56 protein-coding genes and 1 pseudogene (1 of these 57 running past the window's edge) are annotated in these 57,671 nt (G+C 46.5%); 30 read left to right on the forward strand and 27 right to left on the reverse strand.

Annotation, left to right across the window (positions count from 1 at the left end):
- Positions 1-118: 118 nt before the first annotated feature.
- The 3 genes from K0504_RS10700 to K0504_RS10710 all read right to left on the reverse strand — a co-directional run bounded on the left by K0504_RS10700 (position 119) and on the right by K0504_RS10710 (position 3,461).
- Positions 119-2,338, reverse strand: a complete 2,220-nt coding sequence (locus K0504_RS10700) for a S9 family peptidase (RefSeq protein WP_220104188.1) — start codon at positions 2,336-2,338, stop codon at positions 119-121.
- Between the two features lie 181 nt (positions 2,339-2,519).
- Positions 2,520-3,002, reverse strand: a complete 483-nt coding sequence (locus K0504_RS10705) for a YajQ family cyclic di-GMP-binding protein (protein ID WP_220104189.1) — start codon at positions 3,000-3,002, stop codon at positions 2,520-2,522.
- Between the two features lie 3 nt (positions 3,003-3,005).
- Complete coding sequence (locus K0504_RS10710; protein WP_220104190.1) at positions 3,006-3,461, reverse strand: hypothetical protein; 456 nt, start codon at positions 3,459-3,461, stop codon at positions 3,006-3,008.
- A gap of 207 nt (positions 3,462-3,668) precedes the next feature.
- Between K0504_RS10710 and ccoN the strand changes: the two genes are divergently transcribed.
- The 11 genes from ccoN (at position 3,669) to ttcA (ending at position 13,658) form a co-directional block, all read left to right on the forward strand.
- Positions 3,669-5,117 carry a cytochrome-c oxidase, cbb3-type subunit I gene (gene ccoN / locus K0504_RS10715; protein ID WP_220104191.1) on the forward strand — a complete coding sequence of 483 codons (1,449 nt, stop codon included), beginning with the start codon at positions 3,669-3,671 and terminating at the stop codon, positions 5,115-5,117.
- 11 nt (positions 5,118-5,128) lie between these two features.
- The gene (gene ccoO, locus K0504_RS10720; protein WP_220104192.1) at positions 5,129-5,737 is read left to right on the forward strand and encodes a cytochrome-c oxidase, cbb3-type subunit II; all 609 of its coding nucleotides are present in this window, start codon (positions 5,129-5,131) and stop codon (positions 5,735-5,737) included.
- Positions 5,738-5,745: 8 nt separating this feature from the next.
- Positions 5,746-5,934 (forward strand): cbb3-type cytochrome oxidase subunit 3, encoded by a 189-nt coding sequence (locus K0504_RS10725; protein ID WP_220104193.1) that lies wholly within the window; start codon positions 5,746-5,748, stop codon positions 5,932-5,934.
- Positions 5,927-6,877 carry a cytochrome-c oxidase, cbb3-type subunit III gene (gene ccoP, locus K0504_RS10730; protein ID WP_220104194.1) on the forward strand — a complete coding sequence of 317 codons (951 nt, stop codon included), beginning with the start codon at positions 5,927-5,929 and terminating at the stop codon, positions 6,875-6,877. The genes K0504_RS10725 and ccoP overlap by 8 nt, the downstream gene beginning before the upstream one ends.
- Positions 6,878-6,976: 99 nt before the next feature.
- Entirely contained in the window at positions 6,977-7,477 is a 501-nt protein-coding gene (locus K0504_RS10735) for a FixH family protein (RefSeq protein WP_220104195.1), read from the forward strand.
- A gap of 13 nt (positions 7,478-7,490) precedes the next feature.
- Entirely contained in the window at positions 7,491-9,902 is a 2,412-nt protein-coding gene (locus K0504_RS10740; protein WP_220104196.1) for a heavy metal translocating P-type ATPase, read from the forward strand.
- A 3-nt stretch (positions 9,903-9,905) separates the two neighbouring features.
- Positions 9,906-10,109 carry a cbb3-type cytochrome oxidase assembly protein CcoS gene (ccoS, locus tag K0504_RS10745; RefSeq protein WP_220104197.1) on the forward strand — a complete coding sequence of 68 codons (204 nt, stop codon included), beginning with the start codon at positions 9,906-9,908 and terminating at the stop codon, positions 10,107-10,109.
- On the forward strand, positions 10,106-10,774 hold the full coding sequence (locus K0504_RS10750; RefSeq protein WP_220104198.1) for a sulfite exporter TauE/SafE family protein: 669 nt from the start codon (positions 10,106-10,108) through the stop codon (positions 10,772-10,774). The genes ccoS and K0504_RS10750 overlap by 4 nt, the downstream gene beginning before the upstream one ends.
- A gap of 80 nt (positions 10,775-10,854) precedes the next feature.
- A complete protein-coding gene (locus K0504_RS10755) occupies positions 10,855-11,610 on the forward strand; it encodes an FNR family transcription factor (RefSeq protein WP_220104199.1) in 756 nt (251 codons plus the stop codon).
- A gap of 143 nt (positions 11,611-11,753) precedes the next feature.
- The gene (gene uspE / locus K0504_RS10760; protein WP_220104200.1) at positions 11,754-12,683 is read left to right on the forward strand and encodes a universal stress protein UspE; all 930 of its coding nucleotides are present in this window, start codon (positions 11,754-11,756) and stop codon (positions 12,681-12,683) included.
- Positions 12,684-12,764: 81 nt separating this feature from the next.
- Entirely contained in the window at positions 12,765-13,658 is an 894-nt protein-coding gene (gene ttcA / locus K0504_RS10765; protein ID WP_220104201.1) for a tRNA 2-thiocytidine(32) synthetase TtcA, read from the forward strand.
- Positions 13,659-13,713: 55 nt separating this feature from the next.
- Here the strand turns inward: ttcA and K0504_RS10770 are convergent, their stop codons facing one another.
- From K0504_RS10770 to cobB, 3 genes are read right to left on the reverse strand one after another with little or no spacing between them, the layout of a single operon-like run.
- Positions 13,714-14,304, reverse strand: coding sequence for a DUF2987 domain-containing protein (locus K0504_RS10770; RefSeq protein ID WP_220104202.1), 591 nt, complete (start codon positions 14,302-14,304; stop codon positions 13,714-13,716).
- Positions 14,305-14,306: 2 nt separating this feature from the next.
- Positions 14,307-14,942 carry a LysE family translocator gene (locus K0504_RS10775; protein ID WP_220104203.1) on the reverse strand — a complete coding sequence of 212 codons (636 nt, stop codon included), beginning with the start codon at positions 14,940-14,942 and terminating at the stop codon, positions 14,307-14,309.
- 28 nt (positions 14,943-14,970) lie between these two features.
- Entirely contained in the window at positions 14,971-15,666 is a 696-nt protein-coding gene (gene cobB, locus K0504_RS10780; RefSeq protein WP_220104204.1) for a Sir2 family NAD+-dependent deacetylase, read from the reverse strand.
- A gap of 79 nt (positions 15,667-15,745) precedes the next feature.
- Here cobB and K0504_RS10785 point away from each other — a divergent pair, with 79 nt between their 5' ends.
- Together K0504_RS10785 and K0504_RS10790 are read left to right on the forward strand one after the other, a co-directional pair.
- Positions 15,746-16,612 carry an NAD-dependent epimerase/dehydratase family protein gene (locus K0504_RS10785; RefSeq protein WP_220104205.1) on the forward strand — a complete coding sequence of 289 codons (867 nt, stop codon included), beginning with the start codon at positions 15,746-15,748 and terminating at the stop codon, positions 16,610-16,612.
- Positions 16,612-17,067: a tellurite resistance TerB family protein gene (locus tag K0504_RS10790; protein ID WP_220104206.1), complete on the forward strand. Its 456-nt coding sequence runs from the start codon at positions 16,612-16,614 to the stop codon at positions 17,065-17,067. The genes K0504_RS10785 and K0504_RS10790 overlap by 1 nt, the downstream gene beginning before the upstream one ends.
- 6 nt (positions 17,068-17,073) lie before the next feature.
- Here K0504_RS10790 and K0504_RS10795 read toward each other — a convergent pair whose 3' ends face one another.
- Positions 17,074-18,117, reverse strand: coding sequence for a GMP reductase (locus K0504_RS10795; RefSeq protein WP_220104207.1), 1,044 nt, complete (start codon positions 18,115-18,117; stop codon positions 17,074-17,076).
- Positions 18,118-18,424: 307 nt separating this feature from the next.
- Between K0504_RS10795 and moeA the strand changes: the two genes are divergently transcribed.
- Positions 18,425-19,654 carry a molybdopterin molybdotransferase MoeA gene (gene moeA, locus K0504_RS10800; protein ID WP_220104208.1) on the forward strand — a complete coding sequence of 410 codons (1,230 nt, stop codon included), beginning with the start codon at positions 18,425-18,427 and terminating at the stop codon, positions 19,652-19,654.
- A gap of 48 nt (positions 19,655-19,702) precedes the next feature.
- On the opposite strand, the gene moaE is transcribed toward moeA, so the two are convergent.
- From moaE to K0504_RS10830, 6 genes are read right to left on the reverse strand one after another with little or no spacing between them, the layout of a single operon-like run.
- Entirely contained in the window at positions 19,703-20,155 is a 453-nt protein-coding gene (gene moaE / locus K0504_RS10805; protein WP_220104209.1) for a molybdopterin synthase catalytic subunit MoaE, read from the reverse strand.
- 1 nt (position 20,156) lies between these two features.
- On the reverse strand, positions 20,157-20,402 hold the full coding sequence (moaD, locus tag K0504_RS10810) for a molybdopterin converting factor subunit 1 (RefSeq protein ID WP_225918090.1): 246 nt from the start codon (positions 20,400-20,402) through the stop codon (positions 20,157-20,159).
- Positions 20,399-20,878: a cyclic pyranopterin monophosphate synthase MoaC gene (gene moaC, locus K0504_RS10815; protein WP_220104210.1), complete on the reverse strand. Its 480-nt coding sequence runs from the start codon at positions 20,876-20,878 to the stop codon at positions 20,399-20,401. The genes moaD and moaC overlap by 4 nt, the downstream gene beginning before the upstream one ends.
- Positions 20,871-21,401: a molybdenum cofactor biosynthesis protein B gene (gene moaB, locus K0504_RS10820; RefSeq protein WP_220104211.1), complete on the reverse strand. Its 531-nt coding sequence runs from the start codon at positions 21,399-21,401 to the stop codon at positions 20,871-20,873. Before moaB ends, moaC begins: the two co-directional genes overlap by 8 nt.
- A 12-nt stretch (positions 21,402-21,413) precedes the next feature.
- A complete protein-coding gene (gene mobA / locus K0504_RS10825) occupies positions 21,414-21,974 on the reverse strand; it encodes a molybdenum cofactor guanylyltransferase (protein ID WP_220104212.1) in 561 nt (186 codons plus the stop codon).
- A 24-nt stretch (positions 21,975-21,998) separates the two neighbouring features.
- Positions 21,999-23,099 (reverse strand): DUF481 domain-containing protein, encoded by a 1,101-nt coding sequence (locus K0504_RS10830; protein ID WP_220104213.1) that lies wholly within the window; start codon positions 23,097-23,099, stop codon positions 21,999-22,001.
- A gap of 376 nt (positions 23,100-23,475) precedes the next feature.
- Between K0504_RS10830 and K0504_RS10835 the strand changes: the two genes are divergently transcribed.
- Complete coding sequence (locus K0504_RS10835; RefSeq protein WP_220104214.1) at positions 23,476-23,859, forward strand: hypothetical protein; 384 nt, start codon at positions 23,476-23,478, stop codon at positions 23,857-23,859.
- Between the two features lie 503 nt (positions 23,860-24,362).
- On the opposite strand, the gene pyrC is transcribed toward K0504_RS10835, so the two are convergent.
- A complete protein-coding gene (gene pyrC, locus K0504_RS10840) occupies positions 24,363-25,400 on the reverse strand; it encodes a dihydroorotase (RefSeq protein ID WP_220104215.1) in 1,038 nt (345 codons plus the stop codon).
- A gap of 224 nt (positions 25,401-25,624) precedes the next feature.
- Between pyrC and K0504_RS10845 the strand changes: the two are divergent.
- The 8 genes and pseudogenes from K0504_RS10845 (at position 25,625) to K0504_RS10880 (ending at position 31,425) form a co-directional block, all read left to right on the forward strand.
- Positions 25,625-26,293, forward strand: a pseudogene (locus K0504_RS10845) (spondin domain-containing protein).
- 11 nt (positions 26,294-26,304) lie between these two features.
- Positions 26,305-27,024 carry a spondin domain-containing protein gene (locus tag K0504_RS10850; protein WP_220104216.1) on the forward strand — a complete coding sequence of 240 codons (720 nt, stop codon included), beginning with the start codon at positions 26,305-26,307 and terminating at the stop codon, positions 27,022-27,024.
- 110 nt (positions 27,025-27,134) lie between these two features.
- The gene (locus tag K0504_RS10855; protein WP_220104217.1) at positions 27,135-27,836 is read left to right on the forward strand and encodes a response regulator transcription factor; all 702 of its coding nucleotides are present in this window, start codon (positions 27,135-27,137) and stop codon (positions 27,834-27,836) included.
- A 31-nt stretch (positions 27,837-27,867) separates the two neighbouring features.
- Positions 27,868-29,316 (forward strand): sensor histidine kinase, encoded by a 1,449-nt coding sequence (locus K0504_RS10860; protein WP_220104218.1) that lies wholly within the window; start codon positions 27,868-27,870, stop codon positions 29,314-29,316.
- Between the two features lie 88 nt (positions 29,317-29,404).
- Positions 29,405-29,716, forward strand: a complete 312-nt coding sequence (gene ppnP, locus K0504_RS10865; RefSeq protein WP_220104219.1) for a pyrimidine/purine nucleoside phosphorylase — start codon at positions 29,405-29,407, stop codon at positions 29,714-29,716.
- A gap of 25 nt (positions 29,717-29,741) precedes the next feature.
- On the forward strand, positions 29,742-30,404 hold the full coding sequence (gene hxpB, locus K0504_RS10870; protein WP_220104220.1) for a hexitol phosphatase HxpB: 663 nt from the start codon (positions 29,742-29,744) through the stop codon (positions 30,402-30,404).
- An 18-nt stretch (positions 30,405-30,422) separates the two neighbouring features.
- Positions 30,423-31,157, forward strand: coding sequence for a pteridine reductase (locus tag K0504_RS10875; RefSeq protein WP_220104221.1), 735 nt, complete (start codon positions 30,423-30,425; stop codon positions 31,155-31,157).
- A gap of 67 nt (positions 31,158-31,224) precedes the next feature.
- Positions 31,225-31,425 carry a CPXCG motif-containing cysteine-rich protein gene (locus K0504_RS10880; protein WP_220104222.1) on the forward strand — a complete coding sequence of 67 codons (201 nt, stop codon included), beginning with the start codon at positions 31,225-31,227 and terminating at the stop codon, positions 31,423-31,425.
- 11 nt (positions 31,426-31,436) lie between these two features.
- Here K0504_RS10880 and K0504_RS10885 read toward each other — a convergent pair whose 3' ends face one another.
- Positions 31,437-32,057, reverse strand: coding sequence for a riboflavin synthase subunit alpha (locus K0504_RS10885; RefSeq protein ID WP_220104223.1), 621 nt, complete (start codon positions 32,055-32,057; stop codon positions 31,437-31,439).
- A gap of 90 nt (positions 32,058-32,147) precedes the next feature.
- On the opposite strand from K0504_RS10885, the gene K0504_RS10890 reads away from it, so the two are divergent.
- From K0504_RS10890 to K0504_RS10900, 3 genes are all read left to right on the forward strand, one after another.
- A complete protein-coding gene (locus tag K0504_RS10890; protein WP_220104224.1) occupies positions 32,148-33,527 on the forward strand; it encodes an MATE family efflux transporter in 1,380 nt (459 codons plus the stop codon).
- The gene (locus K0504_RS10895) at positions 33,515-34,582 is read left to right on the forward strand and encodes a DUF3080 family protein (protein WP_220104225.1); all 1,068 of its coding nucleotides are present in this window, start codon (positions 33,515-33,517) and stop codon (positions 34,580-34,582) included. Before K0504_RS10890 ends, K0504_RS10895 begins: the two co-directional genes overlap by 13 nt.
- Positions 34,583-34,649: 67 nt before the next feature.
- Positions 34,650-35,180, forward strand: a complete 531-nt coding sequence (locus K0504_RS10900) for an SRPBCC family protein (RefSeq protein WP_220104226.1) — start codon at positions 34,650-34,652, stop codon at positions 35,178-35,180.
- 86 nt (positions 35,181-35,266) lie between these two features.
- Here the strand turns inward: K0504_RS10900 and uvrB are convergent, their stop codons facing one another.
- The 3 genes from uvrB to K0504_RS10915 all read right to left on the reverse strand — a co-directional run bounded on the left by uvrB (position 35,267) and on the right by K0504_RS10915 (position 39,667).
- The gene (uvrB, locus tag K0504_RS10905; protein WP_220104227.1) at positions 35,267-37,282 is read right to left on the reverse strand and encodes an excinuclease ABC subunit UvrB; all 2,016 of its coding nucleotides are present in this window, start codon (positions 37,280-37,282) and stop codon (positions 35,267-35,269) included.
- Positions 37,279-38,655 (reverse strand): MATE family efflux transporter, encoded by a 1,377-nt coding sequence (locus tag K0504_RS10910; RefSeq protein ID WP_220104228.1) that lies wholly within the window; start codon positions 38,653-38,655, stop codon positions 37,279-37,281. The genes uvrB and K0504_RS10910 overlap by 4 nt, the downstream gene beginning before the upstream one ends.
- A gap of 487 nt (positions 38,656-39,142) precedes the next feature.
- A complete protein-coding gene (locus K0504_RS10915; protein WP_220104229.1) occupies positions 39,143-39,667 on the reverse strand; it encodes a TlpA family protein disulfide reductase in 525 nt (174 codons plus the stop codon).
- Between the two features lie 118 nt (positions 39,668-39,785).
- On the opposite strand from K0504_RS10915, the gene K0504_RS10920 reads away from it, so the two are divergent.
- On the forward strand, positions 39,786-40,613 hold the full coding sequence (locus K0504_RS10920) for a DUF2989 domain-containing protein (RefSeq protein WP_220104230.1): 828 nt from the start codon (positions 39,786-39,788) through the stop codon (positions 40,611-40,613).
- Here K0504_RS10920 and msrB read toward each other — a convergent pair.
- The 9 genes from msrB to zwf all read right to left on the reverse strand — a co-directional run bounded on the left by msrB (position 40,610) and on the right by zwf (position 54,264).
- Positions 40,610-40,990, reverse strand: coding sequence for a peptide-methionine (R)-S-oxide reductase MsrB (gene msrB, locus K0504_RS10925; RefSeq protein WP_220104231.1), 381 nt, complete (start codon positions 40,988-40,990; stop codon positions 40,610-40,612). The two genes, K0504_RS10920 and msrB, sit on opposite strands and share 4 nt — an antisense overlap.
- Positions 40,991-41,014: 24 nt before the next feature.
- A complete protein-coding gene (locus K0504_RS10930) occupies positions 41,015-41,710 on the reverse strand; it encodes a pyrimidine dimer DNA glycosylase/endonuclease V (protein WP_220104232.1) in 696 nt (231 codons plus the stop codon).
- An 86-nt stretch (positions 41,711-41,796) separates the two neighbouring features.
- A complete protein-coding gene (gene gndA, locus K0504_RS10935) occupies positions 41,797-43,317 on the reverse strand; it encodes an NADP-dependent phosphogluconate dehydrogenase (protein WP_220104233.1) in 1,521 nt (506 codons plus the stop codon).
- A 73-nt stretch (positions 43,318-43,390) separates the two neighbouring features.
- A complete protein-coding gene (gene glgX / locus K0504_RS10940) occupies positions 43,391-45,469 on the reverse strand; it encodes a glycogen debranching protein GlgX (RefSeq protein WP_318837964.1) in 2,079 nt (692 codons plus the stop codon).
- An 83-nt stretch (positions 45,470-45,552) separates the two neighbouring features.
- On the reverse strand, positions 45,553-47,742 hold the full coding sequence (glgB, locus tag K0504_RS10945) for a 1,4-alpha-glucan branching protein GlgB (RefSeq protein ID WP_220104235.1): 2,190 nt from the start codon (positions 47,740-47,742) through the stop codon (positions 45,553-45,555).
- Between the two features lie 155 nt (positions 47,743-47,897).
- Positions 47,898-50,111 carry a 4-alpha-glucanotransferase gene (gene malQ / locus K0504_RS10950; protein ID WP_220104236.1) on the reverse strand — a complete coding sequence of 738 codons (2,214 nt, stop codon included), beginning with the start codon at positions 50,109-50,111 and terminating at the stop codon, positions 47,898-47,900.
- Positions 50,112-50,343: 232 nt separating this feature from the next.
- Positions 50,344-51,336 (reverse strand): type I glyceraldehyde-3-phosphate dehydrogenase, encoded by a 993-nt coding sequence (gene gap / locus K0504_RS10955; RefSeq protein ID WP_220104237.1) that lies wholly within the window; start codon positions 51,334-51,336, stop codon positions 50,344-50,346.
- Positions 51,337-51,634: 298 nt separating this feature from the next.
- Complete coding sequence (locus K0504_RS10960) at positions 51,635-52,597, reverse strand: glucokinase (RefSeq protein WP_220104238.1); 963 nt, start codon at positions 52,595-52,597, stop codon at positions 51,635-51,637.
- 197 nt (positions 52,598-52,794) lie between these two features.
- The gene (gene zwf, locus K0504_RS10965; RefSeq protein WP_220104239.1) at positions 52,795-54,264 is read right to left on the reverse strand and encodes a glucose-6-phosphate dehydrogenase; all 1,470 of its coding nucleotides are present in this window, start codon (positions 54,262-54,264) and stop codon (positions 52,795-52,797) included.
- A gap of 349 nt (positions 54,265-54,613) precedes the next feature.
- Here zwf and K0504_RS10970 point away from each other — a divergent pair, with 349 nt between their 5' ends.
- The 3 genes from K0504_RS10970 to K0504_RS10980 form a co-directional block, all read left to right on the forward strand.
- On the forward strand, positions 54,614-55,477 hold the full coding sequence (locus K0504_RS10970; protein WP_220104240.1) for a MurR/RpiR family transcriptional regulator: 864 nt from the start codon (positions 54,614-54,616) through the stop codon (positions 55,475-55,477).
- 230 nt (positions 55,478-55,707) lie between these two features.
- Positions 55,708-57,144, forward strand: a complete 1,437-nt coding sequence (gene pyk, locus K0504_RS10975; RefSeq protein ID WP_220104241.1) for a pyruvate kinase — start codon at positions 55,708-55,710, stop codon at positions 57,142-57,144.
- 155 nt (positions 57,145-57,299) lie between these two features.
- A protein-coding gene (locus K0504_RS10980) for a GGDEF domain-containing protein (RefSeq protein WP_220104242.1) crosses the window boundary here: on the forward strand, positions 57,300-57,671 show its beginning. The gene runs 852 nt beyond the window's last position; only the first 372 of its 1,224 coding nucleotides appear in the window; it begins with the start codon at positions 57,300-57,302; its stop codon lies off the right edge, out of view.

Below are 57,671 nucleotides of genomic sequence, written 5' to 3' on the forward strand. Positions count from 1 at the left end.
GAGTGCGCTTTGTTTTTGAAGGGATTCGCTTTTCCATCATAGGTCTCCAATGTGTAAACCTATTTCAGGACGGGACAATCGATAATAAAAAGCCGGCTCAAGTGCCGGCTTTTTTTAGTTATTCACCTTTTAGGTGCTGATTAAAGAAATTCATAATGGTGTGGTTCAAATGAACTTTGGTTGCCTTGCCCCGCATGGAATGCTTAGCACCGGGATATGTCATCATGTCGAACCGTTTATTGTGTTTTTGCAAGTCGCTGAAGACTTTGGTCGCGTTGGTAAACAACACGTTGTCATCGGCCATGCCATGGTAAATCAATAACGGCTTCGATAAATTCTTTACGTATGGAAAAACCGAAGAGGCTTGGTAACCCTCGGCATTGGATTTAGGGTGGCCAAGATAACGCTCAGTGTAGTGCGTGTCGTAGAGCAGCCAGTCGGTCACTGGTGCTCCCGAAATACCCGCAGCAAATTCCTGACCTTGCTTGTACATCAAAATCTGCGCCATGTAGCCACCATAGCTATGACCAAAGACACCAATTTTGGCGCTATCGACATAAGGAAGCGATTTAAGGAATTCCACGCCCTTCAGTTGATCGGCCACTTCGACCACGCCTAAATGTTTATAAATTGGTGACTCGAACGCCTTGCCACGATTGTAACTACCGCGATTGTCCAATGAGAACACCACGTAGCCCTGCTCAACCCAATATTGGGTTAAAAACTGATTGCGGCTCCAACTGTTGGTGACTTGTTGGCCTACTTTGGGGCCACCGTAAACATACAGAATGACCGGTAGTTTCTGGTTTGACTTGAGGTTTCGCGGCTTATACAGCTCGTACAACAAGGTTTGGCCATCATCAGCAATTAGCTCGCCATATTCAGGCGTGACGATGCCATTCGCATAAGGTCCATAGGGGTGGTTGCTGTCGACTTTATTTTGCTCTAGCCACGCAATGTGTTTACCACTGGCGTTATGAACACTGACTTGAGGCAATACCGCATTGGAGGAAAAGTTATCAACGTAAATATCTCCTTCCTTGGCAAAATTTACTTTGTGGAATCCTGGACGGCTGCTCACCCGCTCTACATTGCCGCCTGTCATTGCTACGCGATACAAATGCTGTTCACGTGGCGTGTCTTTGCGACCGGTGAAATAAATTTTGCCGTTTTTCTGATCGATTCGTTTTAATGAATTGACGACCCACTGGCCCTGCGTCAACTGCCGCACCAATTGACCGTTGGTTTTGTATAAATAGAGATGTTTATAACCGTCGCGCTCCGACGCCCAGATAAAATGCTGCTTATCTTTTAAGAACCGCAAGTCGGCATGCAAATTAACCCAAGAGTCCGATGTTTCTTGGATCAAGGACTTACTTGTTTTGCTGACCAGATCATAGGCCATTAGGTCGAGCGTTTGTTGGTCGCGACTTTGATATTGATATGACAATTGTTGACTGTCGGCAAACCACTTCACGCGGGGTAAATAGAAATCTTTATCGCCACCCAAATCAACCCACTGGATGTTGCCAGTGTTGATGTTGCTGATTGCTAATTCAATCACCGCATTGGGCGTTCCTGCAGCAGGATAGCGCTGTTCGAACAGTTTTATTTGATCGGCGTAAATCTCATTCCGAACTTGAATTTCAACGTTACTTTCGTCGACTTTTGTAAAGGCGATGTGTGCTTCATCGGGCGACCACCAATAGCCGGTCATACGCCCCATTTCTTCTTGCGCAACAAACTCAGCCATTCCGTACTTAATCGAGCCGCCACCTTTGGTGGTAATGGCTTGCTCTTTGCCGCTCGCAATGTGCATTACATATAGGTTTTGATTGCGAATGTAAGAAATGTAATTGCCTTTGGGCGAGAATTTAACGTCGGTTTCGAACCCTTCAGTTTTGGTCAATTGCTTGGCTGTTGCGCCCGCTAAATCAAAGTAATAAACATCGCCAGCGAGCGGGAATAACAAGGCTTTGCCATCTGCTGACCAGTGGTATTCCATGATGCCTTTGCCATAAATACGCTGACGTTCGCGTCTGGCTTTTTCTTCGTCAGAAAGTTGTTCTGGCCCGCTATGAAGCGTGTTGGAATCAACGAGGATCCGCGTTTCACCACTATCGACGTGGTATTCCCACAAATCATAATGGTTATAGTCGGTATTACGCCCTTGCAAAAAAGTAACGCGCGCGCCGTCTGGAGCAACTTTTACACCGCGCATGCTTTTGCCTAACAGGGTTGGGTTATCGAAAATTCGTTCGATGGTTAACTGCTCGGCCTGAACCGATGCGCAAGCGAGTGCTGAAAAGCCGAACGCTAACGAAAGAAATTTGTTCATGAATGGTCATCAATTGATTGCTGTTATTCGTCAACACCATACTGACTGATAACTAGATGACAAGTGGTTACGCGAAGATTGTATGCAATTTATTTTATGATGCCCGATCAACTGAATCGAGCACCATCAAATAATTCGCTACCGAGAACCGGTTGGCAATGGCTCGGCATAGAGGTTGGTGTTAGTCACGGAAGTTTTCGAATTGTAACGGCTGCTCAGTGTCTGAGCCTTTAAGCAATGCCATGACCTGCTGCAAGTCGTCACGCTTTTTGCCGGTAACACGTAACTTTTCACCTTGAATGCTGGCCTGTACTTTCAGCTTGCTTTCTTTGATTTGCTTTACGAGTTTTTTGGCGTAAGCCTGCTCAATGCCTTGTTTAAATTGAATCGGCTGAGCATAAGTTTTACCCGTGTGATCCATTTTTCCTTTTTCCATTGAATTTGGATCGACATGACGTTTGGCTAAATTTTTACGAAGAATATCTTCCATTTGTTGTAGCTGGAAATCGGACTCAGTTTTCATTGTGACAACTGAGTCACTGTAGCTAAAAGACGCTTCTACGCCGCGAAAGTCAAACCGAGTCTCTAGCTCGCGTGAAGCATTCGCAACCGCGTTATTAAGTTCTACCTCATCGATTTCTGAAACAATGTCAAACGATGGCATAAATTACTCCGTATTAGTCATTAAAAAAGGCCAGTGCGCGTGAATGAACTGGCCATCTTGCAATTCTACCTCAAGCTCTAGGTGCCAAACCATATTTGGGCGCGTGCAAGCGATAATAAGAAGCTCACCTTCTAGCAAAGGATCTGCAGTACTTTGGGTCAACATAACCGGGATCTTTCCCATATACATGTCGGCGCCAACCAACTGAGCAGTAGTTTGGTTAATTTTCCAGTGCTTAGGGAACTCAATTTTAAATTTGATTGGTTGTTCAATCTTTAAAGGTTGACTGAGAATGATTTTTAACACCCCTTGATCTAGATCAAAACAGGTGCCGTTTTCGTTTAGGCAGTATTGATTTTGCGGCGGGGAAGTCTCCGGTGTACAAGCAAATAACAAAAATAAGCAAAAAAGTAAGCTAAGCGCTTGGGTTGCTGGGGGATTGAACTGGTTCTGGTTCATGCTATTTGTCAAGTTGAATCGGTCCGTAGGTTCGCTATCTTTTTATTGAGTTCTCACGTAGAATCGCGACGCTTTAACTGAAAGTTTACATCTTCTTTCAGTGCTTGGCGTTCGGAAGATTGTACTCCTAGAAGTGTCCTAACGTCAGGTGTTTAGCCTCTTTTTTATAACCCTAAACTAATAAATCACAGCAGCGGAAGCAGAGCTATGAGTGAGACACAGGCAACAGCCGTTGATTATAACTACAACGTCGTTCGCCAATTTACAGTTATGACTGTAATTTGGGGCATTGTAGGTATGGCAGTCGGCGTATTTATTGCAGCGCAGCTGTACTGGCCAGCACTAAACTTTGATGTGCCTTGGTTAACGTACAGTCGAATCAGACCCCTCCACACCAACGCAGTTATTTTTGCTTTTGGTGGTTGTGCATTGTTCGCAACTTCTTATTACGTGGTACAGCGTACCTGTCAGGCTAAATTGTTTGGTGGATGGCTCATCCCCTTTACGTTTTGGGGTTGGCAACTCGTTATTTTAAGTGCGGCTATCACCTTACCGCTTGGTATTTCTACTGCAAAAGAATATGCCGAGTTGGAATGGCCAATTGATATTTTGATTGCGCTCGTTTGGGTGTCATACGGTGTTGTGTTCTTCGGCACTATTATTAAGCGCCAAACGTCTCATATTTACGTAGCAAACTGGTTCTACGGTGCTTTTATTATCACCGTTGCGGTGTTGCATATTGTTAACTCAATGGCGATTCCGGTTTCCCTGTGGAAGTCTTACTCTATTTACCCTGGTGCTGTGGATGCCATGGTTCAGTGGTGGTATGGCCATAACGCGGTTGGCTTCTTCTTGACCGCAGGTTTCCTTGGCATGATGTACTACTTTGTGCCGAAGCAAGCCGGTCGCCCTGTTTACTCCTATCGTCTGTCTATTATTCACTTCTGGGCGTTGGTTTCGATTTATATTTGGGCCGGTCCGCACCACCTTCATTACACTGCATTGCCTGACTGGACTCAGTCGCTTGGCATGGTGATGTCTTTGATTCTGTTCGCGCCGTCATGGGGTGGAATGATCAACGGTATTATGACCCTGTCTGGTGCGTGGCATAAACTGCGTCATGATCCGGTATTACGCTTCTTGATCGTATCCTTGTCGTTCTACGGCATGTCGACGTTCGAAGGGCCGATGATGTCAATTAAGACAGTGAACGCCTTGTCACACTACACCGACTGGACCGTTGGTCACGTTCACTCCGGCGCATTGGGTTGGGTTGCAATGGTGTCAATTGGCGCTGTTTACCATCTGATCCCAGTACTGTTTGGTCACAAACGTATGTTTAGCGTGAAGCTGATCAATACTCACTTTTGGCTCGCCACAATTGGTGTTGTGCTTTACATCGTCGCGATGTGGATTGCCGGTGTTATGCAGGGCTTGATGTGGAGTGCGGTTAATGCTGACGGCACCCTAACCTACTCGTTTGTGGAAGCTCTGGAAGCGACCAAACCGTATTACTTGGTTCGTTTCATTGGTGGCGTGTTCTTTGTCGCCGGTATGTTGCTCATGGCCTACAACATGTTCAAAACCATCTTTGCGCCGAAAGGCACGCTCGATGATGTGCATGAAGAGCCTGCAATGGCACCTCAAGCAGCATAAGGAGTAGACAAATGAAATTTAACCACGAGTTTTTAGAAAAGAACATTGGCCTGATGGCTGTGTTCATCGTCATTGCTATTTCTTGGGGCGGTTTAGCGCAAATTACCCCGCTGCTGTTTTCCAAAGAAATCGTGACTCCAGTGCAGGGCTTAAAGCCCTACACTGCGCTTGAGATGGAAGGCCGAGATGTTTACATCCGTGAAGGTTGTAACTCTTGTCATAGCCAAATGATCCGTCCGTTTCGTGCTGAAACTGAGCGTTACGGCCACTACTCTGTTGCTGGTGAAAGCGTTTGGGAGCATCCATTCTTGTGGGGCTCTAAGCGTACTGGTCCTGATCTAGCACGCGTTGGCGGACGTTACAGTGATGAGTGGCACCGTGTTCACTTGATTGATCCACGTGCAGTCGTTCCAGAATCCAACATGCCTGGATTCCCTTGGTTGAATGAAACTGTGCTCGATGGCAAACAAACCGCGAAGAAATTGACAGTCTTCAAAGATATGTTCGGCGTGCCTTATACGGATGAAGACATTGCCAATGCTGAGGCTGATGTGGCCGGTAAGACTGAATTGGATGCACTCGTTGCATACTTACAGTCGCTGGGCACTGCCCTCAAGTGAGGTAAATCATGAGTTACGGCGATTTTCAAGGCATTATCACATTGGTTTTAATGGCTATATTCATTGGTATTGTGCTGTGGGCTTATAGCTCACGGCGCAAAAAAGCCTTTGATGAAGCCGCAAATCTAGTGTTTGCCGACGAACAAACGGAACAAAAACAATCAAATAATAAGCGGGAGCCAGACACACATGACTAGTTTCTGGAGCGTTGTAGTAACGTTAATTACATTAGGAAGTATCGGCGCATTCGCCTACCTACTGTGGGTTTGTGCAACCAATCGCATGGGTAAGCCTGAAGGCGAATCCATGGGCCACGAGTTTGATGGCATTGAAGAACTCAATAGTGATCTGCCGAAATGGTGGACCTACATGTTTGTTGTCACCATTCTTTTTGGCTTAGGTTATCTGGTGCTGTTCCCGGGCTTGGGTAATTTCTCGGGCGTGTTGAACTGGACCTCAGCTAATAAGCAAATCACGTCTTTGGAAGAATCGCGCGCAGCCGTGGCCAATACCAATGGTATGGTTCAGTACGACCAAGAAGTCAGCGATGCAAACGCCAAGTTTGCGCCGATTTTTGAAGCCTTTGCTGCACAGCCTGTTGCCGAACTTGCGTACAACGAAGAAGCAATCAAAATCGGTAAGCGCCTGTTCTTACAAAACTGTTCTCAGTGTCACGGCTCTGACGCAGGTGGTACCACAGGCTTTCCAAATTTGAACGATGACAAATGGAATTGGGGTGGCTCTCCTGAAAAAATCAAGGAAACCATCATGCATGGCCGCGTTGCTGCGATGGCAGCATGGGGCGATGTGTTAGGCGATGAAGGCGTTGATGCTGTCGTTGAATACGTGCTGTCCTTGTCTGGTCGTCGTGGTTTAGACGTTAAATTGGTTGAGCTAGGCAAATCTAAGTTTGGTTTGTGTGCGGCTTGTCATGGCCCTGATGGCACCGGTAACGAAATGTTTGGTGCTCCTGACTTAACCGATCAGACATGGTTGTATGGTGGTTCTCGCCTAGCGATCGAAGAGTCTGTACGTAACGGTCGAGCTGGCGTTATGCCGGCGTGGGATCCAATTTTGGGTGAGGATAAAGTACACGTGCTCTCTGCATATGTGTTCCGTTTATCCAATCCAAATAAATAAACTGGGTACACCACCAGAAACGCCCCTTCTGGGGCGTTTTTTATATCAGAAACACGTACACTAACGGCGTTTAATTTGACGTCTGAATCCGGAGTATGAATGTCCGTGGATACAAAGCCTTGGTATAAACAATTTTGGCCGTGGTTCATTTTGGCCTTTCCATTATCTGCAGTTGTAGCTTGTTTCGTTACCCTGTTTATTTTCTTAGGTGCGCAGCCAGATATGGTAGTTGATGACTACTATAAAAAAGGCAAAGCGATTAATTTTCAAAAAGAAAAGCAAAGTGCTGCTTTAGATTTGGGCTTGTCCGCTGCCGTGGAAATTACTGACGCTCAAATTACCCTTCGCTTTGAAGCAAATGAAGACGCCTTAGATGGCTCAGCGTTACAACTCGACTTTTACCATACGACGCAGGCTAAACGTGATTTTTCAGTATTAGCAGTGCTCAACGGTAAAGGTGAATACGTTGCGCCCTTACCTAAAACAATTGTTAATAAGTGGCAATTGTCCATCATGCCGTTTGATCAGCGCTGGCGTTTACGCAAAACCATCTCGTTGCCGCATCCGGGCGAAATTAACATCGATCCACTTAGCCACTAGTCGCACTTGATTGATGACTGACTCTCGCTGCTTTCATTGTCATGAGGCAATCCCTGATAACACCGATTTAACGGTAGATATTCTTGGTCAGCCAAGGCACATGTGTTGCTTAGGCTGCCATGCCGTTGCTGAATCTATCGTTGAAGCGGGCCTCACTGATTACTATAAACATCGCAGTGACGTCGCCGACAAAATCGAAGGTGAGCTCGTCCCAACCGCATTGCGTGAGCAATTTGAACAGCTCGATCTAGATGTGGTTCAGGACGAATTTTGTACGGTAGAAGTCGATTCTAAGGAAGCCTTGCTGTCGTTAGATGGTGTCCGCTGTGCCGCCTGTGCTTGGTTGATTGAAAAGCACTTGTCTAGGCAAGCTGGCGTGGTTCGCGCAACGGTCAATTCATCAACCCACCGCTTACTACTGCGCTGGGATTCAAGCACCACAAAACTAAGCGCTTTACTGTTATCCCTCGCCAATCTGGGTTATCAAGCTCTTCCTTATGATCAAGACGCTGAAGACAGCAGTTTCTTAAAGCAAAAGAAAAATTACCTGATCCGAATAGGGCTTTCGGCGTTGGCAAGCATGCAAGTTATGATGTTTGCTGTTGCACTCTATTTTGGCGTGCTTGATATGGAGCCTCATCAGCAAGCTTATTTGCGATGGGTTTCTTTATTAATGGCAACGCCGGTCATTCTCTACGCCGCACTACCATTTTATTTCTCCGCCGCAACGAGTATCAAGGCTGGGCATCCGAACATGGATGTCCCCGTCTCGCTAGCGCTTATTCTTGCCTTCACAGCGAGTGCCTATGCGACGTGGCAGCACACGGGTGAGGTGTACTTCGAATCTATCTCGATGTTTACGTTTTTCCTGCTTTTGGGACGATATGCCGAACTCGTTGCTCGTCATAAAGCAAACGCCAGAGCGGCCAATGCGGTGAAGTTATTACCGGCTGTGGTGCATCGTGTGTCGTCAGAAAGTGTAGAAACGGTTCCGGTCAAACAACTTGTTGTTGGCGATTTACTGCTGCTAAAACCAGGCGAAACCTTGGCAGTTGATGGTGACATCGAAAAAGGCAATAGTCACGTTGATTTGTCGGTGCTGACCGGCGAGCACGCGCCGATTGCCAAAGGCCCTTCAGATCCAGTGTTTGCCGGCACCATTAACCTCGATCAGCCGTTGTACGTTCGAGTGACCGAGATTCGAGACACCATGGTCGCTTCCATTGTGCGGTTACAAGAACAAGCATTAGCTTCGCGCTCTCGCCCCGTTGTCTTCGCTGACAAAGTAGCTCGCTACTTTATTGTCGCTTTATTAGTTGTAGCTGCTCTAACAGCGACGTTTTGGTGGCACTACCAACCCGAGCATGCGCTATGGGTTACTTTGGCGGTGTTGGTTGCTACTTGCCCTTGTGCGCTGTCCCTAGCAACACCTACCGCGATCACCTCAGGTATTACACGCTTAGGTGCCAGCGGTGTGATTGCTAAAACTGCAGATGTACTTGAAAACCTCGCAACCATTGATCGGGTTGCCTTTGATAAAACAGGCACCCTCACCCACGGTCAGTTGCAATTAACCGAGGTTCATCTCTTTGGTGACAAGCTCAAATCAATACCGCCACTCGCGGTTGCGGCAGCGTTAGAGTCTCATGCCAATCATCCGTTAGCAGAAGCCATCATCCGTAAAGCAACGACGGAACAATTAATATGGTCTACGGCGCAAAACTTACAAGCGGTCGCGGGTTTTGGGATAACTGGATTTGTAGATGGTAAGCAATATTTTTTGGGCAGCCGATCTTATATCGCCAAGCAGCTTAACTTAGCAAACGATGTGCCTTCACATCGCGTGTTGCTGGCATCAGAGCACGAGGCGATTGCCGGTTTTGATCTTGACGATACCATCAAAAATGATGCGCATACGCTCATTACCAAGTTGCATGAACAAGGGATTCAAACGGCCGTCATTAGCGGCGATCAAACCTCTCATACGGAGCAGTTAGCGAGCTCTCTTAACATTCAAGTCGCTGCTGGCGCTTGCTCTCCCAAAGATAAGCAAAGCTGGGTAGCTGCGCGTCAAGCAGAGGGCGAACGTGTGTTGATGATTGGCGATGGCATTAACGATAGTCCTGTGTTGGCACAATCTAATGCATCGATTGCTATTGCTACCGGCACTGACATTGCGAAGCGCAGCGCCGATGCGGTATTGGTGGGCGAGCGTCTAACTCCCATCGTTACAGCCATCAATATAGCCAAGCATACTCGTCGGATTATCCGTCAAAACTTAGCGTGGGCATTGGGTTACAATCTTGTAGTGTTGCCATTGGCTGTATCGGGTATGCTACCGCCCTATATTGCTGTTGTTGGCATGTCGGCTTCCAGCCTTATTGTGGTTGTAAACGCCATGCGTATTGAACGCTTAAAGAGTTGAATCATGGCCATCATTTACGTCCTTATTCCTATTGCCATCTTATTTGTGTTTGTTGCTATAGGGGTGTTTATTTGGGCGGTTAAATCCGATCAATTCGATGATTTAGAACGCCATGGCACCAGTGTTCTATTTGATGATGATGAACCAAAATCAAAGCAAGCCGCTCCCCCAAAATCTCCCAACAACCCGCCTAACGATAAACCATGATTGATTGGACATTTGTATCAAGTTTGTTTGTCATTGGGCTGCTTGGATCTGGCCATTGCATTGGTATGTGCGGCGGTTTGTCGGTCGCTTTTAATCTAGGCAGTCAAGGCTCTCAAACCCAGCGTTTGGTGCTGCTTTTTGTTGCGCAGATGGGGCGGCTAACTAGTTATGCGTTCATTGGCGCATTATTTGGCTGGTCATTGAGTTTGCTTCAGCATTTTTTCGACGCCAAGGTGATGCTGATGAGCTTGCGCGTGTTTGCAAATGTGATGCTCATATTAATGGGGCTTTACGTTGCGCGCTGGTGGTTTGGGCTGGCGAAATTAGAAGCGTTAGCCAAACCAATCTGGCAACGGATTAAACCTCAACAGCAACGCTTTTTACCGATAAAGAATGCTAAAGGTGCGTTTGTCGTTGGTTTATGTTGGGGCTGGTTGCCGTGTGGCTTGGTATACTCTGCATTAGCGACGTCAGTCTCTCAAGCTAATGCTGCCAACGCAGCCATGGCGATGTTGATGTTTGGTTTAGGTACTCTACCGTCGGTGTGGTTAACCGGTGCGGGGGCTTCGATATTTAAAAAGCTTTTGAATCAGCAAATATTTAGAACAGTCGCAGGCCTTATGTTGATCATATTTGCCAGCAATCAGCTATTCCAACTCATCTAGTAGATTGACTATTTAACAATGAATCGTGTTAACATGAGTAAGTTAGGCCGGCTAAATATAGAATTAGTGGAATCCTTTATATGACTTCAGCAAAGCGACCTTTTTCAGGTGGATGTGGTGCAATTCATTGTCAGAACTGCAGCATCAGTCAATTGTGCATCCCCTACTCGCTTAATTCCAATGAGTTAGATCAACTTGACGACATTATTGAACGAAAAAAGCCAATTCATAAGGGAGATGAGCTATTTAAGGCCGGTGACCACCTACGCAGCCTTTATGCAATTCGCTCTGGCTCAGTAAAATCCTATACCATCACTGAGAACGGTGAAGAGCAAATCACCGGCTTCCATTTAGCAGGTGATTTGGTTGGGTTTGATGCCATTTCTAAAGAGCATCACCCAAGCTTTGCCGAAGCGCTCGAAACCTCAATGGTTTGTGAAATTCCATATGAGACGTTAGACGAGCTGTGCGGCAAAATGCCGAAATTGCGTCAACAAATTTTACGTTTGATGAGCACTGAAATCGGTGCTGATCAAAACATGTTGTTGCTGCTGAGTAAAAAGAGCGCTGAAGAACGGCTTGCATCGTTTATTTACGAACTATCCCGCCGTTTTGGCGAACGTGGTTTTTCCAGCCGAGAATTCCGTTTGACCATGACCCGTGGCGATATCGGTAACTACTTAGGCTTGACGGTAGAAACCATTAGCCGGTTACTAGGCCGCTTTCAAAAAGCTGGCATGATCGCGGTTCAAGGTAAGTACATCACTGTACTTGATATTCAAACACTAGCGTTAGCTGCAGGTCGACAACCTGCTGATCAAGCTGAAGTTGGTTAGTTTTAAGTAATTTGTATCACAGCTCACAAAGGCGCCAACTTCCCGGCGCCTTTTTTGATCCCCCTCAATGGGTACCCCAACTCAACCACCTAATTATTGCTATGGTTAGATTGAATTGATCCCTGAATATCAGGAGTTAAACCATGGACAACTACAAAAAATTTTTGGTTGTAATCGATCCTACCTCTGATGAACAACCAGCCCTCTCAAGAGCTTTTCAACTTGCGGCCAAAACCGGAGCATCGGTCCACGCATTTCTATCGATTTATGATTTTTCTTATGAAATGACCACCATGCTGTCAGTGCAAGAACGCGAAGCCATGCGCGAAACCGTGATCGACAGTCAGCGTGACTGGCTAGCAGAAGTGCTCGCAAAATATCAAACCGATGTGAACTGTGAAATTCATGTGGTGTGGCATAACCGGCCATTTGAAGCCGTGATCCATCATGCGCTACGGTGTGGTATGGATTTGATCATTAAAGCGACACGAGCTCACGATTCGTTAAAGTCGGTGATCTTCACGCCTACTGATTGGCACCTGCTCCGCAAAGCCCCTGTGCCGGTGTTGTTGGTCAAAGAGCATGAATGGCCAGAAAACGGCAAAGTTATTGCCGCAGTTGATGCAGGTAATCACGAAGATTCACACGCTGGTCTCAATCAGGTGATTGTGAAGAAAGCTAAAAATTTAGCGAGCCTGATCAACGCGGAAACCCATTTAGTCAATTCTTATCCTGGGGCACCGCTTAACATTTCAGTTGAGATCCCCGATTTTGATCCCGAGTCCTACAACAATGCAGTGAAGAAGCACCACGAAAGCGAACTTCGCAAATTAGCGGAAGAAGCCGCTATTAACGCCGAATGTTGTCACGTTGGTGAAGGGCTACCTGAAGATGTTATTCCTGCTTATGCACGTAACATTGATGCAGAGCTTGTCGTCATGGGGACGGTTGGCCGTACAGGTCTTTCGGCTGCGTTGATCGGCAACACTGCCGAGCATGTGATTGACCAACTTAACTGCGATGTGCTGGCCATCAAGCCCGAGGGTTTTGAATGTCCCATTAAATTGGGTTAACACCTGTAAAACAGGGGGCATGAGTTTACTTGGTTTCGACGATGCGTATAATACCGTCGATTTTTCCACCAGGTAGGCATCATGACCCCCAAATCAAAATACAACGCCAATAAACTTGAAAAACGCTTACGCCGCAATGTTGGTAAAGCGATAGAAGACTTCAATATGATTGAAGATGGCGATCGTGTCATGGTGTGTTTATCAGGCGGCAAAGACAGTTATGCCCTACTCGATATCTTACTGAAACTACGCAGCCACGCGCCGATTCACTTCGACATATTTGCGGTAAATCTCGACCAAAAGCAGCCCGGCTTTCCCGATCATATTCTGCCTGAATATCTCAATGGTCTTGGTATCGAGTACAAGATTGTTGAAGAAGATACTTACAGTATCGTCAAAGATAAAATTCCCGAAGGCAAAACGACCTGCTCGCTTTGCTCGCGTTTGCGCCGCGGCATTTTGTATAAAACAGCTAAGCAAATGGGCGCTACAAAAATTGCACTAGGCCACCATCGCGACGACATGTTGGAAACCATGTTTCTTAATATGTTTTATGGTGGGCGTTTGAAGTCAATGCCGGCAAAACTTGTGTCCGATGATGGACAGCACACGGTGATCCGGCCGTTAGCCTATTGCAAAGAAGCTGACTTGATCCGTTATGGTGATATTCAGCAGTTTCCGATCATTCCCTGTAACTTATGTGGCTCGCAAGATAATCTGCAACGGCAAGCGGTCAAGGGCATGCTCCAAGATTGGGACCGTCGCTTCCCCGGGCGAAGCGAAACTATTTTCAAAGCGATGCAAAATGTTGTGCCGAGTCATTTGGCCGATAGAAGTCTGTTCGATTTTATCAACATGAAGCCTACGGGTGAGGCAAACGAGAATGGTGATATGGCATTTGATCCGCCAGAATTTAGCGAGTCAGAATCAGACGACAACAATCAATCTGATGTACATATTGTCGAGTTAACCTAACGAATTGAACTCGCAACGTTATTGCTGGCGACGAATTCAGTCGCCAGCATCAATATCAGTTGTTGATCATAGCCAGCCGCACATGATCAATCGCCATGTCGAACTTAATGTCCTGAGGGATCTCATTTCTTAAATAAGATTGCTGCTCACCATTTTCAAACACGATAATTACCGCACTCCAATCTGGCATCATGAAACTTACTGAGCCGGCATACTCTTTCATCAGCTGATAAATCTGCGCCGCTAACGACAACATCTCACCCTGACTGATTTGTTGCTGATGGATTTTGCCAACAACAGCCACCTGTAATTGGCATGTTTCAGGGGCATCAAACACCAACAAGCCACGTTGATCTTTAATACGTTTATCAAATGGCACAAAAAACTCGCCAGTCACTGGGTTGGTAACAACTGGATAGCTTGCATTGCCGGCTTTAATGGTCGCGCCAGCCAAACAATAACCATTGGTCTTGCCTTGCTCTGACAGAAAAAAAGCAGGCCGAACTTGGTTAAACTCTGGATCGTTCGCTTGCTTTAAATAATCGTAAAAGCCAGCGTACTGTAAATTAAGTTCCGCTGCCTGAGCGCTCGTCATTGAACATATCAAGCCAATGGCACTGAGTAAGACGCCAACGGTGCGATTCATTGTTAATGCCATTGTGAGTACAAGCTCCAAACAATGTGTAACGAAATGGCGATCAATAACAGGCTCATCACCAAGTTAATAACCTTGTAGCTATTTTGCATACGTTGCTGCAGTTTTGGGTGGCCAACAATGCTTGATAGCAAGGCGAACCAAACAAACGTTGCAAGCACCAGATAAGCGCCATAGCCAAATTTAATACTTATCGCTGTGGTATCGGCAACGACACCAGTAAATAAGGCAATGAAAAACAACGTCGCTTTTGGATTCAGACCATTGGTGATCAGGCCATTGATAAAGGGTTTAACGTTTGTTGTTTGCCCAGCGGGATCATTGAAGTCGGCATCGCCTCTGGCATTTTTTGTCTTAAGACCACTGATCCCAATATAACCGAGGTAGGCAGCGGCTAAAAACATCATGACATGCTGCAACCAAGGGTAATGGTGGAGTAAGTAACCTACTCCCGCCACCGAATACAACACGTGAACGATAATGCCGCAGGCAATACCCGCCGCGGTATAAATACCTGCTCGGCGGCCAAACTTAATGGCGTTATTTAAGACGATGGCGGTATCTGGCCCGGGGCTTATTACAGCAAGCATATGAAGGCCTGCAATAACAATAAATTCGCTCCAAATCATTGGGGTGCACTTATCAAAAAAAGACGCGCTATTGTTTCATTAATTCAGCAACGTAGGTAGTGACAATTTCAGATGCTGGGCCATAAATAGCTTCAGCGAAGTCACGATTCACATTTGACGGCTCTAAATTTAACTCAACGGTATGGGCGCCGGCTTGAACTGCTACCTGCACAAAACCCGCGGCTGGATAGACATTGCCTGATGTGCCGATTGAAATAAATAGATCGCAACTGCCGATGGCATCATAAATTGCGTCCATGTGTTTGGGCATTTCGCCAAACCAAACGATATCAGGCCGTATTTCGCCAACTTCGCCGCAGTTATTGCACACCGTGTCTTGGCTGGTATCTGTCGCAGTGCGACTATTCGAACCGCATTGCTGACACACAACAGAAAGCAATTCGCCATGCATGTGAACGACATTGTGGCTACCACCGCGTTCATGGAGGTTATCGACATTCTGAGTCACTAACATGAAGTTATCAGCCCACTTTTCAAGCGCAGCAAGCGCGCTATGGGCTGCATTTGGGTTAATGTCGGGCTGGAGTAGTTGCGCACGACGCTGGTTATAAAAGTCATGAACTAACGCGGGGTTTCTGGCAAATCCTTCGGGAGTTGCTACATCGTCAACGCGATGCCCTTCCCATAGTCCATCGGCTGCTCGAAAGGTTTGAATACCCGATTCTGCAGAGATACCTGCACCTGTTAACACCACAATATTCACGTGACCTCCGTCATATACCTTGATTCAATGGTTAAAAAGCACCATAAAGACAATAATCTAGTCGTTCAAAGGCCATGCTATGACAAATCAAATTCCCGGCGCCAGCGCAAAAATATTAATTGCCGGATTTGGTGCCTTGGGCCGAAACATGCTCAAGCAAGCGCCTCACGCCAACATAACAAGCTTAAACCGGGCGTCAAACTCTCCTGCGCCACATCATATTCAAGCAGATTTATTGAAACCAGAAACATTACTGGATTTACCACAGTTTGATTACGTTGTGTTCACCGCAACACCCGATGAGCGGACTGAAAGTGCCTACAAAACGACATACGTGGAGGCTACCAATAACTTGCTTTTTGCCTTGTCTAAACAAGCTGTAAAGCGCTTTTATTTTGTTTCGAGTACCAGTGTATACGGGCAACATCAAGGTGAAACGGTGGATGAAGTGTCTGATACAGCGGCAACATCATTTAGCGGTAAAGCTATCCGCCGGGGAGAGGAATTAGTCAACGAAAACGCAATCCCCTCGACTCTCATTCGCTTCGGAGGCATCTACGGCAATGGCCGTTCGATGTTGATTCGGCATGTAAAAGCCGGCGTGGACGTTGCAAATCAGCCCGCGCCTATAACGAACCGTATTCACGAAGATGACTGTGCTGGCTTGCTATTGCATTTAGTTGCCATCGCTCAGCAAGGTACGGATCTAGCTCCGTGTTATGTTGCTGTGGATGATGATGGCTCCAACAAAGCGGCCGTTTATCAATTTATTGCGGAGCAACTGAACTGCCCTCAACAAGTGAACTTGTTGCCCGAACGCCCCTCTAATTTAGGCAAGCGGTGCAATAATCAGCTGATGAAAAAAACCGGTTATCAGTTACTTTATCCAAGTTATCGCAGCGGTTATCTGCACATGATTAATCGAATGAAACAGGAGTCTTCTTGATGCTAGCCAAAATTAGTCAATTTTTTGATCAACTGACCAAAAGTGAATCAGAAAGCGGCCAGAGTATCGATCAAGAGCTAGCAATTGCAGCTTTACTCATTGAAATGGCCAATAGCGACGGTAGCTCGAGCGAGCGAGAAATAAATGTTATTGCGCAGCTGTTGGTTAAATTGTTTGGCGTTGCCAAGGCCGATGTTGATGCCTTAGTTGAGCGGGCGAAGCAATCGAATGATGATTCGGTATGCCTTTATCGTTACACCTCGATTGTAAAGCAGGCGCCCGTTGAATTGCGTAATCAGGTCGTGCTGGCGTTATGGAAGGTTTCTTATGCTGATGGTGTGTTAGATCCCTATGAAGAAGCCACCATACGAAAAGTGGCTGACTTGCTATATGTCAGCCACAGTGACTATGTACGCAATAAGCTACAGGCTCAGGCGATCATGGGGATCGCCTAGCTCCTGTTATTCTTTGCCGAAGACTTGGTTTTCTTGCTCTTGAACGCGAATGAACGTGGTGCGTTTTGAAAGCTCTTTGAGTTGGCGCGCACCAACATAAGTACATGCAGAGCGAATACCACCTAAACAATCCAATACGGTGGCTGCCACTGGCCCACGATAAGGGACTTCAACGGTTTTACCTTCAGATGCGCGGTATTCTGCAACGCCGCCTGCGTGTTTACCCATCGCGGTCGCGCTGCTCATACCGTAGAAGCGCTTATATTGTTTGCCATCAATTTCAACTAATTGGCCTGCAGCTTCGTCATGCCCCGCTAACATGCCACCTAACATGATGAAGTCAGCACCACCGCCAAATGCTTTAGCAAGGTCGCCAGGGACAGCGCAACCGCCATCAGAGACGATTTGACCTCCTAAGCCATGTGCTGCATCAGCACATTCGATAACTGCTGATAGTTGCGGGTAACCAACGCCTGTTTTAACGCGCGTGGTGCACACTGAACCCGGCCCAATACCGACCTTGATCACGTCAGCACCGGCTAGTATTAATTCTTCTACCATTTCGCCGGTCACGACATTCCCGGCAACAAGCGTTGTCTCTGGGTATTGCTGACGGACATTTCGGACAAAATTAACAAAGGCTTCTGAATAACCGTTGGCCACATCAACGCAAATAAACTGGAGTTGCGGATGCGCTGACATCAAAGTGTTTAATTTGGCCATGTCGTTAGCCGATGTACCTGTACTCACCATAATGTGATCGAAGATACTTTCGCTCTGGCTACCAATAAATTCAGCCCATTGTTCAATGGTATAGTGCTTGTGGATTGCAGTTAGCATCTTATGCTTGGCGAGTTCCACCGCCATTTCAAACGAGCCAACGGTATCCATGTTGGCGGCGATGATTGGAACGCCTGTCCATGAACGACCACTGTTTACAAAGTGATACGTTCGGCTGATCTCTACTTGTGAGCGTGAACTGAGTGTTGAACGCTTTGGTCGAATAAGCACGTCTTTAAAGCCCAGTTTGATATCCGCTTCAATCCGCATTGATTAGCACCTCTAAAAAATTAAGTAACTTACTCAGGCGAGCTAGTTAGAAGAACGCATCTTCTTTGGCTCCAGTGAGTAACGACAGCTATTAAGCGTATAGGAATTTACTCAAACTGCTCAGTTGAGTTTTGATGCGAAACATTGATTAACTAATTTGTTAGCTATCGTTGGTATTAATTTCTTGGAATGCATGCTGGCGAACAGTACATCGCTGCCCGCCCGTCATTGAAGATCGCTTGGTTTGCTCTTTCCATAAATTATGCCTTTGTTACTATTGTGCCACTACTGACTTGCTGAGTTGACCATGTCTGACTGTTACACCAATTCCCTTATGTCATTGCAAGACGGCTTGAATCGCCTATTGTCCACGGTAAAGCCCGTTACCGATATTGAGTTATTAGCGCTTGAAAAACTCGACGGTCGGATCATTGGCAAGGCTTTGGTCTGCCCTATGAATGTGCCGCCAGCAGATAATTCAGCTATGGACGGCTATGGCGTTCGATTTGCTGATTGTGCAAAGGGCACGCCACTCAATTGCATCGGCCAATCGATGGCTGGACAGCCGTTTGAAGGCAACATTAATGCTGGTGAGTGTGTTCGTATTATGACTGGCTCTATTGTCCCTGAAGGCGTTGATAGCGTGGTGATGCAAGAACAGGTGATACGCGACGGCGATACAGTCACGCTACAAAATTCGGTGAAGGAAGGTCAAAATATCCGCCGTGCCGGCGAAGATTTAGCAGCGGATCAATTGTTGTTTGAAATTGGCCATAAAATCACTCCCGCAGACATTGGTTTACTCGCATCCTTAGGAATCGCTCAGGTTACGGTTTACCGTAAACCACGCATCGCACTTATTTCTAACGGTGATGAACTTATTGAACCTGGTGCGCCGCTTTCCAAAGGGCAAATTTATGAGAGCAATCGTTATGCGTTAGCGGCGTTGTTGCGCCGATTGCCGTTAGATGTTGATGAGTTTGGCATCATTCCGGATCAACCTGATGCGTTACGAGAAGCTTTTAGCAAAGCGGCCAATTACGATGCGGTGATTAGCAGTGGCGGCGTGAGCGTTGGCGATGCCGATTACATTAAGGTGATTCTTGACGAAATGGGCCAAATTGATTTCTGGAAGCTCGCAATAAAACCAGGTAAACCATTTGCGTTTGGCACTCTCGGTCAGGCGCATTATTTTGGTCTGCCCGGCAACCCTGTATCTGCCATGGTCACGTGCCATCAATTGGCTGTCCCAGCCCTAAGGCAACTTACTGGCGAATTGGTTGCTGCTCCTTTAAAGCTGGTTGCTACTTGCACCGAAGCTATTCGTAAACGTCCAGGCCGAATGGACTTTCAACGCGGAATTGTTGAACGTGGGGATGATGGTGTGTTGTGTGTCCGTACGACCGGAAAACAAGGGTCTGGCATTATGTCGTCACTCAGTCATGCCAACTGCTATTTATTGCTAGCTCAAGATCGTGGTGCAGTAGCGGCAGGTGAACAGGTCGAAATACTCCTGTTCGACCAATTGATGGGGTAATGAAGCTTACGTTGGGCAGATGCAACGCTGCCCATGATTACGGCGCAACTAGTCCCAGCTCGCAGCAGCATCTTCATCGCAGCTTCTAGCATCAAGCCAGCGTTCGCCATCTGAAGTCGTTTCTTTTTTCCAAAATGGCGCTTGGGTCTTTAATTTGTCCATTAAGAATCTGGCGGCATCAAACGCAGCATCACGATGGGCTGAACTTACACCGACGAAGACGATGGGATCACCAGGCCTTAACGTACCAACGCGGTGATGAATAACGATACGGATCAATGGCCAGCGCTGCTCGGCTTGTTCGATTAACCCATTGAGGACGTGCTTGGTCATTGCTGGATAATGTTCGAGTGTGAGTGCGGCGACATCGTCATCGAGGTTCTGGCGCCTAACTTGACCGATAAAGTTAACCACCGCGCCGGCTGCGGAATCTTCACTCAGCCACGCCAATTGCTCAGCGACATCCAGCCAATGATGTGCAACGTTTAGTCGATTCGCCATGCTAGCCCCCAGTCACCGGTGGGAAAAAGGCAACTTCATCGCCCTCTTCTACTTGGTGCTCATTGCCAACAATCATTTGATTCACTGCAACTAATAGCGCTTGGTTAGACTGAGCTGTTGCAATACTCGGGTGCTGATCGGCGATGTGTTGCTTTAACGCTTCAACGCGGCACGGAAGAGCTATATCAACCGCCAAGGTTTCTTGCCCGACGGCTTCTCGAAGGCTTGCGAATAACAAAACATTCATGATGTGCTCCAATCGCCGCTTTTTCCGCCTTGCTTAGTTAATACGCGAATACCGTCAATGCGCATCAACGGATCAACAGCTTTACACATGTCGAATAACGTTAACGCAGCAACAGAGCAAGCGGTTAACGCTTCCATTTCAACCCCTGTTTTACCAGCGAGTTTGCACATGGATGTAATGTGGATGCGCTGATTGTCAGCATCAATATCGAAATTAATTGCTACTTTGCTCAAAGCCAACGGATGGCACAGCGGAATTAATTGCGATGTTTGTTTTGCGGCTTGAATACCAGCAATGCGCGCAGTGGCCAGCACATCACCCTTCGCATTGGTTTGATTAGTAATTGCATCCAATGCAGCCTGTGACAAATAGATAAAACCTTCAGCCGTGGCAGTTCGTTGAGTAACGGCCTTTTCCGTTACATCAACCATGTTGGCTTCGCCTTGCGCGTTAATGTGCGTTAAAGGATTAGTCATTGGTGCTAACCGGTGCAACGTGTGGGGCAAAGTTACACGGGCGGTGGCGGCTATCGAGTTGCTCTTTCAAAATGCCAGTCCATGCCGTTTTACAAGCATTTGTAGAGCCTGGCATGCAGAAAATTGCTGTACCATTAGCAAATCCGGCAAATGCGCGAGACTGGACTGTTGACGTGCCAATCTCACCGTAGCTGATATGGCGAAAGAGTTCGCCAAACCCTTCGATCACACGATCAAATAGTGGGTTAAACGCTTCAGGCGTGGTGTCACGTGCAGTGAACCCGGTACCGCCGGTTGATAACACAATTTGGATGTTGCCATCGGCAATCCACTGCGACAACTGAGCGCGTAATTTGTATTTGTCATCAACGCATATTGCTTTGGCTACAACTTTATGGCCGGCGAGTTTCGCTTGCTCAACCAAGTAACCGCCAGACGTATCCGTGGATTCATCGCGTGTATCGGATACGGTTAGCACCGCAATGTGCAGTGGTGTATGGGTATCGCTTGCATGATCGGACATTACAATTCCTTTTTATGTTTTATTAGTCGTTAAGCTGTTGAGGTAGCACTGCCACTGTTGTGGTGTGTTGATGTTACTCAATGATGCATCGTTGGGATCAGCGAGTGTGTGACAATCCAGCTGCGTTAACCAGTTACGTATTGACCAATTTCGATGGTTTGAGCTGGTTAAACAGGCTCTAGCCTTGACTAGACAACTGTCGCCTTGGTGAACGTAAAGCGGCATAACCGATGTGTCAAAGTGCACACAAGTATGGTGCAATTGACCATGGTGAATCAATTGCTGTAACGCACTTACAGTTAGTTGCGGCATATCTATGGGTACAACCAACCATTGAGCACTCGGGAACGCCGTTAACACCGCTTCAATGCCCGCTAATGGACCCTGTCCTTCGTATCGGTCTTTTACCTGTTGCCCACTAACCACAACGTCTTCAATGCCAGCGGAATGTAACAACATGACCATGTGCTCTTTAAGGGAGCAAGAGCCTAACGACAAGCTCGCTTTGTCGCTGCCCATCCGTGATGAGCACCCACCGTTGAGTAGTAAGCCTTTTAGCTGCTGTTGTGCCATTAGAACAAGAGCTGCTTTAACTGGTTAGTATTCAATGCCGACACCTACAACCATTCGATAATCATCATTTTCTGGAACCACGCCATCTTCATCCGCACGAGGCTTTTCAATTCGATCCCAAACCACGGAAAAATCGAGATCTATATATTTGGTAATTTCAGACGAAATGGTGGAAACAAGGTGATGGGTATAGCGGCCGGACACATCATTAACAATGGTAATTTGCATCGTCGTTTTCCAGTCCAACCACTTTGTTAGCTCTTTGTCGTAAACGGTTGACGCGGTAAACGCAGGCGTTCTTTCGTGATCATCTTCGCCCTCTTCAACCGAACCGAAATAAGTGATTTGGTATCCGGCGGTTGTTGAAACATCCCATTCCACATCGTCTTCGTCCAAGATCCGGTAACCAAAACCGCCACTGAGTGTTGTCCGGTGGTCAATGTTTTGGACTTTATCGACGAACAACTCACCTTGGAATGGTCGCCAGAAAAAATTTCGGCTGACAAATGTGTCTCGAACGCCGGTTAAGCGATGGTTGTTGGCTGTTTCGTTATCATCTTTGACAGAAACATAGCCAAGATAGTCAATCACTAGACGCGAACGGGCTTTACGACGTTCGATGTTGGCGCTGGCATTAAACTCGCTTTCGTCATTGTTGCCTTGGCGCACCGAGTAGCCAAACGATGCTTTTGCTGACCATTGCGAGAACGGTTCGTCATCAACGGGGGCGATGGAGACCACATCATAGGCATCGATTAGCTGTTGGCCTTCTGGCGTGGTTATGACAACCCGATCATCAATACGGTCTAGACGACCTTCAACATTCCCTACACTTTCCGTAAAGATGCCAAATTCGCCGGCTGAGTGCATGGTGACGATGTCGGTCCAATTAATGCTCAGCATGCCGAGCTTGTCACTATCGAACTTCAATTTGTCGTGATACATGGCAATCACATCACCTTTTACCCACTCACCAGAAACGAGTTGAATCCAAGTTGATTCAACATTTTTAGGCGGTGGCGGCGACCATTGGCCAGCAGCGTTAAAGCTAATGCAAACCAAATAAAGCCCAATGACAGGAGCTAATGTTTTTCGCCAACAGTGTTTAATAGACCAAACAAACACGTGATTTAAGTTCAATAATCAATGAATTGAATACCATCTGTTTAGCCTAACACGGTCTAAACATGCTGCATATTTTACCGGGTAAAATAAGTTGTCGCCGAACGGTTTGATGACCCCCTATATTAATTGTTTATAAAATTAAATTAATGCCAAAAGCACGAGTTATCAGTCGGTTGCAAAATGTATTAAATAAACTAAGGCAATTAGTGCCTCAAAATCTACTGGGTATGCTACTTTTGTCTAGCAGCATTTAACTGTAGTGGTACATGCAGTTCGCTTTTCAATGGATAGAAAGGGCACTCAGCCTGCAATAGCTAATCTGTTTACCGCCAGTGTCATGAGTCATGAACGGTAGCGCAGACAGGGACAATGAATCATGGATCCAATCAGAGTAAAGACCGCCGAGGCTCGCTTATACCCTCGAACTTCGGTTGCGCAAGGAATCGTACAGGCTCGCTTACCCGTCCCTTCAAACTGGAACTGGTTTACGAATGTCAATTCTGTAGATGTCGTCAATGTTTCCCGCTCAGGCATAGGAATAGCTTGTCGTGTAGCGCTTGAAGACCACATCGAGTTTTTCTTTAAGCTCGCAAGTGGCGAAAATTTTGTGTTCAGTGGCTTGGTGAAACATCAACAACAAACGGTTGATGGCGTTTATCACGGCGTTGAACTTATCAGTGGGCACGATTGTCTTATCTCGTTATTTAATCAGTGCTGCCCCTCCTCTTCTCACGTCGATTTAACCGTCATTTCTAACTAATTCGTTCATTCTCGAATGTTGATTAAGGCTCTTTTGTGGGGCCTTTTTTGATCTCAGTCTCTTAGCACTTGATATTCATGTAAGTAGCACTGAAAACGTTATCATTGCGCCCATGAAAACGTTTTCTTTAATTTGTAACTGAGTAATCACTATGGCGCGAGGTAATACCGCAACAGCTACGGTTGTAATTTTGGGCTAAATTGGTGAACACAGTTCGGATTGCTTAAAAACAGAGCTTAATTATGTGATGGACGGAAGTGGCGCTGTGTAGGAATAGCTTTTATTGAATGCTACTGATGCAGCACGAGGCGAGTTGTTACATTGAATTTTTGATTCGGCAACAAACCTTAAAATGGACCAACAACCCTGCCCGTTTTCAAGTTTTTAAAGATGCTGCTGTAACACGTTGCTACCCAGCTGAGTAGCCAAAAAAAATCCCCTTCGTTATGGGTCTTAATATAACGAAAGGGATTGTTATGTCGCACCATTAACTGGCGGTTTGGTTATGCCTTAACTTTCCAGTTCAATGTCTGGCCAGCGTAAAACGGTACGATTGACTCGTCCCCGACCTGAACTTGCTCTGGCATTTGCCACGGCTCTTTAACTAAGGTGATGGTTTTTTCGTTAATGGGTAAGCCATAGAACGCTGGGCCATGAAGGCTGGCAAAGCCTTCTAATTTGTCGATGCACCCGAGGTCGTCAAAAATATGGGCGTACAGTTCTAATGCAGCCGGTGCACTGTAACAACCCGCACAGCCACAACTGCTTTCTTTCGCAGATTTCAAATGTGGCGCAGAGTCAGTGCCCAAAAAGAATTTTTCAGATCCTGTTGCCACAACTTCCTGCAATTTTTGCTGATGAGTGTTTCGCTTAAGCACCGGTAAGCAATAATTGTGCGGTTTAACACCGCCAACTAACAAATCGTTACGGTTATACATTAAGTGTTGCGGCGTAATCGTCGCAGCAACATTGGCAGATGAACTTTGCACGAAAGCCGCAGCATCAGACGTGGTGATATGTTCAAACACGATTTTAAGGTTTGGATTGGCCGCTACAATCTTTGTCATGTGGCGATCAATAAACTCTTTTTCACGATCAAATACATCAATGTGGGATTCGGTCACTTCGCCGTGAACGAGCAGTAAAATGCCCTGCTCCTCCATCGCTGCAAAGGTTTCAGACAATCGCCCGACATCAGTCACACCATGCGCGGAATTAGTTGTCGCATTGGCAGGATAGAGCTTACACGCTTTTACGACTCCAGCTTCTTTCGCTGCAACAATCATTTCCGGAGTCGTCGCATCGGTTAAATACAAGGTCATCAATGGCTCAAAGTTTGAGCCCGCAGGAACACACGATTTGATTCGTTGATAGTAGGCCATCGCATCGGCCGCATTAATCACAGGCGGTTGCAAGTTCGGCATGGCAATCGCGCGGGCAAATACTGCCGCAGTGGCAGGCACCGCTGTTTCCATCACTGCGCCATCGCGTAAATGAATGTGCCAATCATCAGGTTGGCGAATCGTAATCGTCTGGTTCACGAAGAATAATCCTGTAGCGTTGTTCGAATGGCGCTAGTTTAACGCAATCGAAAAAAATTACCTGCCACTAAATTGTCATCTCTTGTGATAGAAATGTGATAAACGCGTGACTGACTCGCGACTTTCCTTCCTTAGTCTTCATGGTGAACCGCACTTACGGCTCTGTAATGAACATTAAAAAGGAACAAGACATGTTAAAACAGCACAGTAAAATCGCCGCATTGATGTTAACTAGTTTGCCTTTTATGGCTGCTGCACAAATGGTTGATGTCAAAGTTACTAACCTCACCTAGGGTATTTACTTCACTCCACTGCTTGTCACCGCCCATGGTGAATCCGATCATTTGTTCCAAGCCGGCCAAGAAGCCTCAGCTGAATTACAAGCCATGGCTGAAGGTGGCGACATTTCAGGTCTGGTTACGATTGCGGATTCAATTGGCGCATCATCACAAGCGAACCCTGCAGAAGGACTTCTCGGCCCAGCCAGTTACACCATGATTAGTGATTGGGACACGGGCTCCAATGACCGATTAACTATTGTCGGCATGTTACTTCCTACCAATGATGGCTTTGTTGGCCTCGATAGCTGGCAGATTCCGACAGAAGCCGGAACCTACACGGTTTACCTAAACGGGTACGATGCGGGGACTGAAGCGAACGACGAAATTGTTAATGGTGGCGGCGCCTCTGGCACTCCAGGTATTCCGGCTAACCCTGGCATGAATGGCGGTACCGGAGCCAGTGGCGTGACCAGCATGGAAGTAAACACCATGATTCACATCCACCCAGGTAATGTTGGTGATAGTGATACTGCCGGTGGCATAAGTGATCTCGATAGCCGCATTCATCGCTGGCTCAACCCGGTAGCGAAAGTCACAGTTACCGTGAAATAAGGGAGGTCATTATGTCCATATACTTACCCAAACATACGTTGGCGGTTGCTGTTTCTGCAGCCCTGACTTTAGGCCTTACCACGTGTGGTGGCAGTAGCAACAACAATAGCACCGCCGTTGTTGAAGAAGAAATGACCTACGAATATCAAGTGACGGTTGAAAACTGGACCGCCGCACAGCCCTTCTCGCCACTAACCATTGTTGCCCACAGCGCCGAACAATCATTGTGGGCCATTGGCGAAGCAGCCTCCGATGCCATCGAACAAATGGCGGAAGGTGGCGACAACAGCATGTTGCTCGATGCGGTGGCTGATCTTCCCCACGTAACGGGCGCAGGCATTATCATGCCCGGCACTGAGGAGTCCGTCATGGTTGAAGTGACTGATGCTATGTATATGCAGCTCAGCGCCACCACCATGCTAGTTAATACGAATGATGCGTTCGCCGGAATTAATAGCGCTGACATAAGCGGACTGGATGTTGATGAAAGTATGTCGTGGTATTTACCGGTGTACGATGCAGGCACCGAATACAACACTGAATCAGCTGACGATATTCCTGGCCCCGTTGCAAGTGGCGAGGGATTTTCGGAAATGCGTGACGATGTGATGAATAAAATTTCCCGTCATCCCGGTCTAGTTACTCAGGCAGACGATTCAATGTCCGTTTTGATGCCGTATCACCGCATTGACACGATCGTTGGCAAGGTCACGATTACGCGCATGAACTAAATCATGCCATGACCATGCGCCTTGTCAGTTAGCAACATGCGCTAGCCGTATGTTGCTAACCGTTTGCCTTGAATTGCTTCCCTATTTAATTAGGCCAAAGGATCAAGGTAATGACAGCACGCATTCTGGTAATCGAAGACGATCAAGACATCAATCAACTCATCACCATGAACTTATCAGACATGAACCATACCGTTGATAGTTGCGAAGATGGTGCGAGTGGCTATGCCAGCGCACAAAAAAATGGTTACGACCTTATTGTGCTCGACCTCATGCTGCCGCACAAAGATGGCTTAGAGATCTGTCGCGATTTACGGGCCAATCAACACGCTACGCCGATATTAATGGTGACAGCACGAGACTCCGAAGCCGATCGCGTGGTCGGGCTAGAAATGGGGGCTGACGATTACCTCACCAAGCCTTTTAGTGTGCGGGAGCTACAAGCACGGGTTAAGGCCATGCTAAGACGAACCGAACTACTCAAAGCCGCGCAACAACAACCGGTATTGGCAACCATGCGCTTTGGTGATTTAGAAATCGACGGCGCCAAACGTACAGTGACAAATTGCGGACAATTGGTTGAATTAACATCAACTGAATTTGACCTGCTATTTCACATGGCCAACGCACCCGGACAAGTTTTTAGTCGCGCACAATTGCTCGATCAAATCTGGGGTTATAAACATTCTGGTTACGAGCATACGGTCAATTCTCATATCAATCGTCTGCGAACCAAGCTTGAGCTGACGCCCTCTCAGCCTCGTTATGTCATTACCGTGTGGGGCGTGGGGTATAAATTTAACGATGGCTAAGTTGTTATCTTCCTTTTATAGCAAGCTTGTTATGGCTGTGCTGATTTGCTTTGTCGTCATTGGCGTATTGCTTTTGGTGTTGGCAGACAAAATTTCTGCGCGCTACCAACAAGAAGTTGAGCAGAAACTACATCAACAGTTAGCCGAACATTTAGTGCACGACAATGAACTGTTCCAGCAAGGAAGCCTCAATAAAACAGCGATTAAACAAGCTTTTCATACCATGATGATCTTGGGGCCAAGATTTGAGTTTTATATTTTAAGCCCTGAAGGCGATGTACTGACCTACTCGGCTGATCCGGGCAAAGTTAAACGGGCAGCCGTTGACTTAGCGCCAGTGCAGCAATTTATTGCTGGCAATTTACAGCTCCCCGTCGTCGGTGACGATCCAAGAAACACGGATCGACAGAAGATATTTTCAGCAGCTCCAATCTATGAACAAGACCAATTAAGGGGCTACCTGTACATCATTATTGGCGGCGAAATATACGAGTCAGTTGCCGATATTCTTCGCAATAGTCACATCATGGCACTTGGGTTTTGGGGCGTCGTGCTGACACTTACCTTCAGTTTGTTATTGGTACTCCTAATTTTTGCACTGCTCACGCGCCCACTCCGCCGACTCGCCGGCGACATGATGGCACTGCAACAACAGGGCTTCGATCAAGGGATGGAAGCAGTTAATCAGTGGCAGCAGAATTCTCATGATGAAATTCAAAAACTCGGTGTCGCATTTAATGCCATGGCGAGTACCTTGAATCAGCAATATCGTAAGGTTCAAAGTACCGATCAGCTCAGGCGTGAATTGGTCTCCTATGTATCTCATGATCTGCGTACACCGTTGGCCGCACTGCTGGGATACCTAGAAACATGGCAATTAAAGCATCCGCAATTGACCAATGAGCAAAGCCAGCATCTCATTCAAATAGCACTGGATAACGCTCGCAAAACCAGTCAATTGGTTGAACAGCTGTTCGAACTTGCGCATTTAGATTCTGATAATGTCACCCTTAACTATGAGCCGGTGGCAATAGCGGAGTTAGTGCAGGACGTCATTCAAAAATTGCAGTTGTGCGCGGTTGAAAAGCAAGTGACTCTTTCCGTAACACCACAAGATCACAGTGTTTTGGTGATGGCTGACATTCAACGCATCGAACGGGTATTTACCAACCTTATTGATAACGCCATTCGCCACTGTGCCAATGGCGATCAAATCGAAGTTCGGTTAGCCCAACAGGGTGACAGTATCGGGATTGTTGTTGCCGACACCGGCTGCGGTATTCCTGAACAGGATTTACCCCACATTTTTGAACCACATTTTAGGGCCAGTAACAGCGCGACCGGTAAACGCATTCATAGCGGTTTAGGGTTAGCCATTACGCAGCGCATTTTGCAATTACATAACGCGCTTATTGAGGTTCGATCAGAGCAAGATAAAGGCACAGAATTCCGCTTTAAGTTAGCCGCGATCACGACCTAATACTGGCATTATCAAACCGTTAACGGTATAAGCAAAGGCCGATTAGTCTCTAATCGGCCTTTTCATTTTGTTAAACAGGGAGTTCATCGTGAGCCAATTCGATAACGTTAGCATCATCAAAAAAGCCAATATTTATTTTGACGGAAAAGTCTCCAGCCGCACCGTGTTGTTTGCTGATGGCAGCCATAAAACACTGGGTCTAATGGCTGTTGGCGAATACACCTTTGGTACTGACGCTGCGGAACTAATGGAAATATTAGCCGGTACAGTACAGGTCAAGCTGCCAGGCAGCGATGTGTGGCAAACCGTTGAAGCTGGTGGTTCATTTAATGTACCAGCCAATGCTTCTTTTGATATCAAGGTTGAAACCCTTACCGATTACTGCTGTTCTTACCTGTAATTTTACCGAACAACGCGAGGCCACGATGGAAGCAGTCATCTTTGATATGGACGGTGTGATCATCGACTCAGAGCCATTTTGGCAGTTAGCTGAAGTTGAAGTGTTTAATCATTATGGCATACCGGTAAGCCAAGAGATGGCGCAACAAACCATGGGGCTGCGTATTGATCTGGTAGTTGCGCATTGGTTTAAACAATACCCGTGCGCAGCGCCAGCGCAACAGTTAGTGGATGAAATGCTGGCTCGAGTGAACCAATTGGTAGCTGAACAAGGGCAAGCGTTAACGGGATTATATGCGCTGCTTGAGCGACTCAAATCTAACAACATCAAAGTAGGATTAGCGACGAGCTCACCACTATCAATGGCAGAGAACGTGATCCACCGATTAGGCATTGAAGATGCTTTTTTGGCAATTGAAAGTGCTGAATCATTACCATTTGGTAAACCCCACCCTCAAGTTTATCTAAACTGCGCAGGTTCCCTTGCCGTTGACCCAACCGTTTGTTTGGCCATTGAAGATTCCATCACTGGACTAACGGCAGCAAAAGCAGCTCGTATGTGTGCAATTGCGGTACCTCCAAAAAAAATGGCGACGCAACAAGGTTACGGCATTGCGGATGTGAAATTGAATTCACTTGAGCAAATCAATAGCGATTTATTGAATCAACTTGGCTTCAAGTTAGCTTAATTGTAGGGCTCCTTTGAAATGGCTTTAGATTCTGCACCCTTAGCCCTCATTACCGGTGGCGCCAAGCGCCTTGGCGCAGGTATTGCTCGATACCTGCATCAACAAGGTTACGATCTGATCATTCATTTTAACCAATCCGAAGTTGCGGCCAAGACGCTTGCGAAAGAGCTTAATGGCATTCGCAACAACAGTGTCGGATTGGTAACAGCCAATTTGCTCGATCCTCGCTCGTTACAAGCGTTAGTTGATGAAATAGGTAACCAGCATTCACAACTTCATTTATTGGTAAACAACGCCTCGACGTTTTTTCCAACACCGGTAAATAAGGTCACGGATTGTCAATGGGATAGCTTAGTGACGACAAATGCCAAAGCCCCATTCATGTTAACCCAAGGCCTGCTGCCTTTGTTGCAACGCGGAAATGGGTGCGTTATCAACATGGTCGATATTCATGCGGCAAAGCCATTTCGAGACCATACTGTCTATTGCATAGCAAAAGCGGCGCTGGTGGCTCTAACCAAAAGCTTAGCTGTCGAATTAGCGCCGCAAGTGCGCGTCAATGGAATTGCGCCGGGCGCCATCTTATGGCCAGAAACCATGCAATCCACTGAGCAAGCAGCACGGTTAAAAGCAATTCCTTTAGGCCGTAGCGGTACATTGTTAGAGATTGCCGAAGCCGTTTATTTTCTTGCCAGAGCAAACTACATCACAGGACAAATTTTAGCGGTCGATGGTGGCGCAAGCTTAAGTTAAATACTGCCACGGGGCTCAATGTTGTTTGTCTATTGGATTCAACTTGTCACGAACCATTGAGGCAGCCATGGAATTAACCAAACAATCAATTCACTGCCCAACGTGTGATCACGGCTTTTCAATCTATTTAGATTACTCCCGCGGTGCACAAGATTATTACGACGATTGCCCCAATTGCTGTACCAGCTACCGTGTTCGATTCTCACTTGATGATCAGCATCGTCAGGCGCGTGTGTTTATTGATGCCGATGATGAGCAGATCTATTGAATCAGTGCTGGCTATGCGGGTGATTGATTGGCCAGCACGCGCTCTACTGTGTCGACAACCGCTTGGGTTTGACTGTCTATTTCAATGTTAAATTTGGCTCCAACCGGTTTAAGGTTGATGGTGGTAATGGCCCTGGTTTCGGGAATAAGGTGTAACGTGAAGCGGCCGTCGGTTACATGCTCACCAATCGTTAAGCTAATACCATCAACGGCAATATAGCCTTTACTCAGCACATAACGTTGATGGCTTGGCGGAATTGAAAGCTCTAGCAGCAAATTGCCGGCTTGCTCCTCTCGTTTGAGTAACTCTGCTTGGCAGTGAATATGGCCCGATAGTAAATGTCCGCCAATTTCGTCGCCAAACTTTGCTGCCCGCTCCAGATTGACCAAGTGATCGCGTTCCAGCGTGGCAAGGTTTGTTAGACGCAAGGTTTCATCAATCACATCAAAGCTAGTGCTGTTGTCATCGAACGCGACCACCGTTAAACAAGTGCCATTAACAGCAACGCTCGCGCCGAGCGCTATCCCGCCTAACATTGAAGCGGTTGGCCATTCGACAACTAAACGCATTACGTTGTTGCTGACAACGGCACTCGTTACGCGCCCTTTAGTTTGCACAATACCGGTAAACATATGCTGCCCTTCTGATAAACTGACAAATCACCTTATCATAGAATGTTTTGTCCGCTAGCCGGACCCGCTTTCCTTTGGACGTTAAGTAGTATGAAATCTTCCTCCCATTATTCGCCACGGATTGAAATAACGCATTTACTGCGTTTGGCTGCGCCTATTATTGCAGCCCAAGTAGCGGCCACGCTGATGGGGTTTATTGACGCCGTTATGGCTGGTCAAGTCAGTGCCACCGATCTCGCCGCAGTTGCCGTAGCAAACAGTATTTGGTTCCCCGCAATCTTATTAGTGATGGGCGTGCTTATGGCGATCCCGCCTATCGTTTCTCATCATTTAGGCGCCAAACAAAAACACAAGATCCCACATGATATGTGGCAGTCCGGTTGGTTAGCGTTGAGCTGTGCCATTGCCGCGATGCTAGTAGTCCAGTTGGCGCCTTATATTTTGTCGGTGATGGATGTTGAACCGACATTAGAAAGCCTTGTTTATGGCTATTTAGATGCAGTCATTTGGGGGGCGCCCGGATTTGCCGGGTATCTTGTGCTTCGAAATATCTCTGAAGGATTGTCGTTTACTAAACCCAGCATGTGGATTGGCATTGTTGGCCTACTCCTCAATATTCCACTGAATTACATATTTATTTATGGCGCACTAGGTGCTCCTGCCATGGGTGGCGCTGGCTGTGGTGTAGCAACGGCGATTGTTCAGTGGTTGATGTTTGGTGGCATGATCATTTGTTTTCGTTGGCATCAATTTTATAAACCGTACGCGCTGTTTTCAGCGTTCGAATGGCCCCAATTTCACGCCATGCTGCAATTATTCAAAGTCGGATTTCCGATGGCGTTGGCGTTCTTCTTCGAGGTCAGTTTATTTGCCGTCGTTGCCATATTACTAGCGCCTTTGGGGGCTACAATTGTTGCGGGCCACCAAGTTGCGCTAAATGTAAGTTCGATCATCTTTATGTTGCCGATGTCATTGGGCATGGCGATTTCTATTCGCATGGGGTATCGACTAGGCCAAAAAGATGCAGAGGGCTGCTTCTTTTCGTTGAAAACAGGCTTGAAGGTTGGGTTGGCGCAAGTCTGTTGTACCGCGATATTTACCCTGTTATTTCGCCATTGGATTGCTGACATTTATACCAATGATCCGGCGGTGATCGATCTGGCAACAAACCTGTTGATGTTGTCCTGCGTGTACCAGTTGTCAGATACCATTCAGGTCATTGGCGTCAGTGCGCTACGAGCGTTTAAAGATGCTTCTGGCATTTTGATTATTACCTTGGTTTCTTACTGGCTGTGTGGTTTATCCGTTGGCTTAATGTTGGGATTAACGGATTGGCTTCGCCCTGCGATGGGCCCTTATGGTTTTTGGATCGGATTTTGTGTTGGCTTAACCGTGGCTGCAATTTTGTTATCGCTACGTCTCAAATACTTTTACCGTAAATTGACTCACGATCCTGAATGGCAAAATTAGCAACGCGACATTTGTTAACACGAGTTTGGTGGCTGGCGATTATCGCAATTGTCAGTACCCTGCTCGCCCTAGCCTACAATAGAAAGACTGATGGCGATTACGTTTTTAATCAATATAGCGAGCGTCTAGCGCGAGTTTTAGAAATTGACGCTGAAGATCTGCCACCACACGCCATTCAGCCCTCACTAATTCCGCTAACCACGCGGACCAGCGCCAATGCGATGCAGGCCTATCAGTTGTCCGTTGAGGATTGGTGGTCCATTAAACATTGTCGCATCAATCAACTCATCGCACAGCGCAATAGTAGTCTCGGACGGGTGCAGCAGGCATCACAACGATTAAAATATGAAATGGCAATTGTCAGCGCACTCAAGCAATGTGCGTTAACGACAACCGAACCACATCAAACAAGCCTGTTAGATACCCTACTTAAGCACAAGCAGCAGCAACTTATTAACGTCTGGCATCATTTATGGTTGTCTGATGAAGCTCTGTCTAAATCTTTTGTGCTTGCCTCAAGCGGCTTATCAATAACCAGCAAACAAACACAAGCTGAAATGGCAACGATTGAACAGTCACTGCAGTATTTGAAAGGTATCTCTGAGCAAATTAAAACGCTTAGCCAATCGTCAATGTCGAACCTCGACGATGCGCTTGTTCCCGTAGCATTTGATGGTGTGATGGAATCTTTGTATCACTCAAATGGTCTTGCCAAGCTTTGGTTTAGCCAACATTTAGCGCTACAAACATTAACAACAAGCAGTCAACTACTGAGCCGTACACAGGTAGCCTGCAACGCGCAGCAGACTGTATTGATTAAGCAATTTTTCGGTAACTATTACAGCAAACAAGTGCAGCCACAGCTTGTGCTTTTGCAACGTTATGGCCAGCGAATTGATCGTATCTTACAACCGCTATTGGCAACTTTTCCTCACGCCATTGCCCTTCGCTATCAACAAGTACAACAACACCAACCTTTAGCGGCAGCCATCCAGCAACATGCAGAGCTATGGCAACAGCAATTGGCGGATTGTGGCGTTAAACCGGGTGGTTGAATTGATTGTTGCCCAACTCTTTCGTTACGATGAGCGCTAAACGTTATCAGCTTGTTAAGGTAATCAATTGAAAACAATATTAAAGAGCTTTTTTGCCTTGTGGATTATTGTATTAATCACAGGTTTATTCTTACCCAACAACTATGAAATTAAGCGCTCGACTATAGTCACCGCCGATTTACCAACACTACACGCCTACGTCGTTGATTTAGAGCAATGGCAAGAATGGTCGCCTTGGCTCGACGCTGATCCAACGATTGTGGTTACTCTCGGTCAAATCACTCATGGCGCTGGCGCATCGCAAACATGGCAAGGCGAAAGCGGTGATGGTGAACTTCTACTGACAAAAGTATCGGAACAAGTCGGTGTTAATTACGATATTTGGTTTAATCAAAAAGCCGATAAAGGCAGTGGCGCCATTAGTTACGTGCCATTATCAGACGGTCGTATTGAAGTGATTTGGAGCATGGAAGGCGAAATTGCCACACCTATTTTTGGCGCCTATTTAGCACTATTTATGGATGGGATGGTTGGGCCTTCATTTGATTTAGGACTTTATAAATTGAAGTCATTAGCGGAAACCGGGGCAATTCATTAAGTTGCTTCTTTCAGAGCACACCGAATGACGGTTTTTGTGAACATGTTAGCGATAAGGACGCTGTATTCCTTATCGCTAATTCAGTGTTAAGACGACGCAATCATTTTTTGCTGTAGTTGTTGAATTTGGTCTCGCACTGAGGCTGCCTTTTCAAACTCGAGCGCCTTGGCGTGCTCAAACATCTCGCCTTCCAATTTAGTAATTTCGGCCATAATGGCTTCCGGCGTCATCAGTTGGGTATAACTGCCTTCAGGCTCAGCGGCTTTGGCGGCGCGCTTAGTTTTGTTTTTCTGATAAGGTTGACCAATATCCATAATGTCGGTCACGCTCTTACTTAGCGCCTGCGGGACAATGCCATTGGCATCGTTGTAAGCTATCTGCTTAGTGCGGCGACGTTCAGTTTCTTCAATTGCCTGCTTCATTGCAGCAGTGATCCGATCGGCGTACAGAATGGCTTTACCATTGAGGTTACGCGCAGCCCGCCCGATGGTTTGGATGAGTGACCGTGTTGAGCGCAAAAAGCCTTCTTTATCAGCATCTAAAATTGCCACTAACGACACTTCAGGCATATCTAAACCTTCCCGAAGCAAGTTGATGCCGACCAAGACATCGAATTCACCGAGTCGTAAGTCGCGAATAATCTCCATGCGTTCTACGGCATCGATATCCGAATGCAAATAACGGACTTTTAAGCCATGTTCGGTTAAGTACTCAGATAGATCTTCGGACATCCGTTTGGTTAGCGTTGTCACCAAAACCCGTTCTTTCTTGGCAATACGAAGATGGATTTCTGACATCAGATCATCCACTTGAGTTGCCACTGGGCGAACTTCAATTTCCGGATCAATTAACCCCGTTGGACGAACAACCTGCTCGACAACTTCTCCATCTGACTTTTCTAACTCGTACTGACCCGGTGTCGCCGACACATAAATGGTTTGTGGCGAAATACTCTCAAACTCATCAAATTTAAGCGGTCGGTTGTCCAGTGCTGATGGTAGTCGGAATCCGTAGGTAACTAGGTTTTCTTTACGCGCTCGGTCACCTTTATACATGGCACCAACTTGTGAAACCGTTACGTGCGATTCATCGATGATCAACAGAGCGTTGTCTGGCAGGTAATCCATTAATGTTGGCGGCGGCTCGCCTGGTGCGCGACCAGACAAATAACGCGAGTAGTTTTCGATACCTGAGCAATAACCGAGCTCTTGCATCATCTCAATATCGTACTGAGCCCGTTGACTAAGGCGTTGCTCTTCTACCAACTTATTGGCTGAAAGTAGTTCCGACTTACGCTCTTTCAATTCGACTTTTATATCTTCAATCGCATTCAATATGCGTTCGCGTGGCGTTACATAGTGCGTCTTCGGGTAGACGGTAAATCGCGCTAAATCTCGTTCTAACGCGCCGGTTAATGGATCAAATTCACTCAGCCGTTCGATTTCTTCATCAAACAGCTCAACGCGAATGGCAAAGGTGTCCGATTCAGCCGGAAAGATATCAATGACCTCCCCGCGAACTCGATAACAACCCCGCTGGAAATCAACATCGTTACGAGTGTACTGCAGCTCGGCAAGACGTCTTAACATGGCGCGCTGCTCAATGATGTCGCCCCGACGTAAATGCAGCATCATCTTGAGATAGGCGTCAGGATCGCCAAGGCCATAAATGGCCGAAACAGACGCTACCAATACCACATCTTTGCGCTCTAACAGCGCCTTGGTGGCTGACAAGCGCATTTGTTCAATGTGCTCGTTGATCGACGCATCTTTGTCGATGAAGGTGTCAGTCGAAGGCACGTAGGCTTCTGGTTGGTAGTAGTCGTAATAAGAAACAAAGTATTCAACCGAGTTGTTTGGAAAGAATTCCTTCATTTCGCCATACAATTGCGCCGCTAACGTTTTGTTGTGAGCGAGTATGATGGCTGGACGATTAGTATTGGCAATGACATTTGCCATGGTAAAAGTTTTACCCGAGCCCGTCACACCAAGGAGCGTCTGACAAGCTAAACCACTATCAAGGCCGTCAACCAACTTCGCGATGGCTTCTGGTTGATCGCCGGCAGGTTGGTATTTAGACACTAATTCGAAGGCCTTACTCATACCGCCATTTCCTCCTGTTGCTGCATGCACTCGAAACGCTTAAAAAGCTTATTTAACCAGCGCCATGCAACGATGGCAGTAAGCACATTGCCGGCTACCGCACCGATAAAGAGGCCATTAACCCCCCACATAAAGCCGCCTAAATATGCCAACGGCAAGAAAAATACAAAGAACCGCAGAAGGCTCAACATCACCGCATTATTTGGTTTGTGTAGTGCATTGAACGATGAGTTGGTCAAGATCACCACGCCCTGCAAGCCGTAGCCAATGGGCATGATGACGATATACCAGGTCAGCACCGCTTGTACTTCAGGATCGTTACTAAACAAATTCGCTAACCACGGCGAAGTGATGGCTAAAAGCACGGCAATGCCGGCCTGCCATATCAGAACAAATTTAGCTGTAAGCCGATAGGCGTCATGCGCTCGCACGATTTGGCGGGCACCAAAATTTTGGCTGACCAAAGGCGGCAACGTCATCGACAATGCCAAAACCACAATACAAGCAATGGACTCGATGCGACTACCTACGCCAAGTGCCGCTACCACGGGTTCACCATAACAAGCCGCAATCGCTGTTAATACGCCCATTGCAAGCGGCGTTAGCATGTTAGCGCCTGCCGCGGGTAAACCAATCGCAGCAATTTGCTTAATACCGTCAAACGTTGCTGGCCAGTCATGGGGCCAATAATAAATCCTTTTTTGCTTGGCGCCGAGTACATATAAAATCAGCAAGCATGCAGCACTCCAAGAAATAACACTTGCCAGAGCGGCACCTTGTATCCCCAACGCCGGTACAGGCCCAAAACCAAATATCAACACTGGATCGAGAATCGCATTGAGGACTCCAGCGCCCGCCATGCCATAGCTTGGTAATTTGGTCTCGCCATTGGCGCGGAAGATGGCATTGCAGATCATTGGTAAGATCAACAACACGCAGCCGGATAGCCACACATTCATGTAGTCCATCAACAGCATATAGGACGACTCAGATGCGCCCATCGAAAAGAATATTGGCCGACTAAATAGGAAGATCGTAATGGCGATAAAGGTGACCAGTACGGCAGATAAATAAAGTGAGGCGGTCGCAAAGTTTCGCGCTTGCGTCAGGCTGCCTTGGCCAATAATGCGAGCAATAACTGCTGACGTCCCAATCGACAAGCCAATGGACAAACTAATCACGGCAAATGTCACAGGAAAGGTAAAACTGACCGCGGCAAGGGGTTGAGTCCCGAGCATACTGATGAAAAAAGTATCAACTAAGTTGAAGGTCATCATGGTGATCATGCCAACAATAACCGGCATGGTCATATTCTTAAGCGTCGGCCCTAATTGGCCCTTAAGCAGATCGTTAACAGCGGATGATGATGACATAAGTTGACTCGAAGTCTGCTCCTTGCGGGCGTTGCATTTTAAGAGAAATAGCCAGCTAACACCACGGCAAAAATAAAGATAAATAGAGTAATTTGACTAGGCATACTTAAATACAAATTGGAAGATGCGATTACCAAAAAATTTGTTGATAAACAGCCTCATTTTCATTTACTTGGCGCTTTCGCCCCAAAACAATGCACAGGCCCAAATGGTCATGCCAATTACTGCGCAAAAAACGTACAGCAACAAGGTTGACCGCCAAGATAAAGTCATAATCCACTGTTTTTATTAGTGAATATTTTTTCTTTTTAGTTTGTTCAAAAAAGATGTTGACACGAATGCATGCGGGTTTGAGCTTACTCTTTCATGACAATCCACACAGTTATCCACAGACATGGTGGATAACTGAAATATCAATGTCAAATAAGCAACTTAAGCAAATCTCGGCTGTAATAGGCAATCGGCAAAGGGGCTAATTGCAATCCAGCTAATATTCGTCGGCTAGTGAATCCAAACGCCATGAAAGCCCTATTTTAGTGCTTAGCCCAACGCCTTGACTGACGACAGTTAGGTCAGGTGCTAGCAGATAATAGGTCGGGAATACTGCCACCCTATAATCACTCATTAATTGATTGTCCCCGAGATAAACAGGCAAAGTGAGCGACAGTTCGTTGGCGAATTGGTAAACCTGCTGTGTCGATTCGTATGACAAGGCCACTGCTATGATTTCTATATCGCTACGTTCGTTAGCCAAGGCGTTTACCGCTGGCAACGAAACGCGACAAACACCACACCAAGGCGCAAACAAATAGACAAGTTTAGGGCGAGTTGAGTCTGTAAATAAGCTGTCGACCGGCACGGTGCGACCTTCGGTCGTTAAGCGCTTCAATTGACTGTAGTCGGCAACCGGTTCGCCTTTGGCAATAAGCGGCGCCGAGCGATACCACTGAACAGCAAAAAACACCGCCATAATGATGGCAAACGGTGCTAATTGACGAATAAATTTCTTCACGGGCAACCCTTAAGAACACTCGGTCACTTAGCTAGACCGCAAAGCTTGATACTTTATTGCAAAGATCTGTCATACTTCGGTCGAAATGGACTCACACTGCTGCAATTTATCACACGCTATGCAAGAACTACGTCGCTACTTTGTTCTCCCTTCATTTGTTATCTCTCTTTGTACCCTGTTGATCGCTTGTGATACGCAACCGAGCATTAAACGGATTTGTGCTCGCAATCCAGATATTTGTCAGGGATTGAATCGAGATGGCTGGTGCCAAGAGCAGCGCGACGTTGTCATTAAAGCAGATTTTGCTGTTGAGAATTCAAATCGCTCAGAGCCGGCGCTGTTTGATGCGCTAATAGCGTGGGAAAGTTACCGTACCTGTATCGAATTAGCCGCTCAAGTTGAAATGAAGCAACTTAAAATACGTCAGTCTCGACGTGTAGAAGGCTACATTAAAGCAGAAGAAATGTTGTTAGCGCTTAACGAAGAAACGCGGAATGCTAAGATGCCAGAATTGCTTTGGTATCACTGGACTCGCAATCAAGATAAAGAAGCTTACCAGCGCTTTATCGCTTATGAAGACGCGGGCTTGCTCAATACCCCTGAGTTGCAATTGAACTTGGCGGCTCATTACGCCCAGCGCGATCAGGAAAAAACGATTAGCATCCTGCTGCGAGTCTTGAGCATGTATGATGACAACAGCCAAATCGACCAGAGCATTTTCACGCAACTGGCTACCCTCACCTATCAACTCAAAGATTACCGTCATAGCTATGTATGGACAGAAGTAACCAAACAACTTGCCATTGCGCCCGTTAATATGGGGCTATTTGATGACACCAATTTACTTACGATCCAGCAAAAGGCCAAAGCAAAGCAAATCGCAACTCAAATCGTCACCGACCTGAATGAAGGCAAATTTATTGCCAAGCGTACTTATAGTTTTTAAGGCGTGTCGTCACTGTCGAATTGTAATGATACGGAATTGATGCAATAACGTTGGCCTGTTTCTGTCGGGCCATCGGGGAAAACATGCCCTAAATGCGCATCACAGTTGACGCATCGAACTTCAACGCGAAGCATGCCGAGAGAATTATCTTCAATATACCGAATGGCATCGGTCAGGCTTTTATCGAAGCTTGGCCAGCCGCAACCCGAATCAAATTTACTGTCGCTACTGAATAGAGGCGCGTCACAGCAGACACAGGCGTAGGTGCCATGGTCTTTATGATTTAAATAAATGCCTGTAAACGGCGCTTCCGTCCCCTGCTGCCAGCACACTCTGTATTGCTCGGCAGTTAATTCATCTTTACCTTTAACGGCCATAGACTTTCCTTTAGGGCGTTTTGACTATTCAACCAACTGGCAGCACGCCAGATCGGTAAGCGCTGTGGTCTGCCATAACTCTGGCCATTTGTACTTACTAGCTAAAAATTGAATGGCTTTGAGGCGCCGCATTGGATCTTTTGAACGGCTGGAAAAGGTAAATGCTTCAGGTGCTTGCTCGCAATAACGCCACATGGTTGCGACAACACGCTCGAGGAATTCTAAATTGACCGGCCTGCGAATCACTTCGGTGACTTCGCGCTGCAACTCGATTAACTTGAGCCGGCCATTTTGGTTTTCAGCTTGAAGGAATTTATAGAGCGATGGATCGCGCGCCATGATCGATAGCGCATTTTGTTGTAGCAAATCGTCGGGCTTTTTAGGGCTTAAGAGACGAGCGTCATTTCCCATCGCTGCAAGCTGCTCGAATTGGATGCCAATGCCTATATCACCACTCACTTTGGGCCATAACACAGCGCCGGCTTGTACAGCGACAGGGCTCTTGTGCTCAATGTCGCGCAAACTCATTTCTTCAACAAGTTGTTCATGGCGAGTTGCAAGTGCGCCGGGGTGAGCCAACCAGTTCGCGATGTGTGGATCAGCTGTTTTGGCGAGACTTTTGCCGCGTTCGACAATTTGCAGTAGCCCGTGAATTTCGCGATGTTCAGCAACGAGTAACGGTTGAGTCAGGTATGCAGGATAACAATCCCAAATTTTCATTAGCAGAACGATTTTTTATTTGTAATTTCAATGAATATTACGCAAGGAAACACGGCCACGCCACCACAGCATGGCCTTTTATGGAGTTACTTCACGCGAACTTGGTTACGTTCAGGCTGACTCCACTCAATGTGGTAGAACTCACCTGCAGGTTGATCGACTCGCTCAAAGGTGTGCGCGCCAAAAAAGTCACGCTGAGCTTGTAGCAAATTAGCTGGCACCACGGCATTACGGTAGGTGTCATAGTAAGCTAACGATGCACCAAATACTGGAGTCGGAATACCGTTGACAACCGCATTGGCTATAGACTGACGCCAGTTCGCTTGGCGGCTTTCAATTTGCTCAATGAAAAATGGATCAACTAGCAAATTCGTTAATGCGCCGTCACGCTCAAACGCTTCGGTAATCGACTGCAAGAAAATTGCACGAATAATACAGCCGGCGCGGAATATCTTCGCAATAGATGCAAAGTCTAAATCCCAACCTTGCTGTTCACCGGCAAGCTTCATCAAATGGAAGCCCTGCGCATAAACACACAGCTTGGAGCAATAGAGCGCATCATGTAACTGTTCAATCAGCGTGGCTTTATCATCATCGCTTAACGGTTGAGTTGTTGGCCCTTTGAGGACACGGCTCGCTGCTAAACGTTCGGCTTTCATTGAGCTTAACGCGCGTGCAAAAACAGATTGAGCAATCGATGGGTTTGGCGAGCCAACTTCGAGCGAACTCATTGCTGTCCATAGCCCCGTACCTTTTTGGCCGGCAGTGTCTTGAATGACATCAACCACAGGCTTACCCGTTACCGGATCTTTTTGCTTCAAGATATCGGCACTGATTTCAATTAAGTAACTGTTGAGGGGGCCGTTATTCCATTGGGCAAACACGTCACCGATTTCATCGCAACTCATACCGGCAACGTCACGCATCACATGATAGGCTTCGCAAATTTGTTGCATATCCGCATATTCGATGCCGTTGTGAACCATTTTGACATAATGGCCTGCGCCCGCAGGACCAATGTATGCCGCACAGGGCTCACCTTCGGTAACAGGTTGGCCAGGAACAAATGACTCTAGTGGTTTGCCAGTTTCTGGATCAACCTTGGCGGCAATGGCTTCCCAAACAGGAGCCAACCGTTGCCATTGCTTAGCATCACCGCTCGGCATTAAAGCAGGGCCGAATCTTGCACCAACTTCTCCGCCTGAAACAGCAGTCGAGAACAAGGTGAACTTACCTTTATAGTTCGCAGTCCGCTCTACGGTGTCGGTCCACAAAGTATTGCCGGTATCGACAACAACGGCATCGGTTGCAAGTCCGGCTTCGAGCAGATTATGGCAAACAATATCGACAGGCTTACCAGCAGGCACAGACAAAATGATCAAGTGAGGTTGCTTTGTATTGGCTAGCAGCGCTTCGAGGGTATTACAGCCGACAACGCGCGGAAGTTTATCGCCCCGCTCTTTTGTATCTTGGGCTAAAACACCGTCAATCTTATCCTGATCTAAATCGAAAGCGGCGATGGTGTAGCCATGATCAGCTAAGTTCATGACGAGGTTTTTACCCATCACACCGAGGCCGATAAAGCCAATATCACATTGTTGAGTCATATCGTATTGTTCCAGCAATAAATGCTTTGTAGACAAAGCCTACAAATAACTAAAAATGGCATTGTATACATGCCTATTTGATAACGCGGCCGCCGAGTACGACAACAGAACGCTGCTGCACTTGATAGTGCCCAGCGCTGATCCGCGTTGATTTCATTCCATCCTCGGCATCTGAATCGAGCAATACCTTCCAGCGACTACTTGCCGGCAGCTGAAAATCTTGCGGTGCTTGGCACGCATTAAAGATCAGCAACAACTGTAATTCTTCAGATCCTGCGTTGGCAGGTTTTAGCCAGATTGATACACATTGGGTTGACGGATCATGCCATTCCCCGTGGGTCATAGCCTTTCCTGAAGGTGCTAGCCAGGCAACGTTGACTCGCTCTGAACCTTTGTAGAATGGATCGTCCTGAACACAGTAGCGGTTCAAAATCGGATGCGATTTTCGCAAATTAATGAGCTGTTTGACAAATTTAAGTTGATGACGTGAATGATTAGACAATTGCCAATCAATCCAACTAATTTCTGAATCCTGACAGTAAGCGTTGTTGTTGCCTTGTTGGGTGCGGGCAATTTCATCGCCAGCTAATAAATGTGGCACCCCGCGAGACAACAATAAGGTGGCCAAAAAGTTACGTTGTTGGCGACGACGCAGCTTGTTAATCGCCACATCTTTTGTTTCGCCTTCCACACCGTAATTGGCGGAAATATTATGGCCATGACCATCGCGCGAATTTTCTTTGTTAGCTTCGTTATGGCGCTGCTCGTACGTCACTAAATCATGCAACGTAAAACCATCGTGATAGGTAATAAAATTAACGCTAGCGTGCGGCTGACGTCGATCGCCGTGAAAAATGTCGCGCGAGCCCATCAGTCGAGTTGCGAAATCGCCAAGATAGCCGGCATCGCCGCGCCAAAACGATCGCATCGAATCGCGGTAGCGGTCATTGCACTCGAGCCAGTTGTTGGGGAATTGACCGAGTTGATAGCCGCCGAGCCCAACGTCCCAAGGCTCAGCAATGAATTTACAGTGGCGCAAGACGGGATCTTGATACACCGACTTTAAAAACGCCCCATTAGGTTTAAAGCCGTCCACTTCGCGGCCAAGGGTGACTGCCAAGTCGAAGCGAAAACCGTCGACGTGCATCTCTTCAACCCAGTGACGTAACGAATCAAGCACAAATGCTAAAGTGTCGGGATCGTCGAGGTTTACCGCATTACCACAACCGCTATGGTTCAAATAATGTGTGTAATCCGCTTTGTGTTCGTGGTGAGCAAACCAATAAGATGATCGATTATCTAAACCGCGAAAGCTCAATATAGGGCCATCGCCACCAGATTCGGCTGTGTGGTTGAACACCACATCTAAGATGACTTCAATACCGGCTTTGTGAAGCTCTCGCACCATGATCTTAAACTCGTGATAAGCGTCTTTAACTGCATATCGAGGATCGGGTGCGAAGAAGTTAATGGGGTTATAGCCCCAATAATTACTTAAACCACGGTCTGTTAACCAAGCTTCGGACATAAAGGTGCTGACCGGCAACAATTGGATAGATGTGATGCCTAATTCTTTTAAGTAGTTAATCGAGCTTTCATGAGCCAAACCAAGATAGGTGCCGCGAAGCTTTTTAGGCATTTCATCCAGCAGATTGGTAAAGCCTTTGACATGCGCCTCGTACAAAATCATGTCTGCATCGGGGTGTTGAGGCTTGCTGGTGTTCTGCCAGTCAAACGCATCGCCATCGACAGGAATGGCTTTAGGGATCATCGCTTGACTGTCGCCTTCATAAAGCCGGTTATTCCAAATGATGGGGCGGTTTAAAGACTTCGCATAAGGGTCGATGAGTAATTTGTTTGGATCGAAATAAAGCCCGTGCTCAGGTGCATATTCGCCCTTTGCGCGAATGCCGTACATCATGCCTTTGGTAAAGCCAGCAATGTGGCCATACCAAATAGCGCCATTTCGAAATTGTAATTGCTGGCAGCTGAGCTCATTTTCATCAGCATCATAGATACAAATGGCAACCTGTTCCGCATCCGGCGCGCGAACCGCGAAGTTACAGCCAGTTTTTGTTAAAAGCGCGCCGAATGGGAATGGCTGCCCTTTTTCAACAACAAAGCGCGCATTTGTCTGATTAGCCTTTTTCACAGATGAATTTGCCTGTAAGACAAAGAATGCCGCATTGAGCGGCATTCTTATTAATAAATGATTATTAATTGGAGGTTAATACGTCAACTAATGCGCTTCAAGAAAATTGTGGCCAGCGGCGGCAAATTAATCGAAATCGACTGCTCACGGCCATGCCATTCTATGTCGTCAGTGTCGACGGTTGTGACGACATCATAACCACTTCCCCAAAATTCACTATCGTCAGTATTCAATAACACTTGATAAGTGCCTGGCGTGTTCACACCAAAGCGATAATTTTCGCGTGGCACAGGTGTAAAGTTCGATATTACAACGACTTGATCGGATGTGCTTTTAGCTTTTCGAACAAACACTAAGGTGCTGTTTTCTGCATCTTCATGAGAAATCCATTCGAAACCCTCGCCAGAAACATCGAGTTCATACAATGCATTTTCGGCTTGATAAAGCTTGTTCAGTGCGCGAGTGAGGCTTTGTTGGCCCTTGTGACGTGGAAAATCTAATAAATGCCATGGCAGCGAGCTATCGTGGTTCCATTCGGTACCCTGTGCGATCTCATTGCCCATAAAGTTTAATTTTTTGCCTGGGTGAGCCCACATAAATGCCGTGTAGCAACGCAAATTAGCGGCTTGTTGCCATTCGTCGCCAGGCATTTTGTAAAGAAGTGAGTTTTTTCCGTGGACAACTTCATCGTGAGACAGCGGCAAAATGAAATTTTCATCATAGGCGTAGATCATCGAAAAGGTCATTTCGCCATGATGGAACTTACGATATGCAGGATCTTTTTCCATGTAGGACAACGAGTCGTGCATCCAGCCCATGTTCCATTTAAAGCCAAACCCTAAACCGCCACTGAATGTTGGTCGACTCACACCCGGGAACGCGGTTGATTCTTCGGCAATCGTCATCGCATGTGGGTAGCGCTTGTAAACTTCTTCATTACACCAGCGCAGTAAACTAATGGCTTCATAATTCTGGTTGCCACCGTCAACATTAGGGATCCACTCACCGTCTTTACGGGAGTAATCCAAGTACAGCATGGACGCTACGGCATCAACCCGTAACCCATCAACGTGGAAATGTTCGAGCCAGTAAAGCGCGTTAGCAACTAAGAATTGGCGAACATGATCGCGGCCAAAGTCATAGATGCAACTGTTCCAATCTGGGTGCCACCCTTTGCGCGGATCAGAGTATTCATATAAATGAGTCCCATCAAAGCGAGCTAAACCGTGGCTGTCATCAGGGAAGTGAGCTGGAACCCAGTCAATGATGACACCAATACCGTTTTGGTGGCACTGATCAACAAAGTACTTAAAGTCATCGGGGTTACCGAACCGACTTGTAGGTGCAAACATACCGATCGGTTGATAGCCCCAAGAGCCGTCGAACGGATGTTCGGAAACAGGCATCAATTCAACGTGGGTATAAGCCATGTCTTTTACATATGGAATCAGTTCTTCCACGAGTTCTTTGTACGTCAACGAACGTTCTGAGCCATCTTCTTCCAATTTACGTCGCCACGAACCTAAGTGAACTTCGTAAATCGACATTGGACGGAAGCGTTTGTCGTCAAGATTATCGCGTTGCCAGTTGCTGTCATTCCATTGGTAGGTGGTTTGATCATAAAGAATTGAGGCGTGAGAAGGATATTGGTCGGCATAATTACCAAATGGATCCGCTTTATGTGGTAATCGATTACCCAAGGGATCTTTCATTTCGTATTTGTATTTTTCACCCGGTTGCAAACCCGGTAAAAACAGTCCCCAACAGCCGTTTTCTAATTTTTGCATGGGATGAATGCGACCATCCCAAGCATTAAAATCACCGACAATACTGACCGATTGAGCATTTGGCGCATACAGCGCAAATCGGACGCCTTCAATTTTCAAACCATCAATTTCTGCAGTTTGGAATTGTGAGCCCATATGCTGATATGTATCGGCGACGTCTTGGTACATATGATGGACGTGGTACATCGCCTGATGATGGACTTGATAAGGGTCAACCACTTCGTATTTATGGTCACCGGCGACTACCGCTAACTTATATGCAAATGGCTTTTTTAAGGTTGGCAGTACTGCCTCAAAAAGGCCTTCATCGTTGATGCATTCCAGTTCAACTGGCGTTTGTTTTCCCGACAGCGCAACTGCTGTAATGGCGGTTGCTCGCGGCTGCCAAGCGCGCAGCACGTAGCCATCCCCTTCCGCCGAAGGAAGTAGCCCTAAAAGGCCAAATGGATTAGCACACTGTGCCTGAAGTAACTGGTTTATTAGCATCTATATCACCTGATGTCCGTTTAAAGTGGCATTCCCAAACAGTGAACTTCTTTTAAGCTCGTTTGGGTATATTAACCTTTTGTGAAACAAAATCCCGTATTTAATTGATAACAATAGTAATTACTGTGACCGTATCATCACCAATTAAGGGCTTGTTACAGCCCCACACCGTGCGCACTATGGCGAATTGCCGTTAACTCGGTAAGTAAAGAAGCAATATCATTGTCGGCAAAGATTTCTTCGAGGTTTCGAGATAATTTACGTCGCCAATTAGGATACTCGCTGCTGGTTCCTGGAACATTGACGGGCTTATCCATTTCAATCCAATCTTCGAGTTGCAATGCAAGTAGCGCACTACTTCCGCCGGCTAGATGTAATTGCATGCCAAAGTTCAGCTCTTTTGACATCGCAACCCAGTTCACATCTTTTGAGATGTGATCTGGAATCATTCCCATGCCATGCAAACTATCAAGGATGCGTTGTTTTGATTCGTGACGATCGGCATAGAGAGTTTTAAGGACATCTTCATCTCGGTATAAACCGAGCTCTTTACCGAGCAACAAATCATCGCATTGCCAGAAGCCTTTGAGCGTCGGCATATCATGCGTGGTTAAGGTTGCCATAGCCTGAACAGGATAATGTTGAGGCGCATAAAATCCGCCATCTTCTTTTGAACGTTCAAAGAAAAATACGCGGTAGGAATACACGCCATTTTCTTGCAGGGTTTCAAATATACCATCAGGAACAGTACCTAAATCCTCACCGATGATCAGGCATTGGTTACGCACACTTTCTAGCGCTAAGATCGCCAACAAATCATCAATTGGATAGTAAATGTAAGCGCCCTTGTCCGCCGTTTCCCCCGCAGGGATCCACCATAAACGCAGTAGCGCCATCACATGGTCGATACGCAACGCGCCACAGTGACGCATGTTCGATCGGAACAAATCGATAAACGGTTGGTAAGCTTGCTGCTTCGCCGTATCAGGTTCAATTGGCGGCAAACCCCAATTTTGGCCTAGCGGCCCTAATATATCGGGTGGCGCACCAACAGAAGCACCTTGCAAGTACAGTGACTTGTTTGCCCAAAGTTCAGTACTACCTTCACTCACACCGACCGCTAAATCGCGATAAATACCAAGCGTCATCCCCGATTCGTCGGCAACTTTGTTGGCTGATTGCAACTGTTCATCGGCAATAAACTGTAGGTAGCTGAAAAAGTCGATCTTCGATTTTTCTTTCTTAATGAACTTGGCAACCGACTCATTGGCGAAGTCTTGATATTCCTCTGGCCATGCAGGCCATCCCCAAGCATTAATGCCTTGGCTACAGAACTCACGTTGCAACGCATCGAAAGCCGCTTGCTCTAACAAGCTTTCGCCCCCTTCTTTCACAAACGCGCGAAACGCTCGTGCGCGCTTGGTATTACGACGCAATTCTTGCTCTTTAAATGTCGCAAAGACTAAATCTAAGGCCTCTAATTTTGCCTCCATGACGCCGGTGTAATCGACCCATTGCGCGTCGCGCAACAACTCTAAGCGATGTTTGAACGCATCACTATCGACAAGGGCTTGCGCATCTTTGCTTTTTTCAAATTCAGTCACGGCAGTGACGTCAATATAAACAATGTTGAGCCAGCGACGACTTGATGGCGAATATGGGCTCACGCTCTCAGGATTAGATGGGTACAAGGCATGAATTGGATTTAAGCCAACGAAGTCACCACCTTTTGCGGATATTTGTTCAATTAAAAATTCTAAATCGGTAAAGTCGCCAACGCCCCAGTTACGCGTTGATCGCAAGCAATATAATTGAACACTTGGGCCCCACAACTTTGCACCTTCGTTCACCAGTTTCGGTGTGTAGCAGGCACGAGGAGCAATAATGACAGATGCCTCGGCAACGGTTTCATCGATGGCGTTAGCCAAAATTAAGCGGTGATAACCGAGCGGCATATCAACTTGAATCGATAAGGCGTATCGCTGATAGCGCTGTCCGTCCAACTCAGTTTCAGCTACTTTATGCCCTTCGATGGGCGTCACTGTACCATGGTGTTCGGCGCCATCTTCTAGACGTAAATTCCATTTAAGAAGCGCTGAGACATCCGTTTGGGCAACACTAATTTCAAATGCTAAGGCGTGTTGGTCGCGACTAATTACAACGGCCGGTAATGGTGTTTGCCATTGGCTCGCTAATTTCTCTTTAATCTGTTCAGCTAACTTTTTAGCGTCTGATACGGCATAGCCCATTGCCGCCAGAAGCTTCGCTTTACTCTCGGGAACAACGGTCGCGGGACTGCCCCACGCATCGGTATAATTTGACTCAATTCCGTGTATTTCACACAGCTGTTGGATTTGTGTATCGATCATGGCGTTACCTAACCTATAAGTCGTTATTTTTATTCGAACGAAAGTAATTTTATGAATGCTAGCAGCAGCTTAAAAGGTAGCACTAAAAGAGAAACCGGTACCTTTTTTAGCAGGTTAAAAATTTGCAGATTGAGTCACACTTTACTTGCATCAATAAAGCTTAGTTTTGATCGGAAAACAGGCAAAAAAAAGCCCGCAGCGAGGCGGACTTTTTTTAAACAAGTGGCGTTGATTAAGCGATGTGCGCAACCAAGTCCAAAACCTTGTTTGAGTAACCGATTTCGTTGTCGTACCAAGATACAACTTTAACGAATGTATCAGTCAATGCGATACCCGCATCAGCGTCAAATACAGAAGTGCAAACTTCACCAACGAAGTCGTTAGATACAACTGCATCTTCAGTGTAACCAAGAACGCCAGCCATTGGGCCTTCAGAAGCTGCTTTCATTGCGGCACAAATTTCTTCGTACTTAGCAGGCTTCTCTAGGTTTACTGTCAAATCTACAACAGAAACGTCTGGAGTAGGAACGCGGAACGCCATACCAGTCAGTTTACCGTTCAGCGCAGGAATTACTTTACCTACAGCTTTAGCAGCACCAGTTGAAGATGGGATGATGTTCTGGCCAGCGCCACGACCACCGCGCCAGTCTTTCGCAGAAGGACCGTCAACAGTTTTTTGAGTTGCAGTGGTTGCGTGAACAGTCGTCATCAGACCGTCTTTAATGCCCCAAGTGTCGTTCAATACTTTAGCGATTGGCGCCAAGCAGTTAGTTGTACAAGAAGCGTTAGATACGATCTCTTCGCCAGCGTACTCAGTGTGGTTAACACCCATAACGAACATTGGCGTGGCATCTTTAGAAGGAGCAGAAAGAACAACTTTCTTAGCACCAGCAGTGATGTGTTTACGCGCCGTTTCATCAGTCAGGAACAGACCAGTTGACTCAACAACAACTTCAGCACCGATTGCATCCCATGCTAAAGCAGCAGGATCGCGTTCAGCAGTTACGCGAACAGTATTACCATTTACAACCAAGTTGCCGTCTACGACTTCAACAGTACCGTTAAAACGACCATGAGTTGAATCGTACTTCAGCATGTATGCCATGTACTCAACGTCAATCAAGTCGTTAATACCTACAACTTCAATATCAGCACGCTCTACAGACGCGCGGAATACAAAGCGACCGATACGGCCGAAACCGTTGATGCCTACTTTAATAGCCATTTTCGTTCCTTAAGTTGGATTAATTCATCATCTTTCTGGGGGGCATTATAATAGCACCCGACTAAATAATGTTGATATTAATCAATCAAAAAAACCCTTAATTAAAGGGGCGCTGGCATGACCAGCATCACATTTACATTGTAAAATGTTCGTAATGTTACGAACATTTTGCCCGATTCCCAAGAGTTGGTGACTAATTTGAGTATTTCAAGCCACCTACGTTTTACGCAATACTATAGTCCATTTATAACGAAGCAGTAGTAACATACTGTTACCGTGACTGGGTCTATCGCCTTCGTTAATCGAAACCTTGTTGCATTAAATATGCAGCAGCCCCAAGCAAGCCTGGCTGTTCTTCAGTAATTAAGAACGTGGGTACGCGGCGCACATAATCAGAAAAACGCCCTTTTGCTTCGAAGCGACGGCGAAAATCGCTCTTAGCAACAAAATCGGTAAAACGGGGAATAATGCCGCCAGCAACATAAACACCGCCAAACGCACCAAGGTTCAGCGCTAAATTGCCCGCATGGCTACCGAGTACCTTACAAAATTGTTCCACCGTTGCTTGGCATAATTCGCAATCACCAGCGACACCTAAGGTCGTGATTTCTGCCGGTGTTCGCTCAACAATTGCCACACCACGCATTTCGCAGATTGCCTCATAAGTCTGAATAAGACCTAAACCAGACAGCAATTGTTCATAAGAAACGTGCGGATAGCGCTTATTCAAGTATTTCCAAATATAAGCGTCGACTTCATCAATTGGAGCAAAATCGACATGCCCTCCCTCTCCGGGCAGGCTGTGCCAGTGACCGTCCATACTGACTAAATGAGCGACGCCCAAGCCCGTACCCGGCCCTAGTACCGCTTTAGGTGCGGCTGGCTCAACGACGCCTGGGCCAATTTGCACAAATTGATCGGCGTTCAAAAATGGCAGCGACATTGAAATCGCGGTGTAGTCATTGATGATATAAAACGCGTCTAAGCCAAGGGCTTGTTGTACTTCGCGGCGTGAAAATGCCCAACTATTGTTGGTCATATCGATCCAGTCACTATCGGTGGGACAAGCAATCGCGATACATGCATGGCGCACACTTGCGTTCACTTCTTTTAAATAATGCCGAATAACATCCGTAATACTTGGGTACTGACCGCATAAGTATTTCCGTAATTCGCTGTATTCAACACCTTGTTCATCGACAAGAGCCAGACGAATATTGGTACCACCTACATCGGCAATAAGACCTAATTGCTGAGCCATGGGTTTACTCCGCTAATTATTACTGTGATTTAATCATTATTTTATGGGCGCTATTAAAACATTATTTCGAGTCAAAAAAAATAACTTGATTGCACCCTTTCCGGATATTTTTCGAAAACCGGCGTAATTATTGACCAAACACAAAAAAAGGCACAAAGAATTACTCTGTGCCTTAAATTATTTTTATTAATTGGTGGTTATTCGTGCCACGTACGGTCGTCTTTTGCTAATAGAGCAACGGACGAAACAGGCCCCCAAGTGCCAGCTTGATACGGTTTGGCTCGTACACCACAGTGTTGCCATGCTTCAATAATTGAATCAGCCCATTTCCAAGCTTGCTCAACCTCTGGCCTGCTCACAAACAAGGTTTGGTTGCCAACCATCGCTTCATAAAGCAATCGCTCATAGGCGTCTGCAATCCGCTCATTGACGAAGGTTTCGGAAAAGCTCAAATCCAATTTAGCTTGCTGTAGCTTCATTGGGTCATCAAGGCCTGGCACCTTATTGAGGAATTGAAGTTCAACCCCCTCATTAGGCTGCAGGCGAATCGTTAGCTTATTAGCGGGTAAGCTGCGATAGGCGTGGGCAAAGATATTGTGCGGTTGCTTCTTAAACTTAATAACAATTTCACTTACTTTGCTCGGTAAGCGTTTGCCGGTACGCAAATAAAACGGCACGCCAGCCCAACGCCAGTTATCAATATCAACACGTAACGCCACGAACGTTTCCGTTTCGCTACGTTCGTTCGCGCCATCTTCATCTAAGTAACCCGGGACCGCTTGTCCTTTGAGGTAGCCTGATGTGTATTGACCTCGAACGGTACGGGCATCGATGTTGGTGTGAGATATCGGGCGTAAAGCCTTTAAGACTTTGAGCTTCTCGTTGCGAACGGAGTCAGCATTCAAATCGGCCGGTGGCTCCATTGCAATAATGGTAAGCAACTGGAGCAAATGGTTTTGCACCATGTCACGCATCTGCCCTGCTGTGTCAAAATAGCCCCATCGCCCTTCAATACCTACTTCTTCGGCAACAGTAATTTGCACGTGGTCAATGCTGTTGTGATCCCAATTGTTGGTAAATATGGCGTTAGCAAATCGAAGGGCAAACAAATTGAGAACTGTATCTTTACCAAGATAATGATCGATTCGGTAAATTTGGGTTTCATCAAAGAATTTCGCGACCTGATCGTTGATCACTTTTGATGAGTCCAAATCCTTGCCGATGGGCTTTTCCAACACAACGCGACAACGCCCATCAACTAAGCCGGCTTGGTGGAGCCCCTTACAAATGTTGCCGTAAGTGGCTGGCGGCATTGCAAAGTAAAATACCGATGGTAATGGTGATTCGCCAATAAAGGCCTTAACTTCGTCGTAGGTTGACTGTACGTCAACATCAAGCCGGAAAAAGAATAATCGATTGCTAAAGCGTTCCCAAGTCTCTTCACAAATGTCGTCATTCATGAATTCTCGAGTGTTATCTAGCACTACGTTCCGGTACGTAGCGTGATCATAGTCGCGGCGCGCAGCACCAATGATTCGGGTATCAGCATGCAATAAGCCTGCTTTATCTAATTGGTATAAAGAAGGTAAAAGCTTGCGTCGAGCTAAATCACCTTGAGCACCAATAAGCACAAAATCGCAGTGCGCGGCATGTTCACCTTGCGACATAGTTTCTCCGTTATGTAAGCAAATAGTGTGTTGCGATGAGCGGAATGCCCATCAATTGTTTGCTGTTGTTATTTTAACTTGTTGCTCAGATCTCACTGAGCAACAAAAATTCAAAAAAAATTACAATAAATTGATCAGGATTGTGTTTTTCCTACAGGTTCCTGCCCTAATATCTTGTAAATTCGCGACTTCAACCGAAATTTTACGTAAATTTTTTACAAAACGTGAAGTAGATCTGCACAGTAACATTAATTCAGTGTCAAGATTGAACGTTTATTACGGAAGTCAATTAACAAGGACCCCTGACCTGCTCCATTGCGGCGTTGAGGGATCGGACAGGCTAGGCACAATGAATACGCTTGATAAAATATCAAAACACTTAAACAGTTTCAGCAAATCTGAACGAAAAGTTGCCGAAGTAATCCTTGCGGCTCCGCAAACGGCCATTCATTCAAGTATTGCCACATTGGCTAAAATGGCCGACGTTAGTGAGCCTACTGTTAACCGCTTTTGCCGCCGCCTCGACACAAAAGGCTTCCCTGATTTTAAGTTGCATTTAGCACAAAGCTTGGCAAACGGTACGCCATACGTGAACCGCCACGTTGAAGAGCAAGATGGTCCTGATGCCTATACGGCAAAGATTTTTGAATCGACCATGGCATGCCTTGATAACGCCCGCCAATCAATTGATACGGTGCTGATAAACCGCGCGGTAGACATCCTGACACAAGCGAATCAAATCTCATTCTTTGGTTTAGGTGCAAGTTCAGCAGTTGCTCATGACGCTCAGAATAAGTTTTTCCGCTTTAACGTACCGGTGATTTGTTTTGACGATGTAGTCATGATGCGCATGAGCGCAATCAATTCGACCGAAGGCAACGTTGTGGTGTTGTTCTCACACACTGGCCGTACTAAGCACCTCGTGGATGTAGCGCGTTTAGCGCGAGAAAATGATGCCACCGTGATTGGCATTACTAGCGCAGATTCTCCCCTCGCCCAAGAATGTCACTTGGTATTATCTATGGACGTACCAGAAGACACCGATGTTTATATGCCAATGGCATCACGCATAGCTCAATTAGTGTTAGTGGATGTGATGGCAACAGGCTTCACCTTGCGGCGTGGTAACAAATTCCGTGAAAACCTAAAACGCGTTAAAGACAGCTTGAAAGATTCCCGTTTAAACAAAGATGGATTTAATGCCGTGCTATAAGTCGGCGGCTCGCTTTGCGGGCCAACCCGTCATTTATTTTTAGTCAAAGCCGACTAAACTAATGTGCACTTTATGTAACAATTTCATTTACTGAAAGTTAATTTCAGCTATTAACGAATGATTGCATGAAATCAATGTTTTGGTGTTTTTTTTACAAAAAACTCATGAATAGCTGTGGTAATATTTCGCCCGCTTCACAAACACACACCTAATAAATTTCGGAGCTAGCAATGCTTAGAAGAACCAAGATCGTTACGACGCTGGGACCAGCGACAGACCGTGATGGTAATCTTGAAAAAATCATTCGTGCCGGTGCAAACGTTGTTCGCATGAACTTCTCTCACGGCACTCCCGAAGATCATAAAAAACGCTCACATGAAGTTCGAGAAATTGCTGAGCGTCTAGGCGTTCATGTCGCTATTCTAGGCGACTTGCAAGGTCCAAAGATCCGCGTATCAACCTTCAAAGAAGGTAAAGTCCAACTCGAGATCGGCGACAAGTTTTGCTTAGATGCTGATATGCAGAAAGGCGAAGGTAATAAAGAAGCAGTTGGTCTCGACTATAAAGAACTGCCAAACGATGTTCATCACGGCGATTTGTTGCTGTTAGATGATGGTCGTGTGCAATTAAAAGTGCTGGACACTCAAGGCACTAAAGTATTCACCGAAGTTGTTGTAGGCGGTCCGCTGTCCAACAATAAAGGTATCAACAAGCAAGGCGGTGGTCTTTCTGCTGCAGCCTTGACTGAAAAAGATAAAGCAGACATTAAAACCGCAGCGGATATCGGCGTCGATTACTTAGCCGTATCCTTCCCACGAAGCGGTGAAGATTTGCAATATGCTCGTCAACTAGCCAAAGAAGCCGGTTTCGAGCCACAAATTTGTGCCAAAGTTGAGCGTGCAGAAACTGTTGCCACTGAAGCTGCCCTCGACGACATCATTTTGAATTCCGACATTGTTATGGTTGCACGTGGTGACCTCGGTGTTGAAATTGGCGACCCAGAGCTAGTGGGCGTTCAAAAGAAAATCATCTCACGTTCTCGCGCACTGAATCGCGTTGTTATTACCGCGACTCAGATGATGGAATCAATGATCACAGCACCAATGCCAACGCGTGCTGAAGTCATGGACGTGGCGAACGCCGTTCTCGATGGTACCGATGCGGTGATGTTGTCAGCTGAAACGGCTGCCGGTGATTACCCAGAAGAAACTGTTCATGCCATGTCTAAGGTTGCCATTGGCGCTGAAAAACATCCGCGTGTAAATATTTCTCGCCACCGTATGAACCAAACGTTCACCACCATTGAAGAAGCCATTGCGATGTCAGCAATGTACGCAGCTAACCACCTTGAAGGTGTGAAAGCGATTGTGTGCATTACCGAATCTGGCCGTACTGCATTGATGACGTCACGTATTACCTCTGGCCTGCCTATTATCGGTTTGAGCCGTCATCAAGCAACGTTGAACAAACTTGCGCTTTACCGTGGTGTAGAGCCAATCTTCTTCGACAGCCGTCAAGAAACTCCTGAAAGTGTTGCTCACGCGATTTTCAGCATGCTGAAAGGTCGTAACCTATTAGAGCCAGGCGATTTAGTTATCCTGACTAAGGGTGACATCATGGGGCAATCGGGAAGCACCAATAACTGTAAAGTTGTTCGCGTTAATTAATCACCGAACAGCATAATGAAAGGCGCCTTTAGGGCGCCTTTTTCTTTATCTTGAGGACACTAAACAAGCATCTTGTATGTTTGCTCTTTTTTATTATTCGTCACTATGTAACCATGCGGTTTAATTGACGTTTTCAAGCTCCACCAAGGCTCATTATGTTTCATGTTTTGCCGTTTATTTGGCCGCTATTGGTTACTGTGAGTGTGATTTGGATTAGCCAAATCAGTCATGTTTGGTCGCCAGATCAACTCAGTATATTGCGCTCTATTCCATACCTTCTTGCAGGGCTTCTGGTCGTCTTATCCGTGCCCTTTAGGCAAGGCCGAGTCGCCATAACGGCATTATTGTTTGCGGCAATTTATTACGTTATTCAACAATGGCTTCAGCAACCGTTGGATATATTGTTTACCCAAAAAGTATTTGTTCTGCTTGCTGTAGCCATTCCCTTTAACCTAATAGCCATCAGTTTTTGTAACGAACAACCGCCAGTTTCACCATTAGGCATGATGGCCATTGCCATCGGTTTA

The organism is Neiella holothuriorum (assembly GCF_019457915.1).
Lineage (GTDB): Bacteria > Pseudomonadota > Gammaproteobacteria > Enterobacterales > Neiellaceae > Neiella > Neiella holothuriorum.

Coding starts and splice junctions, on each gene's coding strand:
- K0504_RS10700 (WP_220104188.1), bottom strand. CDS start 2,338: ATGAACAAATTTCTTTCGTTAGCGTTCGGCTTTTCAGCACTCGCTTGC.
- K0504_RS10705 (WP_220104189.1), bottom strand. CDS start 3,002: ATGCCATCGTTTGACATTGTTTCAGAAATCGATGAGGTAGAACTTAAT.
- K0504_RS10710 (WP_220104190.1), bottom strand. CDS start 3,461: ATGAACCAGAACCAGTTCAATCCCCCAGCAACCCAAGCGCTTAGCTTA.
- ccoN (WP_220104191.1), top strand. CDS start 3,669: ATGAGTGAGACACAGGCAACAGCCGTTGATTATAACTACAACGTCGTT.
- ccoO (WP_220104192.1), top strand. CDS start 5,129: ATGAAATTTAACCACGAGTTTTTAGAAAAGAACATTGGCCTGATGGCT.
- K0504_RS10725 (WP_220104193.1), top strand. CDS start 5,746: ATGAGTTACGGCGATTTTCAAGGCATTATCACATTGGTTTTAATGGCT.
- ccoP (WP_220104194.1), top strand. CDS start 5,927: ATGACTAGTTTCTGGAGCGTTGTAGTAACGTTAATTACATTAGGAAGT.
- K0504_RS10735 (WP_220104195.1), top strand. CDS start 6,977: ATGTCCGTGGATACAAAGCCTTGGTATAAACAATTTTGGCCGTGGTTC.
- K0504_RS10740 (WP_220104196.1), top strand. CDS start 7,491: ATGACTGACTCTCGCTGCTTTCATTGTCATGAGGCAATCCCTGATAAC.
- ccoS (WP_220104197.1), top strand. CDS start 9,906: ATGGCCATCATTTACGTCCTTATTCCTATTGCCATCTTATTTGTGTTT.
- K0504_RS10750 (WP_220104198.1), top strand. CDS start 10,106: ATGATTGATTGGACATTTGTATCAAGTTTGTTTGTCATTGGGCTGCTT.
- K0504_RS10755 (WP_220104199.1), top strand. CDS start 10,855: ATGACTTCAGCAAAGCGACCTTTTTCAGGTGGATGTGGTGCAATTCAT.
- uspE (WP_220104200.1), top strand. CDS start 11,754: ATGGACAACTACAAAAAATTTTTGGTTGTAATCGATCCTACCTCTGAT.
- ttcA (WP_220104201.1), top strand. CDS start 12,765: ATGACCCCCAAATCAAAATACAACGCCAATAAACTTGAAAAACGCTTA.
- K0504_RS10770 (WP_220104202.1), bottom strand. CDS start 14,304: ATGAATCGCACCGTTGGCGTCTTACTCAGTGCCATTGGCTTGATATGT.
- K0504_RS10775 (WP_220104203.1), bottom strand. CDS start 14,942: ATGATTTGGAGCGAATTTATTGTTATTGCAGGCCTTCATATGCTTGCT.
- K0504_RS10785 (WP_220104205.1), top strand. CDS start 15,746: ATGACAAATCAAATTCCCGGCGCCAGCGCAAAAATATTAATTGCCGGA.
- K0504_RS10790 (WP_220104206.1), top strand. CDS start 16,612: ATGCTAGCCAAAATTAGTCAATTTTTTGATCAACTGACCAAAAGTGAA.
- K0504_RS10795 (WP_220104207.1), bottom strand. CDS start 18,117: ATGCGGATTGAAGCGGATATCAAACTGGGCTTTAAAGACGTGCTTATT.
- moeA (WP_220104208.1), top strand. CDS start 18,425: ATGTCTGACTGTTACACCAATTCCCTTATGTCATTGCAAGACGGCTTG.
- moaE (WP_220104209.1), bottom strand. CDS start 20,155: ATGGCGAATCGACTAAACGTTGCACATCATTGGCTGGATGTCGCTGAG.
- moaD (WP_225918090.1), bottom strand. CDS start 20,402: ATGAATGTTTTGTTATTCGCAAGCCTTCGAGAAGCCGTCGGGCAAGAA.
- moaC (WP_220104210.1), bottom strand. CDS start 20,878: ATGACTAATCCTTTAACGCACATTAACGCGCAAGGCGAAGCCAACATG.
- moaB (WP_220104211.1), bottom strand. CDS start 21,401: ATGTCCGATCATGCAAGCGATACCCATACACCACTGCACATTGCGGTG.
- mobA (WP_220104212.1), bottom strand. CDS start 21,974: ATGGCACAACAGCAGCTAAAAGGCTTACTACTCAACGGTGGGTGCTCA.
- K0504_RS10835 (WP_220104214.1), top strand. CDS start 23,476: ATGGATCCAATCAGAGTAAAGACCGCCGAGGCTCGCTTATACCCTCGA.
- K0504_RS10850 (WP_220104216.1), top strand. CDS start 26,305: ATGTCCATATACTTACCCAAACATACGTTGGCGGTTGCTGTTTCTGCA.
- K0504_RS10855 (WP_220104217.1), top strand. CDS start 27,135: ATGACAGCACGCATTCTGGTAATCGAAGACGATCAAGACATCAATCAA.
- K0504_RS10860 (WP_220104218.1), top strand. CDS start 27,868: ATGGCTGTGCTGATTTGCTTTGTCGTCATTGGCGTATTGCTTTTGGTG.
- hxpB (WP_220104220.1), top strand. CDS start 29,742: ATGGAAGCAGTCATCTTTGATATGGACGGTGTGATCATCGACTCAGAG.
- K0504_RS10875 (WP_220104221.1), top strand. CDS start 30,423: ATGGCTTTAGATTCTGCACCCTTAGCCCTCATTACCGGTGGCGCCAAG.
- K0504_RS10880 (WP_220104222.1), top strand. CDS start 31,225: ATGGAATTAACCAAACAATCAATTCACTGCCCAACGTGTGATCACGGC.
- K0504_RS10885 (WP_220104223.1), bottom strand. CDS start 32,057: ATGTTTACCGGTATTGTGCAAACTAAAGGGCGCGTAACGAGTGCCGTT.
- K0504_RS10890 (WP_220104224.1), top strand. CDS start 32,148: ATGAAATCTTCCTCCCATTATTCGCCACGGATTGAAATAACGCATTTA.
- K0504_RS10895 (WP_220104225.1), top strand. CDS start 33,515: ATGGCAAAATTAGCAACGCGACATTTGTTAACACGAGTTTGGTGGCTG.
- uvrB (WP_220104227.1), bottom strand. CDS start 37,282: ATGAGTAAGGCCTTCGAATTAGTGTCTAAATACCAACCTGCCGGCGAT.
- K0504_RS10910 (WP_220104228.1), bottom strand. CDS start 38,655: ATGTCATCATCATCCGCTGTTAACGATCTGCTTAAGGGCCAATTAGGG.
- K0504_RS10920 (WP_220104230.1), top strand. CDS start 39,786: ATGCAAGAACTACGTCGCTACTTTGTTCTCCCTTCATTTGTTATCTCT.
- msrB (WP_220104231.1), bottom strand. CDS start 40,990: ATGGCCGTTAAAGGTAAAGATGAATTAACTGCCGAGCAATACAGAGTG.
- K0504_RS10930 (WP_220104232.1), bottom strand. CDS start 41,710: ATGAAAATTTGGGATTGTTATCCTGCATACCTGACTCAACCGTTACTC.
- gndA (WP_220104233.1), bottom strand. CDS start 43,317: ATGACTCAACAATGTGATATTGGCTTTATCGGCCTCGGTGTGATGGGT.
- glgB (WP_220104235.1), bottom strand. CDS start 47,742: ATGCTAATAAACCAGTTACTTCAGGCACAGTGTGCTAATCCATTTGGC.
- malQ (WP_220104236.1), bottom strand. CDS start 50,111: ATGATCGATACACAAATCCAACAGCTGTGTGAAATACACGGAATTGAG.
- gap (WP_220104237.1), bottom strand. CDS start 51,336: ATGGCTATTAAAGTAGGCATCAACGGTTTCGGCCGTATCGGTCGCTTT.
- K0504_RS10960 (WP_220104238.1), bottom strand. CDS start 52,597: ATGGCTCAGCAATTAGGTCTTATTGCCGATGTAGGTGGTACCAATATT.
- zwf (WP_220104239.1), bottom strand. CDS start 54,264: ATGTCGCAAGGTGAACATGCCGCGCACTGCGATTTTGTGCTTATTGGT.
- K0504_RS10970 (WP_220104240.1), top strand. CDS start 54,614: ATGAATACGCTTGATAAAATATCAAAACACTTAAACAGTTTCAGCAAA.
- pyk (WP_220104241.1), top strand. CDS start 55,708: ATGCTTAGAAGAACCAAGATCGTTACGACGCTGGGACCAGCGACAGAC.